The following is a 57,671-nucleotide window of genomic DNA, read 5'->3' as shown; positions in this document are numbered from 1 at the left end:
AGCCAGGTGATTTGCATACTTTTAATTTTTAACGTGCCGCGCTCCAGCGCCGTGGAGGCGTACAGGTTTTCATTAATTTTACTGGCGGCCCGGGTGATCCTGGCCTTATCACGGCTGCTGCCGATAGCGCGAAACTCATTCAGCGTAAGCCGGGGATTGAGCATGTTAAAGTTTTCACGAAACTGGCTGATGGAGAGATCGAAGGTGGGAGAGCCCGTCAGCAGATAAGGTGCCGTGGTTGTTGAAGTCGACCCGTCCGCCTGCGCCGCTTTGCCTGCGGCTAGTGCAGAAAAGAGTAGTAAAAATAGTGTGCATCCTGGCTTCATCAATCTCACCTTTCGTTGTGACTGCTCACGATTAAAACGATAACCGTCGGGCTTGTCAAAAGGGTAAACTGTTTGTCACAGCTATGATAAAGGAACTTATATGACCATACAGCAATGGTTGTTCTCATTCAGAGGGCGTATTGGACGTCGGGATTTCTGGATCTGGGCCGCTCTCTGGTTTGCCGGAATGCTGCTTCTGTTCTCCCTGGCGAACGGCCGCCTGCTCGATATTCAGACCGCGGCCTTCTGCCTGGTATGTCTGCTCTGGCCGACGGCGGCGGTGATAGTGAAACGTCTGCACGATCGCGGGCGCTCCGGGCTGTGGGCGCTGCTGGCGATCGCGGCGTGGATGCTGCTGGCCGGAAACTGGGCCATGTTGCCGGAGGTGTGGCAATGGGCCGTAGGGCGTTTTATCCCAACGCTGCTTCTGGTGATGATGCTGATCGATCTGGGGGCGTTTTCTGGCACTTCGGGGGCGAATAAGTTCGGGCAGGAGACCCGGAAAGTAAAGTACAAAGCGGGCAATATCCAGACATAGCCCCGCGGATGGCGAGATATTCGCCTGTTCAGCCGGCTCTGAACCGCCTGCTGTAGGGCGGTTCAGGGGCGCAGGCAAAATAAACGGTTACCAGTAGTGCTCGGCGGTAATGTGGCCCGGCCGACGGCGCAGATGTTTAGTCATCTGCCGACGCTCTTTCAGCAGCTCCTGGGTGTCGCGCACCATCTGCGGGTTGCCGCACAGCATCACGTGGCTGGTCTCTTTGTCCATCGGCAGCCCTACGGCGCGCTCCAGCTCGCCGCTGTCAATCAGCGCGGGCACGCGCCCGGTCAGCGTGCCTGGGGCCGTTTCCCGGCTGACCACCGCCTGAATGCGCAGCTTGCCGGCGTAGCGCTGCTGCAGCGCCTGCATCAGCGGCAGATAGCTCAGATCGGCGGCATAGCGGGCGGCATGCACCAGCACGATGTTGTTAAAACGCTCCAGGTCCTGGCCCTGCTGCAGAATCGACAGATACGGGCCGATGGCGGTGCCGGTTGCCAGCATCCACAGCGTATCGCAGTCCGGCACTTCATTCAGCACAAAGAAACCGGCCGCTTCGCTGACGACCTGGATCTCGTCGCCCGACTTCAGCGCGGCGAGGCGCGGGCTGAGCTTGCCGTCCGGAACGGTGACCAGATAAAACTCCAGCTCAGGGCTATCGGGCGCATTGACGTAAGAGTAGGCGCGCTGGACGCGCTCGCCGTCGATCTCAAGGCCAAGCTTGGCAAACTGACCTGCGGTAAAAGGCTGAACGGGGGCGTGGACGGTCAGACTAAACAGGGCATCGGTCCAGTTCTGTACCTTTGTGACTTTACCTGTTACCCAATCTGCCATGGTCTTCTCCTGTTCTGATTCAACTCGTCGTTATTCAGACTGCGGAGGCGGCGCGATAAGTCGCAGGAACAAACCTGAACGGCCGAAGGCTGCCTCCGGCGGGGAAGGTGTGCTCCGTATCTGCGCGCGGGGGGCCGATACGTCAGCGTTCCTGCAGTCTGAATGATTCAGAATAACGGGTCTTATCTTCGTTCGTTGAACAGCAGATTTCCAGCCCCGCATGGCCGGAAGGCTCAATAGAACAAATCAGTTACAGAATATGCGCCTGTACGTCCGGATCTTTGCGATCGAGATAGTGAATCGAGCGGATGCGGCGAAGCGTGCGGGATTTACCGCGGATCAGCAGCGTTTCGGTGGTAGCGATATTACCTTTGCGGCCGATGCCGTCCAGCAAATCCCCCTTGGTGATCCCGGTCGCGGAGAAAATGACGTTGTCGCTGCGCGCCATCTCGTCGAGGCGCAGCACTTTGCCAGCTTCGATACCCATCGTCTTACAGCGCGCCAGCTCCTGCTCACCGATACGGCGGTTCTCTTCGCTGTCGCCCTTAACGTGGTGACGCGCCAGCAGCCGGCCCTGCATATCGCCATCCAGCGCGCGGATTGCGGCGGCGGAAACCACCCCCTCCGGGGCACCGCCGATGCCGTAGAGTACGTCCACTTCGCTGTCCGGCATACAGGTCAGGATTGACGCCGCCACGTCGCCGTCGGGAATGGCGAACACGCGAACGCCCAGCTGCTGCATCCGGGCAATGGTCTCATCGTGGCGGGGCTTGGCGAGAATGGTGACGGTCAGCTCGTTCAGCGGCTTGTCGAGCGCGCTGGCCACGTTGCGCAGGTTATCGTCCAGCGGCAGGCTGAGGTCGATAGCGCCTTTGGCTCCGGGGCCGACGATCAGCTTTTCCATATACATATCCGGCGCGTTGAGGAAGCAGCCCTTATCGCCTACCGCCAGCACCGCCAGCGCATTGGCCTGGCCCATCGCCGTCATGCGGGTGCCTTCAATGGGATCGACGGCGATGTCTACCGCGTCACCCTGGCCGGTACCGACGCGCTCGCCGATATAGAGCATTGGCGCTTCGTCAATCTCGCCTTCGCCGATCACGATGGTGCCGTCAATATCGACCTGGTTGAGCATAATGCGCATAGCGTTGACCGCCGCGCCGTCGGCGGTGTTTTTGTCGCCGCGACCCAGCCATTTATAGCCGGCCAGCGCTGCCGCTTCGGTCACGCGGGAAAATTCGATGGCAAGTTCTCGTCTCATAGCAAATCCGTAGCAGAAAAGGATGGCGCGGAGTGTAACACAGGGGTGGGGCGGGGTTATTGATGTGCGTGCCGGGTTGTGCATCCCGTAGCGACTGTAATTCAGGTCGTTTTTTACCGTGTCGGGACGGGTGAGAGACCTCCCTGTCTCTCACCGCAGGCCAGCCGAGGAAAGATTACTCTTCGTGTTCTTCCCAGGCCATGGCGCGTTTGACCGCCTTCTTCCAGCCGCTGTAGCGGTAGTTGCGCTCGGTGGTTTCAATACCCGGGCGGAACTCCCGCTCAATCACCGCTTTCTCCTGCAGTTCGTCCAGGTTCTGCCAGTAGCCTACCGCCAGTCCCGCCAGGTAGGCGGCACCCAGCGCGGTTACTTCGCGGACTTCCGGGCGCTCAACGCGCGTGCCGAGAATATCGGACTGGAACTGCATCAGGAAGTTGTTGGCAACCGCGCCGCCGTCCACGCGCAGGGCGTGCAGGCGGATGCCTGAATCGGCCTGCATCGCCTCCAGCACGTCGCGCGTCTGGAACGCGATGGACTCCAGCGTGGCGCGGATGATGTGGTTGGCGTTCACCCCGCGCGTCAGGCCAAAAATCGCACCGCGGGCGTACGGGTCCCAGTACGGCGCACCGAGTCCGGTAAACGCCGGTACCAGGTACACGCCGTTGGTGTCTTTCACCTTGGTAGCGAAATATTCGGAGTCGAAGGCATCGCTAATCAGCTTCATCTCATCGCGCAGCCACTGAATGGACGCGCCCGCCATAAACACCGCCCCTTCCAGCGCATAGTTCACCTCGCCGGTTGGCCCGCAGGCGATGGTGGTCAGCAGGCCGTGCTCGGATTTCACCGCCTTCTCGCCGGTATTCATCAGCATAAAGCAGCCGGTGCCGTAGGTGTTTTTCGCCATCCCTTCCTTCACGCACAGCTGGCCGAACAGCGCCGCCTGCTGGTCGCCGGCGATCCCGGCGATAGGGATCCGCGTGCCGCCTTTGCCACCGATATTGGTCTGACCATACACTTCCGAGGAGCGGCGGACTTCCGGCAGCATGGCGCGCGGAATATCCAGTACCTCCAGCATTTTATCGTCCCAGTCCAGGGTATGGATGTTGAACAGCATGGTGCGTGAGGCGTTGGTGTAATCCGTGACGTGCACGCGCCCCTGGGTCATTTTCCAGATAAGCCAGGTGTCTACGGTGCCGAACAGCAGTTCGCCGCGGCGGGCGCGCTCGCGGGAGCCTTCCACATGGTCGAGGATCCACTTCACCTTGGTGCCGGAGAAGTACGGGTCAATCACCAGGCCGGTATTGCTGCGGATGTAGTCTTCCATGCCGTCGCGCTTCAGGCGCTCGCAGATGTCGGCGGTGCGGCGGCACTGCCAGACAATGGCGTTATAGATAGGTTTACCGGTTTCCCGCTCCCAGACGATGGTGGTTTCACGCTGGTTGGTGATGCCGATGGCCGCAATCTGATCGGAACTGATATCCGCCTTCGCCAGCACTTCCACCAGCGTGGAGCTTTGCGTGGCCCAGATTTCCATCGGGTCGTGCTCCACCCAGCCAGCTTTCGGGTAGATCTGCTCAAATTCGCGCTGCGATACGCTAACGATATTGGCATCGTGATCCATCACGACGGCACGGGAGCTGGTGGTGCCCTGGTCGAGCGCAACGATATATTTTTTTTCAGTCATAAGGAGTTGTCCCTGGTCAAGTTACAGCGAAGCTTTTTGTTGTTGTGGGGCGTCGGCGGCGCGCTGCTCTTTCTCTACGCAGACGTCGCACGGCAAATGGCGGCCAATCAGTTTGCGATAGGCGAACGCGCCCAGAATTGCGCCAACGACGGGGCCAAACAGCGGCACCAGAAAATAAGGGATCTCTTTGCCGCCGGTGAAAGCAACGTTGCCCCATCCCGCGAGCCAGGCGAACGCTTTCGGGCCGATATCGCGCGCCGGGTTCATGGCGAACCCGGTAAGCGGCCCCATAGAGGCACCGATTATCGCGATCAGCAGGCCGATCAGCAGCGGAGCCAGAGGGCCGCGCGGTACGCCGTTGCCGTCGTCGGTCAGCGCCAGGATAAGCCCCATCAGAATCGCGGTGATCGTCATTTCAACCGCGAAGGCCTGGACAAAATTAATATGTGGGTTGGGATAAGTTGAGAAAATGCCCGCCAGATCAACGCTCTCTATGCTACCGCGAACGATATGGTGCGTCTGCTCAAAATCGGCGAAAAGGTTGTAATAAAGCCCATAAACTAATGCCGCGGCGCAAAAGGCTCCGGCAAATTGTGAAAGGATAAAAGGAACCACTTTGCGCCTGTCGAAACAGGCGAACAGCCAGAGCGCAATAGTGACGGCAGGGTTCAGGTGTGCCCCGGAAACGCCGGCGGTCAGGTAGATAGCCATCGCTACCCCCAGCCCCCAGATAATGCTGATTTCCCATTGACCGAAAGATGCCCCTGCGACCTTAAGCGCGGCGACACAGCCAACGCCGAAGAAAATCAACAGCCCCGTGCCGAGGAATTCCGCGATGCACTGGCCTTTTAAGGTTGAAGTTTGACTCATAAACCGGACCCTGAAGAGAGTAATATTTATTGTAAGCGAGGAGGGCAATGCCCACGCAGCGCCCGTAGAAGCGCTGTTAATTTATCGTTAACGAACAAAAACGAGAAATATCGAAATTAAATTATGTGTACTGCGTCAATAAAATGAGCGTTATCGCGCTATAGCGCGTGATTTAAAATTAGTCAACCGTGTGAGCTGAATCAATTCATTAACTTATTCGTTAACACTTTAGAGGTAGAAGGTGAAACGATCGGAGAGGGCCTGAAAAAGTGTTGCAAACCGCAATCTACGCGGGATGCCGCTGGACAGGGAGAGCGCGGCTCCATACAATCGGAGCCAGGTCGAGTGCGCTTGTTTTTATAAAGGCGTCGCCGGTTATCGGGACGAAGATGAACGTGGATATCCATCAACGCCTTGCAATTCAGGAGAGGTATGACAATGTCATTAGAAGTGTTTGAAAAACTGGAAGCAAAAGTACAGCAGGCGATTGATACCATTACGCTGCTGCAGATGGAAATTGAAGAACTGAAAGAGAAAAATAATTCGCTGGCGCAGGACGTGCAGTCAGCACAGCACCAGCGCGAAGAGCTGGAACGCGAGAACCATCACCTGAGAGAGCAGCAGAACGGCTGGCAGGAGCGGCTGCAGGCTCTGCTGGGGCGCATGGAAGAGGTCTAATTCCTCGTCATCTTTCACGCCATGGCGGCGTTGGCTGCACTCAGCTACCCCGGTCACATAGTTATCTATGCTCCCGGGGATACCTTCGCCTGCCGCCTTGCCCTGACGCGAAATCTTTAGAGGATGCCTCGTCATCTTTCACGCCTTAGGCGGCGTTGGCGGCAACCAGGCTGACCCGATCATATAGTTATCTATGCACCCGGGGATACCTTCGCCTGCCGCCTTGCCCTGACGCGAAATCTTTAGAGGATGCCTCGCCATCTTTCACGCCATAGTTCAATAGGGTGAATGAGGCCGGATATCCGTATTTCGGTGTGACCGGGCAAAGCACCTGGCGTCAGTGCCTTGCATAAAAATGGAGAAGATGACGCGCGTGGGCTGCGGCCGCTGAAAAAAGAGAACCCCGTGTAAAACACGGGGCTCGTCATCAATAGCAGGCACCTTAGGGTGCCTTTTTCGATCACTCGATATCGAGCGGGTCTTCAGAAAGGATGATGCCAGTGTTGTCGGCGTAGAGATGGTCGCCGGAGAAGAAGGTCACACCGCCAAAGTTGACGCGCACGTCGCTCTCGCCGATGCCTTCACCCGCAGCGCCAGCCGGAATGGCGGCGATGGCCTGAATGCCAATATCCAGTTCTTCCAGCTCATCTACCTGGCGCACCGCGCCGTAGATGACCAGCCCTTCCCATTCATTCTGCGCCGCCAGCCGCGCCAGCTCGGCGTCAACCAGCGCCCGACGGACGGAACCCCCGCCGTCGACCAACAGAATATGCCCACGGCCGTTTTGTTCGAGCAGATCGTACAGCAACCCGTTGTCCTCGAAACATTTTACCGTGATGATCTGTCCGCCAAACGAAGACCGTCCGCCAAAGTTGGAGAACAGCGGTTCCACGACGTTGACATCTTCCTGATAGATGTCACAAAGCTCGGAAGTATCGTATTTCATAGGCTTAACGTTTAGTTGCTGCGAGAATTTTTAGTATATCTCGCTAAGCCTGCTGTTGGCAAAATCATCAATTGTTAATTGATATTTATCAGTTAACGGGCCACTGGCTCAGGAAAATCCCAATAACAAACAGCAGGTTAGTCAGAAGGGCCGCTTTTACCGTACGCTCCAGCATCGGGCGCATTGCTTCCGGTGCCTGCTCGCGCAGCACATATCGCGCCTGTTTAACCAGCAGCGGTGCCGCCAGAATAAACAGCCAGCCCCACGGGCTTTGCAGAGAGAAAAGGTTAAACAGCGCCAGGCAAAGCAGGGTTCCCATCAGCAGGCAGGCGTGGTAACGACGCGCGTTTACCGCTCCCAGCCGCACCACGAGCGTGTTTTTACCGTTTTGCCGATCGCTGTCGATATCACGCAGATTATTGATATTAAGCACGGCGGTCGCCAGCAGGCCGCAGGCGGTAGCCGGCAGGATCAGCGCCGGGATCAGGGTATGCGCCTGCAGATACCAGCTGCCCATTACGCTGAGCCAGCCGAAGAAGACCAGCACCGACACGTCGCCGAGGCCAATATAGCCGTACGGGCGGTTGCCAACGGTATAGGTTATCGCCGCGACGATGGACAGGCCACCCAGGATCAGAAAGCCGATAAAATCGGCCAGCGTGCGGCACGCTACCGCCACCAGGGCCAGGCCTGAGAGACAGATCAGCACCACGGTGACAATCAGCGCATGCTTCATCTGCCGCTGGCTGATTGCCCCTTTCTGCATACCGCGCAGCGGGCCGATGCGGTCAGGTTTGTCGCTACCCTTGACGGCATCGCCGTAGTCGTTGGCGAGATTCGACAGGATTTGCAGCAGCCCGGCGGTAATCAGCGCCAGCAGGGCCACCAGCGGATCGAAGTATCCCTGCCACCAGGCCAGCGCCGTACCGACGACGATCGCCGCAAAGGCGAGCGGTAGGGTTTTAGGTCGTAAACTTTCCAGCCAGGCCTGGAAGCGGCTAATGTGTTGTTCAGTCATAAAGAGCGCCAATAAAAAATGGGGCTTATCAGCCCCATCAACAGTGATGAAAATGCATTGGACGCGATTATAAGATAAAACGGCTCAGATCTTCATCTGCCACCAGCGCATCCAGATGCTTACTTACATATTCTGCATCAATTGTGATGCTCTGGCCGTTTAAATCGCTCGCATCATAGGAAATATCTTCCATCAGGCGCTCAAGAACGGTGTGCAGACGGCGGGCACCGATGTTCTCGGTGGTTTCGTTAACCTGCCATGCCGCTTCGGCAATACGCTTAATGCCGGACTCGGTGAAGTCGATATTGACGCCTTCGGTCGCCATCAGCGCCTTGTACTGTACGGTAACGGAGGCGTTTGGCTCGGTCAGGATACGCTCGAAATCGCCGGTGGTCAGCGCCTGCAGCTCCACGCGAATCGGCAGGCGGCCCTGCAGCTCCGGGATCAGGTCGGACGGTTTGGCAATCTGGAACGCGCCGGATGCGATAAACAGAATATGATCGGTTTTTACCATCCCGTGCTTGGTGGAGACGGTGCAGCCCTCCACCAGCGGCAGCAGGTCGCGCTGGACCCCCTCACGGGAGACGTCCGGGCCGGAAGATTCACCGCGTTTACAGATCTTATCGATTTCGTCGATAAACACGATCCCGTGCTGCTCAACGGCGTCGATAGCCTCCTGCTTCAGCTCTTCCGGATTCACCAGCTTGGCCGCTTCTTCTTCAATCAGCAGCTTCATCGCGTCTTTGATTTTCAGCTTACGCGGCTTCTGCTTTTGTCCGCCCAGGTTCTGGAACATCGACTGCAGCTGGCTGGTCATCTCTTCCATACCCGGAGGTGCCATAATTTCAACGCCCATCGGCGCGGCGGCGAGGTCGATCTCAATCTCTTTATCGTCGAGCTGGCCTTCACGCAGCTTTTTACGAAACGCCTGGCGTGCCGCGGATGGCTCCTGCTGCTGCTCCGGCTGGCCCCAGTTATTTTTGGCCGGCGGGATCAGCACGTCGAGGATACGCTCCTCCGCCAGCTCCTCTGCGCGGTAGCGATTTTTTTCAATGGCCTGAACGCGGACCATTTTTACCGCAGCGTCGGTCAGATCGCGGATAATAGAATCCACTTCCTTACCCACATAGCCCACTTCGGTGAATTTAGTCGCTTCAACCTTAATAAACGGCGCGTTAGCCAGCCTGGCCAGGCGGCGGGCGATTTCTGTTTTACCGACGCCGGTCGGGCCGATCATCAGGATGTTTTTTGGGGTAACTTCATGGCGCAGCTCCTCGTCGAGCTGCATACGACGCCAGCGGTTACGCAGGGCAATCGCCACGGAGCGCTTGGCGTTATCCTGGCCGATAATGTGCTTATTCAGTTCGCTGACGATTTCGCGTGGAGTCATTTCAGACATGGGAGATCCTTACGCTTTGGCGGTCAATTCTTCAATGGTGTGGAAGTGGTTGGTGTAGATACAGATGTCGCCTGCAATATCCAACGCTTTCTCGGCAATCTCGCGCGCGCCCAGCTCAGTGTTTTCTAACAGCGCGCGGGCCGCCGCCTGGGCGTAAGGCCCGCCGGAGCCAATGGCGATCAGGTCGTTCTCTGGCTGAACAACGTCGCCGTTCCCGGTGATGATCAGAGAGGCGGTTTCATCGGCAACCGCCAGCAGCGCTTCGAGCTTGCGCAGCATACGATCGGTACGCCAGTCCTTCGCCAGCTCAACGGCGGCTTTGACCAGGTGACCCTGATGCATTTCCAGCTTGCGCTCAAACAGCTCGAACAGCGTGAATGCATCCGCGGTGCCGCCCGCAAAGCCCGCTATGACTTTGTCGTTGTACAGACGGCGGACTTTCTTCACGTTGCCTTTCATTACGGTATTGCCCAGCGTGGCCTGGCCATCGCCGGCGATGACCACATGACCGTTACGGCGTACGCTTACTATTGTTGTCACGAGCAGACCCCTTGGTTACAAATGCGGAGTACAGGCCGCGCCCCGCGTGCGTGGCCTGATACAGGTTAATCTTCAGGCTGCGTCCGGTAACTGGCCGATCGCATCGCGGCTGGCGAGCTTGCCGCGCTCGCGCGGGCCTGAATAAGTTTGAGTATATACATGTCAGCCTTCAGCTTGCCTCTGCGTTACTCGTCTCCTCCATAAGACTGACCGCCGCCGCGCGGCGACCCTTATGTACGCCCCTGGGGATGGAAGAGGGACAACCTTACCCCTCACCGGAGACAGCCTGCGGCCGGGCAAATTCGTTCCTGACGAACTTGTCACTCTCTTGTCGCCTTAAGGCAACTCGAATGATTTTGTCTATAGATGGGGGGGATTTCGGGGGTTTCAACCCCCGCTGGCGAGTCGAATACAGTTGGTGTGGCCCGCCAGCTTCAGGCGGTTAAGGGTACTGTCGGCATTTTCTTTGCCTTTCAGCGGGCCGATGACCACGCGATTCCAGCCGTTGTTGAGGGTAATTTTAGAATCAAATCCCTCAAAGGCCAGCTGCGCCCGCACGGTTTCCGCCTGCTCGGCACCTTTAAACGAACCGCACTGCACCATCCAGCGGCGTTCGTCTTTTTTGGCGGCCTGCTTCGGCGCTTCGGCGGCGCGGACAACCGGGGCAGCCGGCGGGGTCGCCGTCGTATGCGCTGGCGTTTGCTGCAGATCCTGCCAGGGCTGCTGAGCGGTAGTCTGCTTTGGCGGCGGGGTCTGGCGCGGCGGGGGCGTAACGGCTGGCACCGCACGCGCCTGCTGTTGAACCGGCGGCGCTGTGTTCCTCTGCTGCTGAGCCTGCCGCTGCTGGGCCTGGCGCTGGAGCGTCTGCTGGCGCTGCTCCGGCGTCTGCTCGTTCCACGGCACTTCGTTAAGCTGCGTCGGCGGCTGGCGCATATCCGCCTGCATCTGCTCCAGCAGCTGTCGCTGTTCGTTAGTCAACTGGCTGGAGTTCAACACTTCGCCGCCGGCGGAGGGTTCGGTTGGCCTGCGTACGCCCGGCTGGCGGTTTTCCAGCTCTTTAATATAGTTCCAGCGATCTTCCGGCTTCGGCGGCAGCGTGTTCTTGTTCACCTTCTGGCCCGGCTGCGTTGCGGACGTCTCTTTCTTATGATGCGTAATGAAGTACAGGCCACCGATAAAGGCCACCACAACGGCGGCTGCAATAGCGACCATTGCGGGCGATACCGCAGGCATGTTGCGTTGCTTTTTCCGTGAAGTGTTCTTTTTGCGCCGCGACGCTGCCGGCTGGCCGCGGCGTACATAATCTCGTTGTGCCACTGTCGTTTCGCTATCGTTATTCGTTGTTCGTCAGCCCGCCATGTTACTTAAGCGGCGGGCCTTTGACCAGACGCGGGAGTATGAAAGCACGTTACTTTAGGATGTATTCGGTTACTGCGTGCGACGGCAGCGCCAGGCCCCCGGAGCGTTCTAGGCTGTGTCCCGCAGGGCTGGGGCCATTCAGCTCCGCTGCCGCGTTACTCGCCGTGCCCCGGACCTGAATGACCGCCAGCGACGCTCACGAACGGTTACGGGACACAGCCTAATTCTGGGGCAGGGCGCGGGTGGACCCCCGGACGATCAGCTCGCACTCCATCAGGCGCGAACCGCCGGTAACGTTTTGCCCCCGCATCTGATCGAGCAGCAGCAGCATCGCCTCGCGGCCGATTTCAAAGCGCGGCTGGGCGACGGTGGTTAACGGCGGGTCGCAGAATTCCGCCAGCGCGATGTTGTCGAAGCCGACGATAGAGAGATCGTCGGGCACCTTCAGCCCCTGACGTTTAGCACAGGAGAGCGCGCCGAGGGCCATGACGTCGCTGTGGCAGAAGATCGCGGTAGGCGGCTGCGGCAGCTCAAGCAGCTGCATCAGCGCGTTGCCGCCCGCCTCGAAGGTGAAATCGCCCCTGGCGATGTAGTGGGGATCGACCGAAAATCCGCTGCGGCGCAGCGCCTGTACATAGCCCTGCAGACGATAATGGCACAGCGGCATCTCTTCCGGCCCCGCGATACAGCCGATGCGCCTGTGGCCCAGTTCAAGCAGGTAGTTCATCGCGTTAAAGGCGGCGGTCAGGTTGTCGATATGGACGGTCGGCAGCTGCAGGCCGGGCGCGAACTCATTGGACATCACCATCGGCGGCAGGTTGCGCTGCTCCTCTACGCTGGCGTCAAACGGCAGCCGCGAGCTGAGCAGCACCATACCGTCGATCTGCCTGGCGATAATTAAGTTAATAAAGGTTTTCTCCTGCTGGTTCTGGTGCGCACAGTCGCCGATCAGCACCAGATAGCCGTGCTTCGCGGCGGTGACCTCAATGCCGCGAATAATCTCGCTAAAGAACGGATCGCAGATATCCGGAACAATCACCAGGATGGTGCTGGTCTCATTGCGCTTCACATTGCGCCCCAGCGGCTGCGGCAGGTAGCCGACCTCCAGCGCCGCCTGTTCCACCCGGCTGCGGGTGGAGTGAGAGACTTTATCCGGGTTCATTAGCGCGCGGGATACGGTTGCCGTTGAGACCTTTGCTTTCAGGGCAACATCTTTCATGGTAGCGGCGGCAGCCTGCTTCTTTGGTTTCACTCTTTCTCCTTGGCTGGGACGTCCGGCGCAGCACATTCCCTGTTGAACTCACGTCGAAAACATTTTTATCAGATAGTGTATGGGCGCAGTTACAGAATTTTCATAAAAAGTGTGATGAACATTAAATTTTACGATCCGCCTCGCAGCGCGGGTCGCTAGCCTTCAATCGGGTCGACGTCCAGCGCCCATTTTACTTTGCGCGCCTCGGGCAGGGTATCAATCAGCGCCAGCGCGCCGCTAATGATGTGCTGCAGGCGCACGCGCGACGGATGCTGCAGCAGAATTTGCCAGCGGTAGCGGCCGCCGCGTTTGGGTGCCAGCGCGGGCACCGGCCCCAGCAGCCACAGCCTGTCGTCGGCCAGTGGGCTGGCCTGGATCAGGTTGCGCAGCTGCTGCAAAAACAGCGGAGCCTGCTGGCTGTTGTGATCTTCCGCACGCACGATGGCGTGGCTGCTCCACGGCGGCAGCTGCAGCGTTTGCCGCTCGGCCAGCGCCTGTTCGGCAAAGGCGTCGTAGCCTTTATAGAGCAGCGTCTGCAGCAGCGGGTGTTCCGGATGGTGCGTCTGCAGGACCACCTCGCCCTGTTTTCCCGCGCGTCCGGCGCGCCCGGAAACCTGGGTATAGAGCTGGGCAAAGCGCTCCGCCGAGCGGAAGTCCGCCGAGAACAGCGCGCCATCGACGTCCAGCAGCGCCACCAGGGTGACGTCCGGGAAGTGGTGCCCCTTCGCCAGCATCTGCGTGCCGATCAGCACCCGCGCGCCGCCGCGATGTACCTCCGCCAGGTGCTGTTCGAGCGCCCCCTTGCGGCTGGTGGTGTCGCGATCGATGCGGGAGATCGGGACGCCGGGAAAGAGGGGAGCCAGGGCCTGTTCCAGTTGTTCGGTGCCCAGCCCGACCGGCACCGTATGTGTAGAGCCGCAGGAGGGGCACTGGCGCGGCACCGGGCGCTGGCTGTCGCAGTGGTGACAGCGCAGATGATGCTGCGCCTGGTGCAGCGTGTAGTAGCTGTCGCAGCGCGGACACTCCGCAATCCAGCCGCAGTCGTGGCACAGCAGCGCCGGTGCGAAACCACGGCGGTTAAGAAAGAGAATTACCTGGTTATCCGCCTGCAGATGCTGCCGTATCCGGGTGATGAGCGCCGGGGCCAGTCCGGCTTGCACCTTCTGCCCCTTGAGATCCAGCACGTGCTGAACGGCGGGGCGCGCGTTGCCGGCGCGGCGCGTCAGCCGCAGCAGGCGATACTTTTTTTGCCGCACATTGTGCAGCGTCTCCAGCGCCGGGGTGGCTGAGCCGAGCACGATGGGGATCTGCTCGCTGTGGGCGCGCCAGACCGCCAGGTCGCGGGCGTGATAGCGCCAGCCCTCCTGCTGTTTATAGGAGCTGTCGTGCTCCTCGTCGATAATAATGACGCCAAGGTTTTTAAACGGCGTGAACAGCGAGGAGCGTGTGCCGATGACGATCGCCGCCTCGCCGTTTTTCGCCTTCAGCCACGCCGAAAGGCGTTCGCTGTCGTTCAGGCCGGAGTGCAGCACCTCAACCGGGGCGTTAAAGCGCTCGCGAAAGCGGGCGATAGTCTGCGGCGTCAGGCCAATTTCCGGAACCATGACCAGCGCCTGCCTGCCCTGGGCGAGGACGTTCTCCAGAACGCTCAGGTAGACCTCCGTTTTGCCGGAGCCGGTAACGCCCGCCAGCAGCCAGGCGGAAAAGCTGTCCAGGGCGCTGTGGATAGCGCCAACGGCGGTAGCCTGTTCGGTGTTCAGGCGCAGCCGCTCGCCGGTGACGGCGTAGCCGTCGCGCCAGTCGCCGAAGCCGGGCGTTTCGCTCGCCAGCTCGCAGAGGGCCTTTTTGCGCAGCGCCTGCAGGGCGGCATCGTTAAATTCAAGGCTGGCCACCTGGTCGCGCCAGATCCGGCCCTGCCGCAGGGCGGCCAGCGCCTGCTGCTGCCTGGGCGAGCGCTTCAGGGCGTTGAGATCGATAGCCTGACCCTCTTCGGTGGCGAACCAGTACCACATCGGCGCATTGCTGGCGGGCTTGCCCTGGCGCAGCAGAACCGGCAGGGCGTGAAACAGCACGTCGCCGAGGGGATGGTGGTAGTAATCCGCCGCCCACAGCAGCAGCTGCCAGACGGCGCGAGGGAAGACTGGCTCGTCGTCCAGCACCCCGGCGACGGCCTTCAGCTCTGCGACCGGCAGTTCGCTTTGCTCGCTGACCGCGACGACGATCCCGACCCGTTCCTGCTGCTTGCCGAACGGCACCCGCACCCGGCACCCGGCCCCGGCCTTCATGCCGTCCGGCAGAAGATAGTCGAAGGTGCGGGGAAGCGGAACGGGTAAGGCAACGCGCGCGACGGGCATGAAATCATCCTGACTTGAAATTCGGTGGGATAGTATACACATTGTGAGTCAGGGCGCGCGGATCAGTTTGCATATGCTGGCTAATTTCTGTATGATTCGCCGCCTTTGATGCAAATTGCTTGCGTCGAAAACCGACCATTACCCGAGAATTTCGCGCCGCCGGGCGGTGTGGAAGGTGACGGGGAATAATTAACTTCGCGTGGTGTCCGGCGTTAGGGCTGGAAGGGCGACGCGGCCTTAAACTGAGGTTCCCCCATGAAAAAAGATATTCATCCGAAATACGAAGAAATTACTGCGACCTGCTCCTGCGGTAATGTCATGAAAATCCGCTCCACCGCAGGTCACGATCTGAACCTCGACGTGTGCGGTAAATGCCACCCGTTCTATACCGGCAAACAGCGTGATGTTGCTACCGGTGGTCGTGTTGACCGCTTCAACAAGCGTTTCAGCATCCCGGGCAGCAAATAAGTTTTGGCTGTCAGAAAAAAGCGCCTCAGGGCGCTTTTTTTGTGCCTGCGGCACGCTGTTCGTCGGGAGGCGCTTACCAGGAAATGAGCGGCCACGCTTTGGCGACGGTTTCCAACTGCGGGGCGTCAAAGAGCGCCTGCGGGGAAACGACCGTTTCGTTCAGCGGAATATTGTTGCCGTAGCGCTCCCGAAGTTTGGCCTGCACCGCCGGCTGGCTGAGATCGAACTCTTTAAGCCGCTGTAACTTTCCCACCCGCATTTTCAGGGCCTTCAGATAGACCTTCCACACCACTTCAGAGCAGTACTGTCGATCGTCGGTCCAGGAAAACGCCAGATCGTAAGGCTTGCCCAGGTAGGGCTTTGCTGCCTGCGCCAGCTTCTTTTGCTGCTCCGCCGACAGGCCGCCGCTGACGCGCCTGACGATATACCGGCTCTTTTCACCGCGGGCGATCCACTTCTGTAGCGGGGTGTAAACCACCGGGCCAACGGCCTCAAAGACGTAGGGATGCTTATCGCGCACAACCACCATACCGACGTGGCTGTAGCGGGAATGGGTTGCCAGCTGAATAGCTTTACTTTGGGAGGAGCGGGACATCTGGAAGATGATGTCGCCCGTTTGCGGCTCCCATGCAAAGGCGGGTGCCGAAAAAAACAAAATAAAAATCAAAAAACTGCGCTTCATGGTGCTGTAACTTCCCTGTTACCCGACGGTAAAAAGCGGGCAGCCAACCTGCGCCGCCTGCTTTTATTAGTATTCCCAGGTTTCCGGGTCGATACCCAGTTCGCGCATGATCTCTTTCGCCGCCTCCGGAATTTCGTCGCTGCGCTCCTTGCGCAGATCGGCGTCGTTCGGCAGCGGCTGCCCGGTAAAGGCGTGCAGGAATGCTTCGCACAGCAGCTCGCTGTTGGTGGCGTGACGCAGGTTGTTCACCTGACGACGGGTGCGTTCATCGGTGAGGATTTTTAGCACCTTCAGAGGAATGGAAACCGTAATTTTTTTTACCTGCTCACTCTTCTTACCGTGCTCAGCGTATGGACTGATATATTCGCCGCTCCATTCAGCCATAAGATACCTTTAATCCTCTCGTCGTTAGTTAAAAGCCAGAATCATCGTGCTGGCCGTATTTGCGCATAGTTTATCGTACAGGCGATACCGTGACACGGACTTAGCGTCTGCAGAAGGCGTTAAAGCATATAATTTTAACGGCTATTGCCCGTTTGCTCAATCTATACGCAAAGAAGTTTAGATGTCCAGATGTATTGACGTCTATTGGCTCAGTGATTACTCTGATGCCTGACTTTTCACCGACTCAGCACAGGGACTTCCTTATATGACACGTAAACAGGCCACCATCGCAGTGCGTAGCGGGTTAAATAACGATGAACAGTACGGCTGCGTTGTTCCGCCGATTCATCTTTCCAGCACCTATAACTTCACCGGTTTTAATGAACCGCGCGCCCACGACTATTCGCGACGCGGTAATCCTACGCGCGACGTGGCGCAGCGTGCGCTGGCGGAGCTGGAAGGCGGGGCGGGGGCGGTGCTGACCAGCTCCGGCATGTCGGCGATTCACCTGGTGACCATCGTGTTCCTCAGGCCCGGCGATCTGCTGGTGGCCCCGCACGACTGCTACGGCGGCAGCTATCGCCTGTTTGACAGCATGGCGAAGCGCGGCTGCTATCGCGTGCTGTTTGTCGATCAGGGCAATGAGCAGGCCCTGCGGGCGGCGCTGGCGGAAAAACCGAAGCTGGTGCTAGTGGAAAGTCCCAGCAATCCGTTGTTACGGGTGGTAGATATTGCGAAAATCTGTCGGCTGGCAGCGGAGGCGGGGGCGGTGAGCGTGGTTGACAATACTTTTTTAAGCCCGGCACTGCAAAATCCGCTGGCGCTGGGTGCCGATCTGGTGTTGCATTCATGCACGAAATATCTGAACGGCCACTCTGACGTGGTGGCCGGCGTGGTGATTGCCAGCGAGCCGGATACGGCCACCGAGCTGGCCTGGTGGGCAAACAACATCGGCGTGACCGGCGGGGCCTTTGACAGCTATTTGCTGCTGCGCGGCCTGCGCACCCTGGCACCGCGCATGGCGGCGGCGCAGCGTAACGCCCAGGCGATCGTCGGCTATCTGCAAACCCAGCCGCTGGTGAAAAGGCTTTATCATCCGTCGCTGCCGGACAATCCGGGGCATGAGATCGCCGCCCGCCAGCAGAGAGGCTTTGGCGCAATGTTGAGTTTCGAACTGGATGGCGATGAGCAGACGCTACGCCGTTTCCTCGGCGCGCTGTCGCTGTTTACGCTGGCGGAGTCGCTGGGCGGCGTTGAAAGCCTGATCTCCCACGCCGCAACGATGACCCACGCGGGCATGGCACCGGAAGCCCGCGCCGCCGCCGGAATTTCGGATACGCTGCTGCGTATTTCTGCCGGTATCGAAGATGGTGAAGATTTAATTGCCGACCTGGAAAATGGCTTCCGGGCTGCAAACAAGGGGTAAACATGAGTGTGAGTGTGCAGGCAGGGGCGAAGGGTCGTCAGCTGCATAAATTTGGCGGTAGCAGTCTGGCAGATGTGAAGTGCTATCTGCGCGTTGCGGGCATTATGGCGGAGTATTCCCAGCCTGACGATATGATGGTGGTTTCCGCCGCCGGCAGCAGCACTAACCAGTTGATTAACTGGCTGAAACTAAGCCAGACCGATCGCCTCTCTGCGCATCAGGTACAACAGGCCCTGCGCCGCTATCAGTGCGATCTGATAAGCGGCCTGCTTCCTGCCGACGTTGCGGACGGCTTAATCAGCGCGTTTATCAGCGATCTGGAACGTCTTGCCGGGCTGCTGGATAGCGGCGTGAACGAGGCCGTCTATGCGGAGGTGGTGGGCCACGGTGAAATCTGGTCGGCGCGCCTGATGTCGGCGGTGCTTAATCAGCAGGGGCTGGTCTCCGCATGGCTGGACGCGCGCGAATTTTTACGCGCCGAGCGGGCGGCCCAGCCGCAGGTGGACGAGGAGCTATCCCGGCCGCTGCTGCAGCCGCTGTTGGCACAGCATTCGGGTAAGCGGCTGGTGGTAACCGGTTTTATCAGCCGCAACCATCTGGGGGAGACCGTGCTGTTGGGGCGTAACGGCTCCGACTACTCCGCCACGCAAATTGGCGCGCTGGCGGGAGTTGCCCGGGTGACCATCTGGAGCGACGTGGCCGGGGTCTACAGCGCCGATCCGCGTAAGGTGAAGGATGCCTGCCTGCTGCCGCTGCTGCGCCTTGACGAGGCCAGCGAGCTGGCGCGGCTGGCGGCACCGGTGCTGCATACCCGCACGCTGCAGCCCGTCTCCGCCAGCAATATCGATCTACAGCTGCGCTGTAGCTACACGCCCGATAAAGGCTCCACGCGCATTGAGCGCGTGCTGGCCTCCGGCACGGGGGCGCGCATTGTCACCAGCCATGACGACATCTGCCTGATTGAGTTCCGGGTGCCGAACGACCAGGATTTCAGGCTGGTGCATAAGGATATTGAGCAGGTGCTGAAGCGGGCGCAGGTGCGTCCGCTGGCGACGGGCGTGCATCACGATCGCCAGCTGCTGCAGTTTTGCTACACCTCCGAAGTTGCCGACAGCGCGCTGAAGATCCTCGACGAGGCCGGTTTGCCGGGCGAGCTGCGCCTGCGGCAGGGGCTGGCGCTGGTGGCGATGGTGGGGGCGGGCGTCACCCGCAACCCGCTGCACTGCCACCGCTTCTGGCAGCAGCTGAAAGGCCAGCCGGTGGAGTTTACCTGGCAGTCCGAGGAGGGCATCAGCCTGGTAGCCGTGTTGCGCAGCGGCCCGACGGAGAGCCTGATTCAGGGGCTGCACCAGTCCCTTTTTCGCGCCGAAAAGCGTATCGGGCTGGTGCTGTTCGGCAAAGGCAATATCGGCTCCCGCTGGCTGGAGCTGTTCGCCCGCGAGCAGAGCATCCTGTCGGCGCGAACCGGCTTTGAGTTTGTGCTGGCCGGGGTGGTGGACAGCCGCCGCAGCCTGCTGAACTATAACGGCCTGAACGCCAGCCGCGCGCTGGCCTTCTTTAACGATGAGTCCGTTGAGCAGGATGAAGAGTCGCTGTTCCTGTGGATGCGCGCCCACCCCTATGACGATCTGGTGGTGCTGGACGTGACCGCCAGCCAGCAGCTGGCCGACCAGTATCTCGATTTTGCCAGCCATGGTTTCCATGTGATCAGCGCTAATAAGCTGGCGGGAGCCAGCGCCAGCGATAAATATCGGCAGATCCATGACGCCTTTGAGAAAACCGGGCGGCGCTGGCTGTATAACGCCACCGTCGGCGCGGGGCTGCCGATCAACCACACGGTGCGCGATCTGATCGACAGCGGCGATACTATTCTGTCAATCAGCGGGATCTTTTCCGGCACCCTGTCATGGCTGTTCCTGCAGTTTGACGGCACCGTTCCGTTCACCGAACTGGTGGATCAGGCGTGGCAGCAGGGGCTGACCGAGCCGGACCCGCGGGTCGATCTCTCCGGCAAGGACGTGATGCGCAAGCTGGTGATCCTGGCGCGCGAGGCGGGGTACGACATTGAGCCAGGCCAGGTGCGGGTAGAGTCGCTGGTGCCCGCCCACTGTGAGGAAGGCTCTGTCGATCGCTTCTTTGAAAATGGCGAAACGCTGAACGAGCAGATGGCCCAGCGGCTGGAGGCCGCCCGGGAGATGGGGCTGGTGCTGCGCTATGTGGCGCGCTTCGACGCCAACGGCAAGGCGCGCGTCGGCGTCGAGGCGGTGCGCCCGGAGCATCCGCTGGCGGCGCTATTGCCGTGCGATAACGTCTTCGCTATCGAAAGCCGCTGGTATCGTGACAACCCGCTGGTGATCCGCGGGCCGGGAGCGGGCCGGGATGTGACCGCCGGGGCGATCCAGTCGGATATCAATCGCCTCGCGCAGCTGCTGTAGCGCGGACGCGGCGGTCTGCCGCCGCCCGGTTGCGGAACGCCGGTTCGTGAAGAGTGCTGCTACGGCGCGGCTGGCGCGCCGGCGAGGACGCTTTTCCGGCAGCGTCCTCCCTCCTGCTGAATGAAATATTTTCATCTTCCCTGCATATTCTTCAACTTCAGCGGCGATTTTTCTGTTGACGCCAGGGGACTTTTCCGTCATTTTTTTACATCTGGACGTCTAAACGGATAGATGTTCATATCGGGACAAATAATAACCAGTGATTGATGAGGTAAGGTATGAGCTTTTTTCACGCCAACCAGCGGGATGCCCTGAATCAGAGCCTGGCGGAAGTCCAGGGTCAGATTAACGTTTCATTTGAATTTTTCCCGCCGCGTACCGGTGAAATGGCGCAGACCCTGTGGAACTCAATCGATCGACTGAGCAGCCTGAAGCCGAAGTTTGTCTCCGTGACCTACGGTGCCAATTCGGGGGAGCGCGACCGCACCCACAGCATTATCAAAGGCATCAAGGATCGTACCGGTCTGGAGGCCGCGCCGCACCTGACCTGTATTGACGCCACCCGCGACGAGCTGCGCGTTATCGCCCGCGACTACTGGAATAACGGTATTCGCCATATCGTTGCCCTGCGCGGAGATCTACCGCCGGACAGCGGCAGGCCGGAGATGTATGCCGCCGACCTGGTCAGCCTGCTCAAAGAGGTGGCCGACTTCGATATTTCGGTGGCCGCCTACCCGGAGGTGCATCCGGAGGCCAAAAGCGCCCAGGCCGATCTGCTTAACCTGAAGCGCAAGGTTGACGCGGGCGCGGGTCGGGCGATCACCCAGTTCTTTTTTGACGTGGAAAGCTACCTGCGCTTTCGCGACCGCTGCGTTTCGGCGGGGATCGACGTGGAGATTATTCCGGGCATTCTGCCGGTTTCTAACTTTAAGCAGGCGAAGAAGTTCGCCGATATGACCAACGTGCGCATCCCGACGTGGATGTCGACGATGTTTGAAGGGCTGGACGACGATGCGGAAACCCGCAAGCTGGTCGGTGCCAATATCGCTATGGATATGGTGAAAATTCTCAGCCGTGAAGGGGTGAAGGACTTCCACTTCTACACCCTCAACCGCGCCGAGCTGAGCTACGCCATCTGCCACACCCTGGGCGTGCGCCCGATCTGACTCTCTCCGGCGGCGGCGGTGTCGTCGCCGCGCTTTTTTACGCGGAATGTGCGCTGACATCATCAACTTTCTGAACGCAAAGCGAGTATAGTGCCCTGCAAAAATAACGGCACGGTGGTTGGACTATGACTCTTGCAGGGAAAAGCAATCTGGTGGCTATTGGCGGGCTGATCGCCCTGACGCTAATCTGGAGCTACAGCTGGATTGTGATGAAACAGGTGACGCTGTATATCGGCGCTTTCGACTTTACCGCGTTACGCAGCATCTTCGGCGCGCTGGTGCTTCTCCTCATTTTACTGCTGCGTGGTCGCGGTATGCGGCCGACGCCCTTCGGCTATACGCTGGCGATAGCGCTGCTGCAGACCTGCGGCATGGTCGGGCTGGCGCAGTGGGCGCTGGTGAGCGGCGGTGCCGGCAGGGTGGCCGTGCTTGCCTATACCATGCCGTTCTGGGTGGTCATTATGGCGGCGCTCTTTTTGGGCGAGCGTATGCGGCGGCTGCAGTACGCGGCGATTGGGCTGGCGGCCTGCGGCCTGCTGTTGGTGGTGCAGCCGTGGCGGCTGGATCTGTCGTCAATGAAAAGCGCGCTGCTGGCCACCCTCTCCGGGGTAAGCTGGGGAGCCAGCGCCATCGTGGCCAAGCGGATGTATCTCCGCTATCCGCGTGTGGATCTGCTGGCGTTAACCACCTGGCAGATGCTGTACGCGGCGCTGGTGATGAGTGCGGTGGCCTGGCTGGTGCCCCAGCGCAGCATCGACTGGCAGCCGGGCGTCTTCTGGGCGCTGGGATACAGCGCGATTCTGGCGACGGCGCTGGCCTGGAGCCTGTGGCTGTTCGTGCTGCGTAATTTGCCGGCCAGCGTTGCCGGTTTAAGCACCCTGGCGGTTCCGGTCTGCGGCGTGCTGTTTTCCTGGTGGCTGCTGGGCGAAAACCCGGGCCTGGTGGAGGGCAGCGGAATTGTTCTGATCGTGCTGGCGCTGGCGGTTATCAGCGTCAAAAAGCGCAGCGCTCAGGTGCGCCGCAGCCGGGAGGCGTTGTAGCGCGCCTGCGGACGCGCGCTTTTCCCTGCCGCAGGCCGCCGCCCGAGCGCCTTTTGACGGCGTCGTTACGCCGGGCGCGAGGCGTGACGCTCCGCCGCGATCAGGCAGTTCTGCATCAGCATGGCGATGGTCATCGGGCCGACCCCGCCGGGAACCGGGGTGATTGCCCCGGCAACGGCCTCCACGGCGCTAAAGTCGACGTCGCCGCAGATCTGCCCCTCGCTGTCCCGGTGAATACCGACATCCACCACCACCGCGCCGGGCTTCACGTAGCGGCTGTCAATGGCGCGCGGTTTGCCGATGGCGACGATCAAAATATCCGCCCGCTGGCAGATCTGCGGCAGATGTTTGGTCTGCGAGTGGCAGAGTGTCACCGTGGCGTTTTCGCGCAGCAGCAGCTGGGCTACCGGTTTGCCGACGATGTTGCTGCGTCCCAGTACCACGCACTCCTTGCCTGCGATCTCAATGTTGCTACGCTTCAGCAGTTCGATAATACCGGCAGGCGTGCAGGGCAGGAATCCCGGATGGTTCATCGAAAGCGCGCCGACGTTCTCCGGGTGAAAGCCGTCGACGTCTTTGGCGGGGCTGATGGCCTGAATCACCGCCCGGGAATCGATCGACGCAGGCAGCGGTAGCTGCACCAGAATACCGTCGACGTCATCGCGCTGGTTCAGCGTTTCGATCTCCGCCAGCAGCCCGGCCTGGCTGATAGTATCGGGTAAGGTGATGACCAGCGAGCGGATGCCGACCTGTTCACAGGCCCGGTGCTTATTCTTCACATAAATGGAAGAAGCGGGATCGCTGCCCACCAGGATAACCGCCAGCGTTGCGGTATAGGGCCGGGCGCTTAGCTGCGCCTTTAGCTCTTCTTTTATCGTTGCGGCAATGGCTTTGCCGTTAAGTAATACGCTCATGGTGTTCCTCTGGTTAAAACAGCCCGCCGATCAGGCCATCCTCATTGATGTCGATAATATTGGCCGCGGGCGTTTTTGGCAGGCCGGGCATGGTCATGATGGCACCCGTGAGCGCCACAACGAATCCGGCCCCGGCGGAAACATACACTTCACGGATATGAATCTTGAACCCGGCTGGCCGGCCGAGCAGGGACGGATCGTCTGAAAAGGAGTACTGCGTTTTTGCCATGCAAATCGGGAAGTGGCCGAAGCCCATGCCTTCGAGCTTCTCCAGCGTGGTGCGGGCGGCGGCGCTGTAGGTCACACCATCGGCACCGTAAATCTCCTCCGCAATGGTCTCTATCTTCGCGCTTAACGGCAGCGTATCCGGGTAAAGTGGCTGAAAATGTTCAGGCTCGGTCTCCAGGGTATCGATAATCTCCCTGGCCAGCTCCACGCCGCCGGGGCCGCCTTTTTCCCACACTTCCGCCAGCGCGAAGCGGCAGCCCCGCTCCTGGCAGTAGCGGCGGATAAAGGCGTGCTCATTGGCGGTGTCGCTGGCATAGGCGTTAAGCGTAACGACCACCGGAACGCCGTATTTCTTTAAGTTCTCGATATGCTTGCCGAGGTTGACGATGCCTTTTTCCAGCGCCGCCATGTTCTCATGCTGCCACTCGCTTTTTCCGGCTCCGCCGTTATATTTTAACGCCTTGGTGGTGGCGACCAGCACCACGCAGTTGGGGCGCAGGCCGCTCATGCGGCATTTAATGTCGAAAAATTTCTCCGCGCCGAGGTCCGCGCCAAAGCCCGCTTCGGTAACCACGATATCGGCCAGCTTCAGCCCCAGGCGGGTGGCCCGTACGCTGTTGCAGCCGTGTGCGATATTGGCGAAAGGGCCGCCGTGGATGATGGCGGGGGTATTTTCCAGCGTCTGAATCAGGTTGGGGTTAATGGCATCTTTCAGCAGGGTGGCCATAGCGCCCACGGCCTGCAGATCCCGGGCGGTGACGGGATCGCCGCTGCGCGTCCAGGCGACGATAATCCGCCCCAGCCGCTGTTTTAAATCGTTGAGATCGCTGGCGAGGCACAGGATCGCCATAATCTCCGAGGCGACGGTAATAATGAACCCATCTTCGCGCACTACGCCGTCTTTCGGACCGCCCATTCCCACCACCGTGTGGCGCAGGGCGCGGTCGTTCATATCCAGGCAGCGTTTAAAAATTATACGCTTGGGATCGATATCTAAGGCGTTGCCCTGGAAGAGATGGTTATCCAGCATCGCCGCCAGCAGGTTGTTGGCCGAGGTAATGGCGTGGAAGTCGCCGGTAAAGTGAAGGTTAAGATCCTCCATCGGCACCACCTGGGCATAGCCACCGCCGGCCGCTCCGCCCTTCATGCCGAAGCAGGGGCCGAGGGAAGGCTCGCGCAGGGCGATAACGGCATTTTTGCCGATATGGTTCAGGGCCTGGCCGAGACCCACCGTTACCGTGGTTTTGCCTTCGCCCGCCGGGGTGGGGTTGATGGCGGTCACGAGGACCAGCCTGCCGTTTTTCCGGTCGGCGATTTTGGGCCAGATGCTGCTGCTGAACTTGGCCTTATATTTGCCGTACAGCTCCAGATCGTCCGCATCGACGCCCAGCTTTTCAGCGATAGCCTGAACGGGTAACAGCTGCGCCTCATGGGCAATTTGAATATCCGATTTCATGGGTAAATTCTCACGTTGAATGCTTCTATCCGCCATACTCCAGACCGCACGGGCGTTGGCTACGGAATGCCAGGCTTCTCCCCTGGCCGCGCCCTGTGCGGGCCAGCGTTGGGTTTTGCCCTGCCGCCTGAATTATTCAGGATATCTCGCCAGATAAGTTGTTTAATTTCGCCGGTGCGTCGATGATTCGCTGCGCGTCCTGGCGGATGCCTTTTACCGTTTTGGTTTTATTGCTTCTCATTCTGCCTCCTGTTTACCGGTTTATTTTTAATAGCGCGGGTCAGGCGGATGACCACCGGCGAAAGCAGAATAAGCGCGATCAAATTGGGCAGCACCATCAGCCCATTAAACATATCCGCCATATTCCAGACCATATCCACTCTGATAAACGAGGCGCAAAATATAAAAATAACCACCGTGCACTGATAGGCGCGTATGGCCTTTTTATTATTGAACAGGTAACGAATGTTCATTTCGCCGTAGTAGTACCAGCCAATAATGGTGGTAAATGCGAAGCATAACAGTGCGAATGAAATAAAAATGCTGCCGAACCAGCCAAAGACCCAGGAGTAGGCCATCTGCGTCAGCTCGATGCCCTGCAGCCCCTGGTAAACGGACATAAAGGAAGCCGTTTTCTGGCCGCCGGCCTCCCACATGCTCAGGCCGGAAGTGATGATCGCCAGCGCGGTTATCGTCACGATGATGGCGACCACGAAGACCCCCATCATGGCGATAAAGCCCTGCTGCTCTTCGTTTTCAACCTTTGCCAGCGCATGAGCGTGGGGCGTGGAGCCCATTCCCGCTTCGTTTGAGAAGAGGCCGCGGGCGATACCAAAGCGCATCGCTTCCTGAATGGCAATACCGATCCCGCCGCCGAGCACCGCCTGCGGATTAAAGGCGGCGATAAAGATAATCTTAAACGCCGGAATAATATAAGCGTAGTTGTAAGCGAGAATGACAAAGGTTCCCGCGAAGTACAGCACCGCTTTTATCGGCACGATCTTTTCGGTAAAAGAGGCAATGCTACCGATGCCGCCAATAATAACGAAGGCGGTCAGCCCGGCGACGATCAGGCCGCTGACCCATAGCGGAATGCCTAATGAGCCATAAAAAGCCGAGGCGATGGAGTTTGACTGCACCATATTGCCGATAAAGCCGAGCGCTAAAATAATTAATAGCGCAAAGATCACCGCCAGCCATTTGCAGCGCAGCCCCTGCTCAATATAATAAGCCGGCCCGCCGACCACCTGGCCTTCTTTATCCCGCGTGCGATATTTCTGCGCCAGAATGGCCTCGGCATAAATGGTTGCCATGCCCAGAAAAGAAGAGACCCACATCCAGAAAATAGCGCCGGGGCCGCCGGCGAGGATCGCCGTGGCCGGCCCGGCTAAGTTGCCCGTCCCGACCTGTCCGGCGATGGCCGTGGTTACGGCCTGAAAGGAGCTCATTCCGCCTTTATCCGCCCGACGGCCGAAGAGCGAAATGTTACCAAACAGTGAACGGACGCTGGCTTTAAAGTAGCGGATCTGCACAAACCCCAGCGTAAAGGTGTAGTAAATGCCCACTCCGCAGAGTAGATAGATAAGTAATATATTCCAGAGCAAGTTATTCGCCTGGTTAATGAAATGAGCCAAAATATCCATCTTGCCTGTTTTCCTGTCTATTTATAAGTACCACTTTACCTGTCTTCAGCGGGCATTTTAATCGCCGGAACGTGAAAAGATCTGGATCTATATCATCACGCTAAACTGTAGACGGTATCGATTGCGCGGCCGACGGGGCGTTTACTCCGCCGACGCGCCTTTTTTCGCAGATCGCGGAGGGAGGCAGCGCAGACGATGGCCTTCATCAACATTAACTGACCGTTTTTCCGTCGGCCAGTATGTATGGCCCGCCTGACCCCGCTCAATCGCCAGCAGCCTGGTCGACTGTGGTTGTTCAGCAGGTTCGCTATGGCGATGGATAAAACCATGGCGGTATGCAGGCTGGTTTAATGGTTCTGTCATTGTAAAAGACTCCTTATTGATGCCGACCCGTCAGCCTTAGCACAACGGGTCTGGAGGCAGGGCGTAAAGGGCTGGTCGGCAAACGGAGAGCGGTCAGCCTTCTTATTTAACGGTTCAGCGAACCGTTCCTTTATTATCGGTACAGGATGCGTCGTTCATTCATTCTGGCGTGTCGCTCAGCTAAACGTTTCTCTTAATGATTTCGCCATCGGCCGGGACGAATATAGCCGGGACCATTTTTATGGTCACTACCGTAACGCCCGGCTCTTTTTTACCGTCGGATAACTATCGCGTCTTCTGATAATCTCTGTACAGTCGGGCTGCGGCAGATTATATCGCCTGCGAATACGTCTGTTTAACGGCCCCGGATAATAGCCTGACCGTTATTTGCTGTCTCCTGGCGCTTTTTGTTACCGGATAACGCGGACTATTATCGCTGATAGTGGCCTGTAATAGGGCCGTGGCGATACTGATACGATTTTGCACCGAAAAATTTATATCCTGAGTAATTCCGGACACGGAAAGATGCATATCGTTTAAAACGCCGTTATCTGACGGAAAACGTCTGAGCGCGACAGGCCGCCTGCAGCATATAATTATTGGCCGGGAGAAATCTGTTCCCGTCTCACTATACCCTGCGTTTATGCATTGGCGTATCACAGCGCCGGCCCGCCATTATCATCGACCACCGTTATTTAATATTGTATGAGTCATTTTATTATCCCCTGTAGCGTCGTATGCGCCAGCTGAAAATGAATCTCTCTGTTATACGTCAGCCGGGCGTGCCGTTGATTATGCTAACCGATCGTTAAAAAAGATGCGGGAGCGATCACAATAATATCTATTTGCCATGAGACTGTTAATAATTTATGCAATGCCTCTGGTTGCCGGATTAATTAAATATTTTATCTGACTGTTTTGTAAACCTTAACGGCGCTATTGCGATCGATTTTAGTGGATTATTTCGGTTGCTTCTCTTTTTATTTTAAGAACCCATCCAGGGGCGCTATTAATCTGAGATAGGTTCGCGTCGCTATTTATGGCGGCTGATTCGTTTCGTTTTTTATAAAGGTGTTGCGTAAAAAGTGAGGGAGGGAAATAAGAAAATATATGACCAGACAGTGGAATGTTTTGCCGGAACGGTTTGAATTTACTCGGTTATATCCTGATCGATTCGGACCAGATGATAAAACGCAAACCCTATTAAAATATCGTCGACTATCCTGGCGGGATAAGTCTTTTCCTTATTCAGAGGTTATCCCATAAGGCTTTTTTATCCGCCATGTTGCGCCAGGGCCGCGCCGGCGCAAAACGTCTTGTCGCGGGGCGCTTCGTGAATTGTCCCTACGCTCCGGTTGCCGTGCGCTGCCGCTGTTCAGACCGCCTGCGTCTGGTGAGACAGCCTCTTAATCTCCAGTAGGTGAGCGGCGTGAGTAACTCCTCCGATCGGCGCTGAGAGGAACCGTCAGGCGCTTAACGTAGCTGCCCACTCCCGGTCGGGGCTTCCGGCAGTCCGCTCCGCTGGTCAGCGCCGGTATTAGTGAAAGGAGTGAGCGGCCATACGTGGCCGGAAGCGAGTGGCTGCGGCTAAAAAATAAACCCCGCACAGTCACAGACGCGGGGTTCGGTTGGCTGACCGCAAGGGAGAAGCGTAGCTTTCCCCTTTGGTAATCCTTCAGATATCAATGGATTGATTTTCTGATGGTTATTTTAAACGCTTCCGCCGCCGATCGCGGAAAGGTCCGGCAACGGTTTTGAAACCGCGCCAGCGCAGAGGTTTCAGCAACGCCTCGCGGCTTATTCCCACTCCTGCAGGAAACGCTGGCCGTACTGGTCGGCAACCAACAGCGCGGCGTAAACCCGGTCCGGGGTGATGTCGCCGGGCATGTTATGCATGGTTTCGCCTTCGGCGCAGGCGGCTTCCGCCACGACGCGCATTTTCTCCGGGATATCCTGTTTGATATCCAGCTGCGCCAGGGTGAGCGGCAGACCGACGGAATGACACAGCGCGGCGACGGTTTCGATCTCCTCCAGCGGCGCGTTTTCCAGCACCAACTGGGTCAGGGTGCCGAAGGCCACCTTCTCACCGTGGTAGTAGTGATGCGCGTCCGGGATTGCCGTCAGGCCGTTGTGCACCGCGTGTGCCGCCGCCAGGCCGCCGCTTTCAAAGCCGACGCCGCTCAGGTAGGTATTGGCCTCGATAACGCGCTCCAGCGCCGGGGTCACGACGTGCTGCTCTGCGGCCAGCATGGCCTTTTCACCCTCTTCAAGCAGGGTGTTGTAGCAGAGTTCAGCCAGGGCCAGCGCCGCCTGGGTGCACTTGCCGCCCGCCATGGTGGTGGCACCGCTGCGCGAACAGGCCCGCGCTTCGAACCAGGTTGCCAGCGCATCGCCGATACCGGCAGCCAACAGACGTGCCGGTGCGCCTGCCACAATTTTGGTGTCCACGATGACGATGTCCGGGTTATTGGGCAGCAGCAGGTAGCGGTCAAACTCGCCGTCGTCGGTGTAGATCACGGAAAGCGCGCTGCACGGGGCGTCGGTAGAGGCGATGGTCGGCGCGATGGCGACGGGGGCTTCCATAAAATGGGCCAGCGCTTTGGCGGTGTCCAGCGTTTTACCGCCGCCGATGCCCAGCACCGCGCCGCACTGCGCTTTTTCAGCAATGGCACGCAGCCTGTCGATCTCATTTTGCGAGCATTCACCGCCAAACGGCGCGATTTCCAGCGCCAGCCCGGCATCCTGGAAGCTTTTCTCCAGCGCGCCCTGAGCGAAGCCTAAGACAAATTTATCCCCGACCACCAGCCAGCGTTCGGCCAGCGGCTTAAGGTAGTCACCAAGGCGCGTAATGACATCGGCACCCTGAATATATTTACCTGGCGATTGAATGATACGATCCATATGATATTTTCCTCATGTCTGTACCCGTCCTGATTCAGGCCGCAGGCGCTGCAAAGGCTTTTCGGCCGTGCGGATGCGCTTGCCGCCCGCCAGCCGCGTAAACTATTCCGGGTAACGTTGATATAAATCAGGCTAAGTTGATGCTGCCAAAGGCGTTATTCCAGTCCTGTTCAAACTTCTCTATCGCCGCCTCTACCGCAGGGGTATTGAGCATCTGTTGCGCTACGTCTAAAGGCAGCGTAATCGCTTCGCAGCCGGTCAGCAGGCAATCCAGCGCCTGGCGCGGGGTTTTAAAGCTGGCGGCCAGCACCTTGCACCGGGGAACGTGCAGCTCCAGCAGCGTCTGTAGCTCCTGTACCGTACGGATGCCGTCGCCGCCCTGGGCGTCGACGCGGTTGACGTATGGCGCAACGTATTTTGCTCCCGCCAGCGCCGCCAGCAGCCCCTGGGCGGCGCTGTACACGGCGGTGCCAAGGGTGGGAATGCCCTCTTTTTTCAGCAGCTTAATGGCGGACAGCCCCTCGGCGGTCACCGGGATTTTCACCACGATGTCCGGCATGGCGTTGCTCAGGCGTTTGGCCTCTTCCACCATGCCCTGGGCGCTGCGGCTCATGGTCTGGGCGAACAGCACCCCCTCTTCGCCGATGGCCTTTTGCAGCCTGGGCAGCACCTCCCAGATGGATTCCCCGCTGGCCGCCACGATGCTCGGGTTGGTGGTCACCCCTGCAATGGGGAAAATACGCGCCAGGCGTTCAACTTCCGCCACGTTGGCGGTATCCAGATAGAGTTCCATAGTGTTTCCTCTTCGCCTGTTTGCAGGCGGTTAACGTTCAAGCTCATGTTGCAGCAGGCTGGCGATCGCCCCGGCTGAGGCGGCGTTAACCAGCGCGTTGCGGAATTCTTCGTGCATAATGCGGCGGGCCAGGCGCGAGAAAATGCGCATATGCTGGTCGCCGGCGGCGTGTTTATTCAGCGTCAGCATGATGATGAACTGCGCCTCGTCGTCGCCCCAGCGCACCGGGTGTTGCAGGCGCGCCACGCTGATGGTGGACTGTTCAATGTGCTCGGACTTACTGTGCGGGATGGCGAAGCTGAAGCCCAGTCCGGTGGAGAATACCGCCTCGCGTGCCCACAGATCGGCCTCCAGCTTACGCGGATAGCGGCAGCGGCCCGCCAGCAGCAGATTGTCGGTCATTCCTTTAATCACTTCCTCTTTGCTGCGCCAGTCGCTATCGAGGGTAATGCACTGCACGGTGACCAGCGGGGCGTCCTGCTGGCTCATGCGAAACTGCGCCAGCAGGTGCTCCACTTCCAGCGAGGTACGGCAGGCCATCGCCTGGTTCAGCAGCTGGCGGCAGGCGCGGCTATCGAGCTGCGCCATCCGCGCCTTGGCGGCGGGGATCGCCGGCGCGCTCATGCTGATCTCGTCCAGTCCCAGTCCGACCAGCAGCGGCAGCACCGAGCCTTTCGCCCCCAGCTCGCCGCACAGGCCGACCCACTTACCCTGGCGATGCACCGCCTGCACCGCATAGTCCAGCGCCCGCAGGAAGGCCGGATTCAGGCTGTTGTAGTGGCGGGTCACTTTGGCGTTGTCGCGGTCCACTGCCAGCAGATATTGAGTCAGATCGTTGCTGCCGATGCTGAAGAAATCAATCTCCTCGCAGCACTGGTCGATGATGAACATCACCGACGGCACCTCAAGCATGATACCGAGCGGGATTTTCTCATCGAACGGAAGATGCTCGTCGCGCAACTGCTGCTTAGCCTCCGCCAGCTTCTCTTTTACCCACAGGATCTCTTCCATTGATGAGATCATCGGGATCATGATCTTCAGGTACCCGTGCGCCGAGGCGCGGAGGATCGCCCGCAGCTGGGTGGTGAACAGCGCGGCGTACTCTTCGTAAATACGCACCGCGCGATAGCCGAGGAACGGGTTCGCCTCGGCGGGAATATTCAGGTAATCAACCGGCTTGTCGCCGCCGATATCCATGGTGCGCACAATAATACTGCGCTCTTGCGCCGACTCCAGCGCCTGGCAAAAAATGTTATACAGTTCGCTCTCGTCGGGGGCGTAGGCCCTGTCCATGTAGAGCATTTCGGTGCGGAACAGGCCAACCGCCTCCGCGCCGTTGTCGAACGCCGCCTGCGCCTCCACGGCGTGGGCAATGTTGGCGGCGATCTCCATACGGATGCCGTCGGCGGTGCGCGCCTCCCGCGTCAGCCAGACTCGCTGCTGTTCGCGCAGCGCCTCCTGTACCCGGGCCTCCTGCTGATAATAGCGGGTGACCGCTTCGTCGGGGGCGACTACGATTGCGCCCGCGTTGCCATCGATATAAACGGTCTGCTGTAACCATGACGTCAGCCTGTCGATCTCCACTCCCACCAGGGTTGGGATGTTGAACGAGCGGGCAAGGATCACCGTGTGCGAAGTGGTGCCGCCGCTTTTCAACAGTAGCCCCTTAAGGAGGGTTTTATCCAGTTCGAGGAACTGGCCCGGTGTCAGCTCGTCGGCCATACAGATCGCTGGTCGGGTCAGTTTTCCCGGTGCCGGGAAGCGCTGTTCGCCGTAAATTTGCTGCAGCAGCTGGAAGCAAAGGTCGCGCACATCCAGCGCGCGCTCCTGCAAATAGCTGCTGCTGGAGTGCGCAAACTGGTCGCAGAAATGGCTGGCGCCGTCGGCAATCGCCTGCGCGCAGCTTAAGCCGCGGGTAACGCCATCCAGCAAATACTGGCGAAGGGAGAGATCGCCCGCCAGCGAGCGCTGGGCCTCAAGGATAGCGCTGGTGGTGCCGTCGCTGTCGAGCAGGCGGAACTCAATGTTTTTCAGCAGCAGCTTCAGGCCGTTATCCAGCGCCGCCCGCTCGGCTTCCACATCCTGAGCGGCGGGAAGATCGGCGAGGGCGCTGAGATCCAGCGAGGAGAGCAGCGTCAGCACGCCGCCCGCGCAGCCGCTGCAGACAGAGCGGGCGCGAAAAAGCTGCGGATTGAGATGGGTGAGCGAAGCCGGAAGCGGCACCACTTCAGCGTGGCCAGCCTCTGCCAGCGGCGCGTCGCAATGCGGGAATTCCTCCTGCAGCCACTGGTTCAGGCGCTGGTACGCGGCGTCCTCGTCGGTGCCGGAAATCAGCAGCTGACAACGGTCTCCCGCCAGCGTATCGGTGCCAATCAGCGCCAGCGCGCTTTTGGCGTTGCCTTTACGGTCGGTGCGCAGGTTATGCCACTCAATATGTGAGGTAAAGGTGTTGCACAGCGTTTCGACATGGCTGGCCGGACGCGCATGGACGCCGTTCGGCAGCTCACAGGTAAATTCCACGATCAGGGGCATAGCCTCTCTCCCATAATGGTTTTCTTGCCACAGGATAAAAGCGCATAGCCGCGCCGCGCCATACGACAAATCTGCCAAAAGCTGGATAAATGTAATATAAGCGACAAAGTGCGATACGCCTCACATTGACTCTATAAGAGGAGTAATTTCAGTAAGGACGCAAGATATGAAGCGGATCGCATTTTTTATCGAATATTACAAAAATCCAGTAAATGACCCTTTTATCCACTGTCTGCGCCGTGGCGGATTGCCTATTGTTTGGCGTAACAACATTATGGCTATGGGCTTTCCGGCCCGGGAGCGACTTATGAATGAGTTGGTGCAGATCCTGAAAAACACCCGCCAGCACCTGATGACCGGCGTTTCACATATGATCCCCTTTGTGGTGGCGGGCGGCATACTGCTGGCGGTCTCCGTTATGCTCTACGGCAAAGGTGCCGTCCCGGACGCCGCGACGGACCCCAATCTGAAGAAACTGTTCGATATCGGCGTCGCTGGCCTGACCCTGATGGTGCCGTTCCTCGCCGCTTACATCGGTTATTCCATTGCCGAACGTTCAGCGCTGGCACCCTGTGCGATTGGCGCATGGGTAGGCAACAGCTTCGGTGCCGGGTTCTTCGGGGCGCTGATTGCCGGGATTATCGGCGGCATTGTGGTCTATTACCTGAAGAAAATTCCGGTGCATAAGGTCCTGCGCTCGATAATGCCCATCTTTGTTATTCCCGTCATCGGCACCTTTATCACCGCGGGCACCATGATGTGGGGGCTGGGGGAGCCGGTTGGCGCATTAACCGCCAGCCTGACCGAATGGCTGCAGGGAATGCAGCAGGGCAGCGTCGTACTGCTGGCGGTCATTATCGGGCTGATGTTGGCTTTCGATATGGGCGGCCCGGTGAATAAAGTAGCCTACGCCTTCATGCTGATCTGCGTGGCGCAGGGCGTCTACACCGTGGTGGCTATTGCCGCCGTGGCTATCTGCGTGCCGCCGCTGGGTTTAGGGTTGGCGACGCTGATTGGCCGCAAAAATTTCTCCTCTGAGGAACGTGAAGCGGGTAAAGCGGCACTGGTGATGGGCTGTGTGGGAGTGACGGAAGGGGCGATTCCCTTTGCCGCAGCGGACCCGCTGCGCGTGATCCCTTCCATTATGGTCGGCTCCGCCTGTGGTGCGGTTACGGCGGCGCTGTCAGGCGCGCAGTGTTACGCCGGCTGGGGAGGGCTGATTGTTTTACCGGTTGTTGAAGGCAAGCTGGGTTATATCGCGGCGGTGGCTGTCGGGGCGGTGGTGACGGCAGTTTGCGTCAATGTGCTGAAAAGCGTGATGCGGAAGAAAGTGTCTCAGGTTGACGAGAAAGAAGATGAGCTGGATTTAGATTTTGAAATGAATTGAGAGAGGAGAGAGCCATGACGAAAATTATCGCAGTAACCGCATGTCCTTCGGGCGTCGCACACACCTATATGGCGGCCGAAGCGCTGGAAAGCGCGGCCAAAGCCAAAGGCTGGGAAGTTAAAGTTGAGACTCAGGGCTCGATTGGTCTGGAAAACGAACTCACCGCGGCGGACGTTGCAGAGGCGGATATGGTGATCCTGACCAAAGATATCGGGATCAAGTTTGAGGAGCGCTTTGCGGGTAAAACCATCGTCCGCGTCAACATCAGCGATGCGGTGAAACGTGCTGACGCCATCATGAACAAGATTAGCGAGCATATAGCGCAAACCGCGTGACGTTAAAATGCCCGATGGCGCAAGCTTATCGGGCCTGTGACGCCAACGCCAGAAGGCTGGATAAGGCGTTCACGCCGCCGTCTGGCCAGGCGTTTTCCGACAGGAGTTCCTTATGACCAATCGTATCCAGCGCCTGAAAGCGGCTCTGTTCCGGCATCCCCGCGAGATATCGCTTGAGCGCGCGCTGCTTTACACCGAAAGCCATCGACAAACCGAGGGCGAGCCGGCCATTCTGCGCCGCGCTAAGGCCACGGCGCATATCCTTGAACACGTGGCGATCTCGATTCGTGATGAAGAGCTGATTGCCGGGAACCGCACCGTGAAGCCACGGGCTGGCATTATGTCGCCGGAAATGGACCCGTACTGGCTTCTGGAGGAGCTGGAACGGTTCCCAACGCGCCCGCAGGACCGTTTCGCCATCAGCGAAGAGGATAAGCGAATCTACCGCGAGACGCTGTTTCCTTACTGGGAAAAGCGCTCGATGAAGGATTTCATCAACGGTCAGATGACCGAGGAGGTGAAGGCCGCAGTCAGCACGCAAATCTTCAGCATTAACCAGACGGACAAAGGCCAGGGACATATCATTATTGACTATCCGCGCCTGCTTAATCACGGGCTGGGCGAGCTGACGGCGCAGATGCGGCAGCGCTGTGAGCAGCAGCCGGAGAACGCTTTTTACCAGGCCGGGCGGCTGCTGCTGAAGGCATCGCAAAAGCATATTTTGCGCTATGCCGCGCTGGCGGAGGAAATGGCGGAAAACTGCCCGGATGTTCCCCGCCGCGAGGAGCTGCGCGCCATTGCCGACAACTCCCGGCACGTTGCGCAGCATAAGCCGCAGACTTTCTGGCAGGCGTGTCAGCTGTTCTGGTATATGAATATCATTCTGCAGTATGAATCGAACGCCAGCTCGCTGTCGCTGGGGCGCTTCGACCAGTATATGTTGCCGTTCTATCAGGCGTCGCTAAGCCAGGGCGACGATCCGGCATTTCTGCGAGAGCTTCTTGAATCGCTGTGGGTGAAGTGCAACGACATCGTGCTGCTGCGCTCCACCAGCAGCGCACGCTATTTCGCCGGGTTTCCGACCGGCTATACCGCGCTGCTCGGCGGGCTGACGGAGAGCGGACGCAGCGCGGTGAACGCGCTGTCGTTCCTCTGCCTGGACGCCTACCAGAGCGTCCAACTGCCACAGCCGAACCTCGGTGTGCGCACTAACGCGCTGATCGACACGCCGTTCCTGATGAAAACGGCAGAGACCATTCGCCTTGGCACCGGCATTCCACAGATTTTCAACGACGAGGTGGTGGTGCCCGCTTTCCTGAACCGGGGCGTGTCGCTGGAGGATGCGCGGGATTACGCGGTGGTCGGCTGCGTGGAGCTGTCGATCCCCGGCAGAACCTACGGCTTGCACGATATCGCCATGTTTAACCTGCTGAAGGTGATGGAGATCTGCCTGTACGAAAACGAAGGCAACGCCGGATTGACCTGGGACGGGCTGCTGGCGCAGATCCGCCGTAAAATCAGTCACTACATTACGCTGATGGTGCAAGGGAGCAATATCTGCGATATTGGCCATCGTGACCGGGCGCCGGTACCTCTGCTCTCCTCGTTGATTAGCGACTGTCTGGAAAAGGGGCGCGACGTGACCGACGGCGGCGCGCGCTACAACTTCTCTGGCGTGCAGGGGATCGGCATCGCCAATCTGAGCGACTCCCTGCACGCCCTGCATGGGCTGGTGTTTGAACAGCAGCGCCTGAGCTTCGATCGGCTGCTGGCGGTATTAAAGGCCAATTTCGCCACCCCGGAAGGGGAAAAAATCCGCGCCCGGCTGCTTAACCGCTTTGAAAAGTACGGCAACGATATTGATGATGTGGACAACTTCAGTGCCGAACTGCTGCGTTTTTACTGCAAAGAGGTAGAAAAATACCACAATCCGCGCGGCGGATGCTTTACGCCGGGATCGTACACCGTCTCCGCCCACGTGCCGCTGGGCTCCGTGGTCGGCGCGACTCCGGACGGACGGTTGGCTGGCGAGCAACTGGCGGATGGCGGGCTGTCGCCGATGCTCGGCCAGGATATGCAGGGGCCGACGGCGGTGCTGAAATCGGTGAGTAAGCTGGACAACACGCTGTTGTCGAACGGAACCCTGCTGAACGTGAAGTTCACGCCCGCGACGCTGGCAGGCGAGGCGGGGCTGCGAAAACTGGCGGATTTCCTGCGCGCTTTTACCCAACTTAAGTTGCAGCATATTCAGTTCAACGTGGTCAATGCCGACACGCTGAGAGAGGCGCAGCGGCGGCCGCAGGAGTTCTCCGGGTTGGTGGTCCGCGTGGCCGGATACAGCGCTTTCTTTGTCGAGCTGTCAAAGGAGATCCAGGATGACATCATTCGCCGCACCGCGCATCAGCTGTGAGGAGGGGACGTCAGGCGGCGAAGAGGTTGCGCGTATTTTCAATATTCAGCGCTATTCGCTGAATGACGGGCAGGGCATTCGCACCGTGGTCTTTTTTAAGGGCTGCCCGCACGCCTGCCCGTGGTGCGCCAATCCGGAATCGATCTCCCCGCGGATTGAAACGGTGCGCCGGGAGAGCCGATGTCTGCACTGCGCGCCCTGTCTGCGCGACGCCGATGAGTGCCCTTCCGGTGCCTTTGAGCGGATCGGTCGCGATATCACGCTGGATGAACTAGAGCGCGAGGTGCTGAAAGATGACGTGTTTTTCCGCGCTTCCGGCGGTGGTGTGACCCTCTCCGGCGGCGAGGTGCTGATGCAGGCGTCTTTCGCCACGCGCTTTCTCCGGCGGCTGCGTCGCCTGGGGGTCCCCTGCGCTATTGAAACCGCGGGCGATGCCCCCGCCGACCGGCTACTGCCGCTGGCCAGGGAGTGTGATGAGGTGCTGTATGATTTAAAAATTATGGATCCGCAGCGCGCGCGCGAGGTGGTGAAGATGAATCAGCGGCGGGTGCTGGATAATTTACGCCTGCTGGCGAGCGAAGGGATACCGGTTATCCCCCGGCTGCCGCTGATCCCCGGCTATACGCTTAATGATGAAAATATACAGTATGCGCTGACGCTGCTGTTATCATTCGGCATTAGACGGGTCCACCTGCTGCCGTTTCATCAGTACGGCGAGCCGAAGTACCGTCTGCTTGGCCAGCCGTGGGCGATGGATGGCATTCCCGCGCCGTCGGCCCGCGAGGTGGCGTATTTTCGTAAAATGGCGGAGAGGGCCGGATTTGAGGTAATCGTGGGAGGTTAATATGACAGTTCCGACTGGACGGTATCTGGTGGCGGTGACCGCCTGCGTCAGCGGCGTGGCGCATACCTATATGGCGGCCGAACGGCTGGAAAAGCTCTGCCAGCAGGAGGGGTGGGGCATAAAAATTGAGACCCAGGGCGCGCTGGGCATTGAAAACCGCCTGACGGAAACGGATATCGTTCGCGCCGACGCCGTGCTGCTGATCGCCGATATCGAGCTGGCGGGGGGGGAGCGCTTCAGCGGCTGTCGCTACGTTCAGTCCGGCATCAGCGGCTTTCTGCGCGAGCCGCAGCGGGTGATGAGCGCCGTGCGCAGGCTGCTCACCGCGCCGCAGCAGACTCACCTTATTCTGCAGTAGTTTTCTTTTCCGTCAGCTGACTGTGATACTGTCGGCGATATTCCGACGGCGAACGCTCGGTATTTTTGCGAAACAGTCGGCAAAAGTAGTTGCTGTCCACAAATCCGCAGGCGTGAGCCACCTCTTTAATCTTCAGATCGTAGCCCTTGAGCAGCTTTCTGGCGTGCTCCAGCCGCGTGTGGTTCAGGTATTCGTTAAAGCCGATGCCCCCCGTTTTCTGAAACAGGTGCGAGAGATAGTTCGGCGAGATATAAAAGGCACGGGCCACCGCATCTCTGGTGAGCGGCGAGGCGTAGCGCTCGTCAATATAGTCGCGGATGGCTTCGAACAGCGCCTGGCTGCGCGACGCCGTCTGGATCTGGCTGCCGAGCAGGTCGCGGCAGTGGCTGAGCAGGCTGGTGACGATCAGCCTGGCGGTCTGTTGCTCCTGGGGCTGCATCTGCATCTCATCGAGCGTCTGTAGCAGGAAGGAGCCGATGCGCGGTCCCCGACGCGGCGCGTGCTGCTTTGCCAGGTTGTGCCCCTTTTTTCCATCCCACTGCACAACGCTGAAGCCCAGCTGCTGTTTGCCGAACAGAATGCTGAGGGTGACGGCCGGCGTCTGCCATTGCGGAAGGTTCCAGCCGCCGGCGGGAACGTAGAGAGCGTCCCAGGGGCGCAGCGTTTCGGCAATGCCCGCATCCGTAAACTCCCCTTCCAGCACGATCTCCAGACGTGGGAAATCGACCTGCCATGCCAGCTCGGGTATTGGCCCGCCGACGCCGGAGAAAAAGATCCGGCCCAGCGGCGTCGGGCCGTTAATCAGGCGAGAAAGAAGGTGGCTGACGTCGTGATACATGGTGTTCCCTTGCGCAGTGCGGACAGGGCAACAGTAACGTTGAAAGCAAAAAAAATCACTAACTTGTCTTCAGGTACGCCGTTGGGCACCGACCACGCGGAGCAGCCGGCAACGTCTGAAAATAAGGCCACGACAAAAGGCGTGGCCATTGCATTATTACTGATTCCCGACCCGATCGCCCCAGGGCAGGGTGTCGTAATCAATCAGGGCCTTTTTCTTGTACGGATTGCCAATCCAGCGGACGGTTTCCTTAAACTGCGGGCTGACGATGGAGCGCGTCGGATCATAGCCGTCATAGCGTAGCCCCGCCAGATCCGACCAGGTGTGGATCAGCTCGGCGCTGCTGTACCGACGGTCAGCGACCCGTGAGAAATCGCGCGGATGCGCCGCCTGCCATTTTGCGGAAGTCCATAGCAGGAACGGCACCGTATACATATGTCGGGTCGGGGCCTCTTCGTTACGTCCCTGGGTTTTATACGGCGGCGTGTCATATACCTCTTCGCCGTGATCGGAGAAGTAGAGCAGAAAGCCGTTTGGATCGGTCGCCTTATAATCCTTAATCAGGCTGGCGACAACATGGTCGTTATAGCGGTTTGCGTTGTCGTAGTCATTATATGTCGCCAGCTCCTCGGCGCTGAGGCCGGGCGGGACGTTATCGGTTTTGTCGTCAAATACCCCCGCATCTTCCGGATAGCGGTACTTATATTTGATGTGGGTGCCGAGCAGGTGAATGATAATAAACTTCTTCGGTGCCGGGTCTGCCAGCACCGCTTTAAACGGTGCCAGCACGTTGCTGTCATATTCGCGGGCGCTCTGGGTGCGCTGCTGGTTCATATAAAACTGCTTATCGGTCTGCTTTGAGAACACCGTCAGCATGGTGTTGCGGGCGGTCATCGTTTGCTGATTGGTGATCCAGAAGGTCTTATAGCCCGCCTGCTTCATCATGTTCATCAGCGACGGCCGCGTCAGGTAGAGGTCCGGATGCTCCTCGTTGGCGAAGGTCAGCGCCTGCTGCAGGATCTCAATGGTGTATGGACGCGAGGTCACCACGTTAGTAAATACCGTCAGGGCCGGATCGGTTTTATGCAGGGCGTCCAGCTCCGGCGTGGTTTCGCGCGGATAGCCGTACAGGCTCATACGTCCGCGCTGGGTGGATTCGCCGATAACCAGCACCAGCGTGCGCGGTGCGTCGCCGGTTTGGTCTTTAAAGTTGGCCAGCGGCGGCAGCGCGTTGTTTTTATTGAGCAGGCCGTTCAGTGAGGCAAGCTGCTGGCGATACTGATAGTAGCCGGTAATAAACTGCCACGGCGCGGCCGGCTCCATCCGCGAGGCGAGACTCCCCAGCGCTTTTTCTGGCGGCTTATGGTTGATGAGCGTACCGGCGATAAGCGGATGCAGGATCAGACCGTACAGCAGGGCAAGCGAAGCCAGCCAGCGCCAGGGCGACGGGAGCCAGACCGGACGCAGCCGCGTCCACAGCAGGATCGCCACGGCGGTATAGGCCAGCGCGATAAGCACCATCTTCAGGTTAAAATACTGGCTGAAATACTCACCGGCCTCGTTGGCGTTAGATTCAAACATCACGAACAGCACGCTTTGTGAGAACTCCTGCCCGTAAATGACGTAATAACCGAGTGCCGCCAGCGATGTTGCCCACAGCACCACGCCGATGGCGGCGGCAATCAGACGAATGCGGTTCGGAAACAGGAATACCGGGATCAGCCACAGGGAGCTGTACAGCAGGGAATCGCGCAGGCCGTTGGTGCCGCTGTAGCCGCTGATAAAAATTATCGCCTGTAGCAGCGTTGAAAAAAACCAGAAATAGAGAAGCGCCCAGCCCAGAGCTTTCCAACTGAAGGCCGGGTTAGAGGGGAGTTGTGTAGCGTGCATATTGTCGGTCTGCCATGAAAGTCGCGCGATTAACCTCATCCCTCAGGCTGTCCCTGCGGATAAATAAGGGATACCCCTCACCGCAGGCAGCCTGAAGAAAGTTGTCTCTCAACGTAGCGGCTAAACCTTAAGGTAATCTGAAGCGCGAAGTTTCTGGCAAAAAAATTTTATGCCGGGAAACGGCGGGAAATAGCTGATGGTGAACGAAGGCGGTGCAGCCGCCCCCGTGCTGCCGCACGAGGGCGACGCGGGCAGGATCAGCCCGTGTTGCGCATACCGGCGGCGATGCCGGCGATGGTGACCATTAGCGCCTGCTCAACGTGCGGGTCCGGCTCTTTACCCTGCTCTTCTGTCAGGCGCGAGCGGTGCAGCAGCTCGGCCTGCAGCACGTTCAGCGGATCGGTATAGATATTCCTTAGCTGGATGGACTCGGCAATCCACGGTAGGTCAGCCATCAGGTGGGAATCGTTGGCGATGGCCAGCACCACCCGGATGTCCTCTTCCAGCAGGCTGCGCAGCTCTTTACCCAGCGGCCATAGCGCCTCTGACACCAGCCGCCGGTCATAATACTCAGCCAGCCACAGATCGGCTTTCGAATAGACCATTTCCAGCATACCAAGGCGCGTGGAGAAGAACGGCCAGTCGCGGCACATCGTCTCCAGCTCGCTCTGCCTGCCGTCTTCAACCACCTTTTGCAGCGCCGTGCCCGCGCCCAGCCAGGCCGGGAGCATCAGCCGGTTCTGGGTCCAGGCGAAAATCCACGGAATGGCGCGCAGCGACTCGACGCCGCCGGTCGGGCGACGTTTCGCCGGGCGCGAGCCGAGGGGCAGCTTGCCCAGCTCCTGCTCCGGCGTCGCGGAGCGGAAGTAGGGCACAAAATCTTTGTTTTCCCGCACGTAGTCACGGTACAGGTCGCAGGAAATCGTCGAAAGCTCGTCCATAATGTGACGCCATGAGTCCTTCGGCTCCGGTGGCGGCAGCAGGTTTGCCTCAAGGATCGCGCTGGTGTAGAGCGACAGGCTGCTGACGGTGACTTCCGGCAGGCCGTACTTAAAGCGGATCATTTCGCCCTGTTCGGTGACGCGCAGGCCGCCCCGCAGGCTGCCCGGCGGCTGTGACAGCAGAGCCGCATGGGCCGGCGCTCCGCCGCGGCCGATGGAGCCGCCGCGCCCGTGGAACAGGGTCAGCTCAATACCGGCCTTCCTGCAGGTTTTGATGAGCGCGTCCTGCGCCTGATACTGCGCCCAGGAGGCCGCCATGACGCCCGCGTCTTTTGCCGAGTCGGAATAGCCGATCATCACCATCTGCTTGCCCTGAATCAGCCCGCGATACCAGTCAATGTTCAGCAGCTGGGTCATCACATCGTCGGCATTGTTCAGATCGTCCAGGGTTTCGAACAGCGGCACCACCGGCAGGGTAAAGCCAATGCCCGCCTCTTTCAGCAGCAGATGCACCGCCAGCACGTCGGAGGGAGTTTTCGCCATTGAGATCACATAGGCGGCGATCGAGCCTTGGGGTGCTTCGGCGATGGTCCGGCAGGTTTCAAGCACCTCGCGGGTGTCCTCCCCCGGCTCCCACTGGCGCGGCAGCAGCGGCCGTTTGGAGTTCAGCTCCCGGATCAGGAACGCCTGCTTGTCGGCCTCCGACCAGCTTTCGTAATCGCCAATGCCGAGATAGCGGGTCAGCTCGCCCAGCGCTTCGGCGTGGCGGGTGCTCTCCTGACGAATATCAATGCGTACCAGCGGGACGCCGAAGCACTTCACGCGACGCAGCGTGTCCAGCAGATCGCCGTTGGCAATAATCCCCATTCCGCAGGCCTGTAGCGATTTATAGCAGGCGTACAGCGGTTCCCAGAGCTGTTCGTTTTGCGTCAGCAGGCCCGCGGGTTTGGGCAACTTCTCGCCCTTCAGGCGCGCCTCCAGCCAGGCCTGGGTGGCCATCAGGCGGGAGCGCAGCGTTTTCATCAGATAGCGGTAAGGCTCGGACGCGCCCTCTTCGCCCACCAGCGCCAGCAGCTCCGGCGTGGCGTCGACCATCGACAGCTCGGAGACCAGAATCTGGATATCTTTCAGGAACAGATCGGCGGCCTTCCAGCGGCTCAGCAGCATCACGTGGCGGGTGACGTCCGCGGTCACGTTCGGGTTGCCGTCGCGATCGCCGCCCATCCAGGAGGTGAAACGCACCGGGACAAAATCCACCGGCAGCGTGTAGCCCAGATTCTCCTCCAACTGCTCGTTCAGCTCGCGCAGATAGTTTGGCACCCCCTGCCAGAGGCTGTTTTCCACCACCGCAAAGCCCCATTTGGCCTCGTCAACCGGAGTGGGGCGCTGTTTGCGGATCTCATCAGTATGCCAGGACTGGGCGATAAGCTGACGCAGGCGGCGCATTAGCTGATGGTGCTCGTAGTCCACGATATCTTTGTTATCGAGCTGCTTTAAGCAGGCATTCACTTCCACCATTTTATGGATCAGCGTACGGCGGGTGATTTCGGTGGGGTGGGCGGTCAGCACCAGCTCCAGCGAGAGCGACTCGACCGCCTGTTTGATGGTCGCCTCGCTGAGGTCCGGCTGGTTTTTCAGTTTGCGCAGGGTGCGGGCAATCACTTCCGGGTTGCTGGCGGCTTCGCCCTTTGGGGAAATGCTGTGATATTGCTCGGCAGTGTTGGCCAGATTCAGGAACTGGCTGAACGCGCGCGCGACCGGCAGCAGCTCGTCGTTAGACAGATTTTGCAGCGTGGTAAGCAACGCATGGCGATCCGCTTCGTTACCGGCGCGCGAAGATTTGGACAGCTTACGGATTGTTTCTACACGATCGAGAATGTGCTCACCAAGCGCCTCTTTGATGGTCTCTCCCAGCACTTTGCCGAGCATGCTGACATTACTACGCAACGCGGAATATTGTTCGTTCATTGATCCCAGACACCCCATCTGTTTTGTAATGTCCTCTCTTTTTCGCTCCACAGGCGCGCTGGTCGCGCTCGCCCATCCGGAAACAGGTAAGGTTCCGGGGAGGGGGCCGTGTGCCGTCTTGCTGTGCTGCGAAATTGTGCGGACATTGTTCTTAGTTGCCTTTTATAAAGCCATGTAAAACCCGTGGCGTCAATTGCGGCGAAATCGGTTCAGCAAACGAATAAAGGGCCGTAATTTACCTTATTTAATTCACATCGCTTCAAATAAGCGTTGCTTATGGAAATGTAAAATTCTCTCCCCATTTACCTCTAAAGTGTTAATGGGGAGGCCGGCGGTTAATGCCAGCAAAAATGGTGCACCACCTGGGTGATTAATTCACGGGTGGGTTTAATAAAGCGCGTTTCCAGATATTCGTCCGGCTGATGCGCCTGGTCGATGGAGCCGGGGCCGAGCACCAGGGTTGGACACAGCGTCTGGATGAAGGGGGCCTCCGTGCAGTAGTTCACCACCTCGGTTTGCGTTCCCAGCAGTTTTTCCACCACGGTAACCAGCTGATGATCCGGCGGGCACTCGTAGCCGGGGATCGGCGGATGCAGCTCCGCTACCGTCAGGCGGCCCGGCCAGCGTTCGCTCACCGGAGCCAGCGCATCGTTCAGCAGGCCGTTGAGATCGTTTAGCGTCATTCCCGGCAGCGGACGAATATCCATATGCAGCTCACAGCAGGCGCAGATGCGGTTCGCCGCATCGCCGCCGTGAATATGGCCCAGGTTGAGCGTCGGATAAGGAATGGTGAACGCCTCATAGTGATAGCGCGCCTTCAGATCGTTACGCAGCTGCATAATGCGACCAATCGCATCGTGCATCAGTTCAATGGCGTTAACGCCGCGCGCCGGATCGCTGGAGTGGCCGGACTGGCCCGCGACCCGCACGACGCTGGAAATATGCCCTTTGTGCGCCCGCACCGGCTGCAGGGAGGTTGGCTCGCCGATAATCGCGCAGTCAGGGCGGATGGCGGTGGTTTCGGAGAAGTAGCGCGCGCCCGCCATGCTGGTCTCTTCATCGGCGGTTGCCAGGATATAGAGCGGCTTCTTCAGCTTTGTGATGTCAACGTCGCGCAGGGCGTCGAGAATAAAGGCGAAGAAGCCTTTCATGTCGGCGGTGCCCAGCCCATAAAGCTTGTTGTCGTGTTCGGTCAGGGTGAAGGGATCGCGCGTCCAGCGCCCGTCGTCGAACGGCACGGTATCGGTATGGCCCGCCAGCAGCAGGCCGCCGGCACCCTGGCCAACGCTGGCCAGCATATTGAATTTGTTGCGCGTCCCGGGAACCGGCTGCACTTCAACGCTGAAGCCCAGGTCCTTAAACCAGCCCGCCAGCAGAGTGATTAAAGCCGTATTGCTTTGATCGAGCGCTTCTTCGGTGGCGCTAACCGACGGTATGGCGATCAGAGCACGGTACATCTCGATAAATGGCGGCAAATTGTTTTTCATTGTTGACACACCTCGGGTCATGATAGTATCAATATTCATGCATTTTTTATGAATAAAAATACATTAACGTTGAGCGTTTATAAACTCACCGGGCGTGCGGTGAGGCAGGACGGCTTAACCAGGCTAATTGACTAAGAAGGTGAGCAGCCCCGATGTTAAACACCCTGATTGTCGGTGCCAGCGGCTACGCGGGCGCAGAGCTTGTGACCTATGTCAATCGCCATCCTCATATGAACATAACCGCTTTGGCCGTCTCGGCGCAAAGTAATGATGCAGGGAAACCGATCTCCGATTTACATCCGCAGCTTAAGGGTATTGTTGACCTGCCGCTGCGGCCAATGACCGACGTCAGCGAGTTTAGCGCGGGAGCGGACGTTGTGTTCCTCGCCACCGCCCATGAGATAAGCCACGACCTCGCCCCGCAGTTCCTGGAGGCGGGCTGCGTCGTGTTCGATCTCTCCGGTGCTTTTCGCGTGAATTCCGATACCTTCTATGAAAAATATTATGGTTTTGTGCATCAGCACCCTGAGCTGCTGGCGCAGGCGGTCTACGGCCTGGCGGAGTGGAATATCGACGCGCTGAAGAAGGCGAGCCTGATTGCGGTGCCTGGCTGCTACCCGACGGCGGCGCAGCTGGCGCTAAAGCCGCTGATTGACGCGGCGCTGCTGGATCTCAGCCAGTGGCCGATTATCAACGCTACCAGCGGCGTGAGCGGGGCGGGGCGCAAAGCGGCGCTCTCCAACAGCTTCTGTGAGGTGAGCCTGCAGCCATACGGTCTGTTTACCCATCGTCATCAGCCGGAAATTGTCGCTCACCTTGGCGCAGAGGTGATCTTCACGCCGCATCTGGGCAACTTCCCGCGCGGGATCCTTGAAACCCTCACCTGCCGCCTGAAGGCGGGCGTAACCCATACGCAGGTGGCGCAGACGCTGGAGCTGGCCTACCGCGACAAGCCGCTGGTGCGGCTGTATCAGAACGGCGTTCCGGCGCTGAAGAATGTAGTAGGGCTGCCGTTCTGCGATATCGGCTTCGCCGTTCAGGGCGAGCATCTTATTGTGGTGGCGGCGGAAGATAATTTGCTGAAAGGCGCGGCGGCTCAGGCGGTGCAGTGCGCCAATATCCGTTTTGGCTTCGCCGAAACGCAGTCTCTTATTTAAGGATGCAATAATGAATCCATTAATTATCAAGCTGGGCGGCGTCTTACTGGATAGCGAAGAGGCGCTGGCGCGTCTTTTTACCGCGCTTGCCGGCTATCGCGCGTCGCATCAGCGCCCGCTGGTTATTGTGCACGGCGGCGGCTGCGTGGTGGATAAGCTAATGAAAGGGCTTAACCTGCCGGTGCAGAAGAAAAACGGCCTGCGGGTGACGCCCGCCGACCAGATTGACCTTATTACCGGCGCGCTGGCGGGCACCGCCAATAAGACCCTGCTGGCGTGGGCGAAGAAGTACCATCTTGCCGCCGTCGGGCTTTGCCTTGGCGATGGCAACAGCGTTACCGTAACCCAGCTTGACCCGGAGCTGGGCCACGTTGGGCAGGCCCGTCCGGGGACACCGGCGCTGCTTAATATTCTGCTGTCCGGCGGCTATCTGCCGGTCGTCAGCTCTATCGGCATGACCGACGAGGGGCTGTTGATGAACGTTAACGCCGATCGGGCGGCGACGGCGCTGGCGGCGACCCTGGGCGCGGATCTGATCCTGCTCTCCGACGTCAGCGGTATTCTCGACGGCAAAGGGCAGCGTATTGCTGAAATGACCGCCGCGAAGGCGGAGCAGCTTATTGAACAGGGAATTATCACTGACGGCATGATCGTTAAGGTGAATGCCGCGCTGGACGCCGCCCGCACGCTGGGGCGTCCGGTTGATATCGCCTCGTGGCGTCACGCTGATCAGCTTCCGGCGCTGTTCAACGGCGCGCCGACGGGCACCCGTATTTTGGCGTAAACCTATAGCAGGCCGGCGCAGCGAAGCGCGCTCCGGCGAAGAAAACATCGTTAAGGAAATGTGTTATGGCACTTTGGGGTGGACGTTTTACTCAGGCCGCAGATCGGCGGTTTAAGCAATTCAACGACTCGTTGCGCTTCGATTACCGGCTGGCGGAGCAGGATATTATCGGCTCGGTGGCCTGGTCCAAAGCTTTGGTCGCGGTCGGCGTGTTAACCGCGGACGAGCAGCAGCGGCTGGAAGAGGCGCTGCATGGGCTGCTGGAAGAGGTGCGGGCAGACCCGCAGCAGATCCTGCAAAGCGATGCCGAAGATATTCACAGCTGGGTGGAAGGTAAGCTTATCGACCGCGTCGGCCAGCTGGGGAAAAAGCTGCATACCGGCCGTAGCCGTAACGACCAGGTGGCGACTGACCTGAAGCTGTGGTGCAAAGAGACGGTTAACGAACTGCTCTGTGCCTGCCGGCAGCTGCAGAGCGCGCTGGTGGAGACGGCGAAAAACAGCCAGGACGCGGTGATGCCGGGGTATACCCACCTGCAGCGCGCGCAGCCGGTCACCTTTGCCCACTGGTGTCTGGCGTATGTGGAAATGCTGGCCCGCGATGAGGGCCGCCTGCAGGATGCCCTCAGACGCCTGGACGTCAGCCCGTTAGGCTGCGGCGCGCTGGCGGGAACCGCGTACGAGATCGACCGCGAGAAGCTGGCGGGCTGGTTGGGCTTTGCCTCGGCGACCCGCAACAGCCTGGACAGCGTTTCTGACCGCGACCACGTGCTGGAACTGCTCTCCGGGGCAGCCATCGGGATGGTGCATCTGTCGCGTTTTGCTGAAGATCTGATCTTCTTCAACACCGGCGAAGCGAGCTTTGTGGAGCTGTCTGACCGCGTGACGTCCGGCTCGTCGCTGATGCCGCAGAAAAAGAATCCCGATGCGCTGGAGCTGATCCGGGGAAAATGCGGTCGGGTTCAGGGAGCGCTGACCGGCATGATGATGACCCTGAAGGGGCTGCCTCTGGCCTATAACAAAGATATGCAGGAGGACAAAGAGGGGCTGTTCGACGCGCTCGACACCTGGCTGGACTGCCTGCATATGGCGGCGCTGGTGCTGGACGGTATTCAGGTGAAGCGTCCGCGCTGCCGGGAAGCGGCGCAGCAGGGCTATGCTAACGCCACCGAGCTGGCGGATTATCTGGTGGCCAAAGGCGTGCCGTTCCGTGAAGCGCATCATATCGTTGGCGAAGCGGTGGTAGAGGCGATACGCCAGGGGAAACCGCTGGAGGAGCTGCCGCTGGCGGATCTGCAAAAATTCAGCGGCGTCATTGGCGCGGATGTTTACCCTGTGCTCTCGCTGCAGTCGTGCCTGGATAAACGCGCGGCGAAGGGCGGCGTTTCACCACAGCAGGTGGCGCAGGCAATAAGCGACGCGCAGGCCAGGCTGGCATAGCGGCCGCGCCCGTCCGGTAGGGCGTTAAGACGGGCTTCCGGGTAAAAAAAAGCGGACCACGGGGTCCGCAAAAGTTCACGTTGGCTTTAGGCTGTGTCCCTCAATAGGGCGTGATGTTGAAGTTTACGCCCAATTGAGGGACACAGCCCGTCAGGTAGAGTTAACTCCACTCCTGAACGGTTGGCGGCTTCCGGGGTTAAACGAGTGCCGTTCCGTTTCTGTGAGGCATTATTAATCAGCAGGCTTGATAGAGATAATCGTTCATTGCTATTCTACCTATCGTCATGAACTATCGTGGGATGGAAAATGAATATTCGCGATCTTGAATATCTTGTGGCGCTTGCTGAGCATCGTCATTTCCGGCGCGCGGCGGACTCCTGCCACGTCAGCCAGCCGACGCTGAGCGGGCAAATCCGTAAGCTGGAAGATGAGCTGGGCGTGATGCTGCTGGAGCGTACGAGTCGTAAGGTTCTGTTTACCCAGGCCGGGCTGCTGTTGGTGGATCAGGCGCGTACCGTACTGCGCGAGGTTAAAGTGCTTAAGGAGATGGCAAGCCAGCAGGGCGAAACCATGTCCGGCCCGCTGCATATCGGCTTGATTCCTACGGTAGGCCCCTACCTGTTACCGCATATTATTCCCCTGCTGCACCAGTCGTTTCCGAAGCTGGAAATGTATCTGCACGAGGCGCAGACGCACCAGCTGCTGGCTCAGCTGGATAGCGGCAAACTTGACTGCGTGATTCTGGCGCTGGTTAAAGAGAGCGAGGCGTTTATCGAGGTTCCGCTGTTTGATGAGCCGATGCTGCTGGCGATCTACGAGGATCATCCGTGGGCAAACCGCGATCGCGTGCCGATGTCCGATCTGGCTGGAGAAAAGCTGCTGATGCTGGAGGATGGCCACTGCCTGCGCGATCAGGCGATGGGGTTCTGCTTTGAAGCAGGTGCCGATGAAGATACGCACTTCCGGGCGACCAGCCTGGAAACCCTGCGCAATATGGTGGCGGCGGGCAGCGGCATCACCCTGCTGCCGGCGCTGGCGGTGCCCCAGGTTCGCCGGCGGGATGGCGTGGTTTATCTGCCGTGCTTTAAGCCTGAGCCGAAGCGTACGGTGGGCCTGGTCTATCGTCCGGGATCGCCGCTGCGCAGCCGCTATGAGCAGCTGGCTGAGGCCGTCCGTGGCGCTATGGACGGCCACTTTGAAAAAGCGTTAAAACAGGCGGTTTAAGCCGTTCAACGCCGCAACCCGATAGGCTTCTGCCATCGTCGGATAGTTAAAGGTGGTGTTGACAAAGTATTCAATGGTGTTGCCGCCGCCTTTCTGTTCCATAATCGCCTGGCCGATGTGAATAATTTCGGCCGCGCGCTCGCCAAAGCAGTGGATCCCCAGAATTTCCTTTGTTTCCCGGTGAAACAGGATCTTCAGCGTGCCCACATTCATGCCGACAATCTGCGCCCGCGCCAGGTGTTTAAACTGGGCGCGGCCCACTTCATAGGGCACCTTCATCGCCGTCAGCTGCTGCTCGGTTTTGCCGACGGAGCTGATTTCCGGAATGGTATAGATCCCGGTGGGAATATCTTCAATAAGATGCGCCGTCGCCTCGCCTTTCACCAGCGCCTGGGCGGCGATGCGGCCCTGATCGTAGGCGGCGGACGCCAGGCTCGGATAGCCAATCACGTCGCCCACCGCATAAATATGAGGCAGGGCGGTCTGGTACATGCTGTTGACCTTCAGCTGCCCGCGGCTGTCGGTGTCAAGACCGATATTGGCCAGCTGCAGCGAGTCGGTGTTGCCGGTGCGGCCGTTGGCGTACAGCAGGCAGTCGGCCTTCAGCTTTTTACCGGACTTCAGGTGCATGATCACCCCGTCGTCGCAGCCTTCAATGGTCTCATACTCTTCATTATGGCGAATGACCACGCCGCTGTTCCAGAAGTGGTAGGAGAGGGAGTCAGACATCTCCTGATCGAGGAAGGCCAGCAGGCGATCGCGGGTGTTGATCAGATCAACTTTTACCTCCATTCCCCTGAAGATCGACGCATATTCGCAGCCGATCACTCCGGCACCGTAGATGATCACGTGGCGCGGCTCATGGTGCAGGTTGAGGATCGAGTCGCTGTCGTAAATGCGCGAGTGGGAGAAATCGACGTCGACCGGGTGGTACGGACGGGAACCGCAGGCAATAATAAATTTTTCCGCCGTCAGGGTTTCCTCTGTGCCATCCTGGCACGCCAGCGCCAGCGTATGTTCATCAATAAAATGGGCGTCTCCCTGCAGAATCTGGCAGTGGTTACGCTCATAAAAACCCTGCCGCATGCGGGTCTGCTGGCTGATGACGCTGTCGGCGTGGTTAAGAATATCGGCAAAGGAGGAGCGGAGCAGGCGTGAATGATCGCTATAGAGTGGGTTTTGATTGAATTCAATAATACGGCTAACGGCATGACGGAGCGCTTTTGAAGGGATGGTGCCCCAGTGGGTACAGCCGCCGCCGACGGTATGGTAGCGTTCGATAACCGCGACGCGGGCTCCCTGCTTAACCAGACCCATTGCCGCGCCTTCGCCGCCGGGGCCTGAACCTATGACGATTGCATCATAATCCCAGGAATGTGGCATGGTATTACTCACCTGTTTTTATACATAAAATAAACAGCATGATAACATTTGCGCGCCTTTAACCCAATTCCCGAGGGGCCGTTTTGTGAAGCTGTAGCCTGGCCTGCCTGTAAACAATCATTCACAAAGCTCCGCAGACAGATTAACGTTGAACTCTGGTATAGTGCCGAATAAGGCATATGGAAGGATTCAGGCATTGTGATGGGCGTCAGAGCACAACAAAAAGAAAAAACCCGCCGTTCTCTGGTGGAAGCTGCTTTCAGTCAGCTTAGCGCTGAACGTAGCTTCGCCAGCCTTAGCCTGCGCGAAGTGGCGCGGGAGGCCGGCATCGCGCCAACCTCGTTTTATCGTCATTTCCGCGATGTGGATGAGCTTGGCCTGACGATGGTTGACGAAAGCGGCCTGATGCTGCGCCAGCTTATGCGTCAGGCGCGTCAGCGTATTGCTAAGGGCGGGAGTGTGATCCGCACCTCGGTCTCAACATTTATGGAGTTCATAGGCAACAATCCTAATGCCTTCCGTTTATTATTGCGTGAACGCTCTGGCACCTCAGCCGCGTTTCGTGCCGCCGTTGCCCGCGAAATACAACATTTTATCGCGGAGCTTGCCGACTATCTGGAACTCGAAAACCATATGCCGCGCGCCTTTACCGAGGCGCAGGCTGAAGCCATGGTGACCATTGTTTTCAGCGCGGGCGCTGAGGCGCTGGATGTGGGGGCAGAGCAGCGCCGACAGCTGGAAGAGCGGCTGGTGCTGCAGCTGCGCATTATTGTGAAAGGGGCTTATTACTGGTATCGCCGCGAGCAAGAGAAAATGACGCAACACGGTGGGTAAATGAAGGACGAGTTATGAAATTATCAGGTCAAGATAAAGGTACGCTGCTGCTGGCGCTGGTTGCCGGCTTATCCATTAACGGCACATTTGCGGCGCTGTTTAGCTCCGTTGTGTCATTCTCTGTATTCCCCATTATTTCGCTGCTGCTGACGGTGTACTGTCTGCATCAGCGCTATCAGAATCGTACTATGCCCGTGGGCCTGCCCGGTCTTTCCGCCGCCTGCTTTATCCTCGGCGTACTGCTCTATAGCACGGTGGTGCGCGCCGAGTATCCGGATATCGGTTCTAATTTCTTCCCGGCGGTGCTGTCGGTGATCCTGGTGTTCTGGATCGCCTTTAAGATGCGTAACCGTAAAACGGAGCTGTCGGAATAGCCCGTCCGGCGGGCCTGACGATCGCAAGGCCGTCAGGCCGGAGAGCACGGACAGCGGCGCGTCGCTACTTTGCGGTCAGCAATACGCCGCATTCCATGTGGTGGGTGTAGGGAAACTGATCGAACAGGGCCAGGCGCGAGACGCGGTGCGTCTGGCTTAGCGTCTCCAGGTTTTTGCACAGCGTTTGTGGATTGCAGGAGATATACAGAATGCGCGGATACGCCTGCACCATTTTTACGGTTTCGCTGTCCAGGCCGCTGCGCGGCGGATCGACGAAAATGGTTTCACAGCGGTAGCTCTGCAGGTCAATGCCCTGCAGGCGGTTAAATTCCCGCACCCCGTTCATCGCCTGGGTAAACTCTTCCGCCGCCATACGAATGATCTGCACGTTCTCAATCCGGTTCGCCGCAATATTGTACTGCGCCGCGGCGACCGACGGTTTGGCGATTTCGGTCGCCAGCACCCGGTCAAAGTTACGCGCCAGCGCCAGCGAGAAGTTGCCGTTGCCGCAGTACAGCTCCAGCAAATCGCCTTTTGCATCCTGAGTGACATCCAGCGCCCACTCCAGCATCTGGACGTTAATCGCCGCGTTCGGCTGCGTGAAGCTGTTTTCAACCTGGCGGTAGATCATCTCTTTGCCCGCCACCGGCAGACGTTCGTCGATGTAATCCTGATCCAGTTCGATTTTGGTTTTGGTTGCCCGACCAATCAGATGCACGTTCAGGTTCTGCGCCCGCAGCGCATCGCGCAGCGCGGTCGCCTCCTGCCGCCACGAGTCATCCAGTTTTTTATGATAGAGCAGCGACACCACCGCCTGATTGCTCACGGTGGTAAGGTAATCGATCTGGAACAGCTTATGACGCAGAACGCGGTTATCCCGCACGCCGGCAATCATCGCCGTCATCAGCCGGTTGATCAGCTCGCTGGCCGCCGGAAAGCGGTCAACGCGGATGCGGCTTTTGGTCTCCTGATCGAACATGATGTGATAGAGATCGTCGCCGTCATGCCACAGACGAAATTCGGCGCGCATGCGGTAGTGGCTGACCGGCGAGCGAAATACTTCCGGAACCCGGTCAGAAAATGGTGCCATCATGCTCTGCAGACGCGCCACTTTTTCGGCCAGCTGCGCGTCATACTGTTCTGTCGGAAGGTGTTCGGGGGTCATGATGCATCCTGAAAAAGAGAAGTACGCGGGGATTGTAGGGATTGCTCATCAGATGTCCAGACATTGCTGATATCACAATATTGGAACGTCCGGTCTGGACAGCGGGTAACGGCGGCATGTAGCATCCCGGGGCCGGTTCTGTAAGTTACCAGGGAATCCAGTGAGAATCTGGAGCTGACGCGCAGCGGTAAGGAAAGGTGAGATGAGCGCGCAAGCAGACACTGCCTTCGGGTGGGAAGTCATCATCTCGTTTTATTCATAAGGATAACCTTCCAAGCCCGAAGACCTGCCGGCTAACGTCGCAACTGGTTTTCATCTTCGCGTGCTACGGTGGAACCTGCGGCATCCTTTATAAGCTGTGGATGCTTTACAATGATTAAAAAAACGTCTCTGCTGATGGCGCTCTCCGCCACGGCGTTTTCCGGCTGGGCGCAGGACGCCGCTCCGGATACTCTCCTGGTTACCGCCAATCGTTTTCAACAGCCCGTCAATACTGTGCTTGCGCCTGTAACCGTCGTGACGCATCAGGATATTGAGCGCTGGCAATCAACCTCTGTGAATGATGTTCTTCGTCGTTTACCCGGCGTGGATATCGCACAAAGCGGTGGAGCGGGGCAAAATTCTTCTCTGTTTATTCGCGGGACTAATTCCAGCCATGTACTGGTACTTATCGATGGCGTTCGCCTGAACCTGGCGGGGGTAAGTGGTTCTGCCGATCTTAGCCAGTTCCCGGTATCACTGGTTCAGCGAATTGAATATATTCGCGGGCCGCGCTCGGCTATTTATGGTTCTGATGCTATTGGCGGGGTGGTGAACATCATTACCACGCGGGATCGTCCTGGGACAGAAATTAACGGCGGATGGGGAAGCAATGGCTATCAGAACTATGATATCTCGACGCAGCAACAGATCGGCGATAATACGCGCGTTACGTTGACTGGAGATTACGCCTATACCCGGGGTTTTGATGTGGTTGCCTATGGCAGCACCGGTTTGCAGGCGCAGCCCGATCGAGACGGTTTTTTAAGTAAGACGCTTTATGGCGCGCTGGAACACACGTTTTCCAGTCGCTGGAGCGGCTTTGTACGCGGTTATGGATATGATAACCGCACCCGTTATGATGCTTACTACTCTCCCGGCGCGCCGCTTGTTGATACTCGTAAACTCTACAGCCAAAGTTGGGATGCCGGACTGCGCTTTAATGGCGATGTTATCCAGTCCCAATTAGTTACGAGCTACAGTCACAGTAAAGACTATAACTATGACCCGAACTATGGCCGCTATGACGCATCAGCCACGTTGGATGAGATGAAGCAATACAATATTCAATGGTCGAATAGCGTCGCCGTGGGTCATGGCAACATTGGCGCAGGTGTTGACTGGCAAAAAAAGAGCACTACGCCGGGTACAGGATATGTAGCTAAGGGTTATGAACAGCGAAATACCGGTATTTACCTGACGGGGCTACAGCAGTTGGGCGAATTTACCCTGGAAGGGGCAGTGCGTAGCGATGATAACTCTCAGTTTGGTCGTCATGGCACGTGGTAAACCAGCGCCGGTTGGGAATTTTTTGACGGTTATCGATTTATCGCTTCTTATGGCACATCCTACAAAGCGCCTAATCTGGGACAACTCTATGGCTATTATGGTAACGCCAGGCTGAGTCCTGAAAAAAGTAAGCAGTGGGAGGGGGCATTTGAAGGGGTGACGGCAGGGATTAACTGGCGTGTTTCAGGTTATCGTAACGATATTAACGATATGATTGATTATGATGATCATATTCAAAAATATTACAACGAAGGTAAAGCACGGATAAAGGGTGTCGAAGCAACGGCAAATTTTGATACCGGGCCGCTTACACACACGGTTAGCTATGATTACACCGATGCCCGCAATGCCATTACCGATGCGCCGTTGTCGCGTCGCTCGAAGCAGCAGGTGAAGTATCAGCTCGACTGGCAGATGTACGATTTTGACTGGGGAATAACGTATCAGTACCTGGGCTCCCGCTATGATACAGATTATTCATCCTGGCCTTACCGCACGGTAAAAATGGGCGGGGTAAGCTTATGGGATCTTGCGGTTTCGTATCCCGTCACCTCACGGCTGACAGTTCGTGGTAAAATCGCCAACCTGTTCGACAAAGATTACGAGACAGTTTATGGCTACCAAACTGCAGGACGGGAATATACCTTGTCTGGCAGCTACACCTTCTGAACCACGTCCCTCCGTGCTGGTGTTTGACTCCGGCGTCGGTGGGCTGTCGGTCTATGATGAGATTCGGCAGCTTTTGCCGAATCTCCATTATATCTACGTTTTCGATAACGTCGCTTTTCCTTATGGCGAGAAGAGTGAAGCGTTTATCGTTGAGCGCGTTGTCAGTATCGTTGGGGCCGTTCAGCAACGCTACCCTCTTTCCCTGGCGGTAATCGCCTGTAATACGGCCAGCACCGTTTCACTTCCCGCGCTGCGTGAAAAGTTTGCCTTCCCGGTTGTTGGTGCCGTCCCGGCCATTAAGCCAGCGGCGCGGCTGACCGCCAACGGTATCGTGGGCCTGCTGGCGACGCGGGGCACGGTGAAGCGTTCCTATACCCATGAACTGATCGCACGGTTCGCTAACGAATGCCAGATAGCGATGCTGGGATCGGCAGAGCTGGTGGAGCTGGCTGAAGCCAAGCTGCACGGCGATCCCGTTTCGTTGGATGAGCTGCGTCGCATACTGCGTCCGTGGCTGCGTATGCCGGAGCCGCCAGATACCGTGGTGCTTGGCTGCACCCATTTTCCTCTACTGCGGGATGAGTTGGCTCAGATCCTGCCTGGCGGAACGCGGCTGGTGGATTCCGGTGCCGCGATCGCTCGCCGGACGGCATGGCTGCTGGAGCATGAAGCGCCGGATGCCCGATCGGGTGATGCGAACATCGCCTACTGTATGGCGATGACGCCGGAAGCTGAGGCGCTGGCCCCCGTTTTGCGCCGTTATGGCTTTGAATCGCTCGAAAAACTGCCTGTTTAAAGGGGTTTTGCATAAATATTATGCACTCGGGAAATTATTTTAAATTACCTCTTGTCAGGCCGGAATAACTCCCTATAATGCGCCACCACTGACACGGAACAACGGCACACAGGCCGCCGGGTCAGCGGAGAAAAGCAAAATTGATGCTTGACTCTGAAGCGGGAAAGCGTATTATGCACACCCCGCGCCGCTGAGAAAAAAGCGAAGCGGCACTGCTCTTTAACAATTTATCAGACAATCTGTGTGGGCACTCAAAGTGACATGGATTCTTGAATGTCTTCGGACACTAAATGAATACCAAGTCTCAACGAGTGAACACGTAATTCATTACGAAGTTTAATTCATTGAGC

At 58.6% G+C, this 57,671-nt stretch carries 46 protein-coding genes, 1 pseudogene and 1 riboswitch (1 of these 48 running past the window's edge); of the genes and pseudogenes, 20 read left to right on the top strand and 27 right to left on the bottom strand.

Features of this window, described 5'->3' with window-relative positions; all coding sequences use genetic code 11:
* Window positions 1-326 carry the 5' portion of a DUF1454 family protein gene (locus GJV78_RS12070; RefSeq protein WP_155108590.1) on the bottom strand. It extends 274 nt beyond the left edge of the window, so only the first 326 of its 600 coding nucleotides appear in the window; it begins with the start codon at window positions 324-326; the stop codon falls past the left edge of the window.
* A 100-nt stretch (window positions 327-426) separates the two neighbouring features.
* Here GJV78_RS12070 and GJV78_RS12065 point away from each other — a divergent pair, with 100 nt between their 5' ends.
* Entirely contained in the window at window positions 427-864 is a 438-nt protein-coding gene (locus GJV78_RS12065; RefSeq protein WP_155108589.1) for a DUF805 domain-containing protein, read from the top strand.
* 87 nt (window positions 865-951) lie between these two features.
* Here the strand turns inward: GJV78_RS12065 and fpr are convergent, their stop codons facing one another.
* From fpr to GJV78_RS12045, 4 genes are all read right to left on the bottom strand, one after another.
* Window positions 952-1,698 (bottom strand): ferredoxin--NADP(+) reductase, encoded by a 747-nt coding sequence (gene fpr, locus GJV78_RS12060; protein WP_155108588.1) that lies wholly within the window; start codon window positions 1,696-1,698, stop codon window positions 952-954.
* A 250-nt stretch (window positions 1,699-1,948) separates the two neighbouring features.
* On the bottom strand, window positions 1,949-2,959 hold the full coding sequence (gene glpX / locus GJV78_RS12055; RefSeq protein ID WP_155108587.1) for a class II fructose-bisphosphatase: 1,011 nt from the start codon (window positions 2,957-2,959) through the stop codon (window positions 1,949-1,951).
* 175 nt (window positions 2,960-3,134) lie between these two features.
* A complete protein-coding gene (glpK, locus tag GJV78_RS12050; protein WP_155108586.1) occupies window positions 3,135-4,643 on the bottom strand; it encodes a glycerol kinase GlpK in 1,509 nt (502 codons plus the stop codon).
* Between the two features lie 21 nt (window positions 4,644-4,664).
* Window positions 4,665-5,513, bottom strand: coding sequence for an MIP/aquaporin family protein (locus tag GJV78_RS12045; RefSeq protein WP_155108585.1), 849 nt, complete (start codon window positions 5,511-5,513; stop codon window positions 4,665-4,667).
* A 432-nt stretch (window positions 5,514-5,945) separates the two neighbouring features.
* On the opposite strand from GJV78_RS12045, the gene zapB reads away from it, so the two are divergent.
* Window positions 5,946-6,191: a septal ring assembly protein ZapB gene (gene zapB, locus GJV78_RS12040; protein ID WP_155108584.1), complete on the top strand. Its 246-nt coding sequence runs from the start codon at window positions 5,946-5,948 to the stop codon at window positions 6,189-6,191.
* A gap of 460 nt (window positions 6,192-6,651) precedes the next feature.
* Here the strand turns inward: zapB and rraA are convergent, their stop codons facing one another.
* The 7 genes from rraA to priA form a co-directional block, all read right to left on the bottom strand.
* Entirely contained in the window at window positions 6,652-7,137 is a 486-nt protein-coding gene (rraA, locus tag GJV78_RS12035; RefSeq protein ID WP_155108583.1) for a ribonuclease E activity regulator RraA, read from the bottom strand.
* Between the two features lie 88 nt (window positions 7,138-7,225).
* Window positions 7,226-8,155: a 1,4-dihydroxy-2-naphthoate polyprenyltransferase gene (menA, locus tag GJV78_RS12030; protein ID WP_155108582.1), complete on the bottom strand. Its 930-nt coding sequence runs from the start codon at window positions 8,153-8,155 to the stop codon at window positions 7,226-7,228.
* 67 nt (window positions 8,156-8,222) lie between these two features.
* Window positions 8,223-9,554, bottom strand: a complete 1,332-nt coding sequence (hslU, locus tag GJV78_RS12025; protein ID WP_155108581.1) for an HslU--HslV peptidase ATPase subunit — start codon at window positions 9,552-9,554, stop codon at window positions 8,223-8,225.
* Between the two features lie 9 nt (window positions 9,555-9,563).
* Window positions 9,564-10,094 (bottom strand): ATP-dependent protease subunit HslV, encoded by a 531-nt coding sequence (gene hslV, locus GJV78_RS12020; RefSeq protein WP_000208240.1) that lies wholly within the window; start codon window positions 10,092-10,094, stop codon window positions 9,564-9,566.
* Window positions 10,095-10,481: 387 nt separating this feature from the next.
* Entirely contained in the window at window positions 10,482-11,411 is a 930-nt protein-coding gene (ftsN, locus tag GJV78_RS12015) for a cell division protein FtsN (protein ID WP_167519529.1), read from the bottom strand.
* 262 nt (window positions 11,412-11,673) lie between these two features.
* Complete coding sequence (cytR, locus tag GJV78_RS12010) at window positions 11,674-12,705, bottom strand: DNA-binding transcriptional regulator CytR (protein ID WP_167519528.1); 1,032 nt, start codon at window positions 12,703-12,705, stop codon at window positions 11,674-11,676.
* Window positions 12,706-12,860: 155 nt separating this feature from the next.
* Window positions 12,861-15,059: a primosomal protein N' gene (gene priA / locus GJV78_RS12005; RefSeq protein WP_155108579.1), complete on the bottom strand. Its 2,199-nt coding sequence runs from the start codon at window positions 15,057-15,059 to the stop codon at window positions 12,861-12,863.
* A 255-nt stretch (window positions 15,060-15,314) separates the two neighbouring features.
* Here priA and rpmE point away from each other — a divergent pair, with 255 nt between their 5' ends.
* On the top strand, window positions 15,315-15,527 hold the full coding sequence (gene rpmE, locus GJV78_RS12000) for a 50S ribosomal protein L31 (RefSeq protein WP_155108578.1): 213 nt from the start codon (window positions 15,315-15,317) through the stop codon (window positions 15,525-15,527).
* Window positions 15,528-15,600: 73 nt separating this feature from the next.
* Here the strand turns inward: rpmE and GJV78_RS11995 are convergent, their stop codons facing one another.
* Complete coding sequence (locus GJV78_RS11995; protein ID WP_155108577.1) at window positions 15,601-16,209, bottom strand: YiiX family permuted papain-like enzyme; 609 nt, start codon at window positions 16,207-16,209, stop codon at window positions 15,601-15,603.
* Window positions 16,210-16,275: 66 nt separating this feature from the next.
* Window positions 16,276-16,593 (bottom strand): met regulon transcriptional regulator MetJ, encoded by a 318-nt coding sequence (gene metJ, locus GJV78_RS11990; RefSeq protein ID WP_042325599.1) that lies wholly within the window; start codon window positions 16,591-16,593, stop codon window positions 16,276-16,278.
* Between the two features lie 265 nt (window positions 16,594-16,858).
* Here metJ and metB point away from each other — a divergent pair, with 265 nt between their 5' ends.
* The 4 genes from metB (at window position 16,859) to GJV78_RS11970 (ending at window position 22,660) form a co-directional block, all read left to right on the top strand.
* Window positions 16,859-18,019 (top strand): cystathionine gamma-synthase, encoded by a 1,161-nt coding sequence (metB, locus tag GJV78_RS11985; RefSeq protein WP_155108576.1) that lies wholly within the window; start codon window positions 16,859-16,861, stop codon window positions 18,017-18,019.
* Window positions 18,020-18,021: 2 nt separating this feature from the next.
* Entirely contained in the window at window positions 18,022-20,454 is a 2,433-nt protein-coding gene (locus GJV78_RS11980) for a bifunctional aspartate kinase/homoserine dehydrogenase II (protein ID WP_155108575.1), read from the top strand.
* Between the two features lie 278 nt (window positions 20,455-20,732).
* Entirely contained in the window at window positions 20,733-21,620 is an 888-nt protein-coding gene (metF, locus tag GJV78_RS11975) for a methylenetetrahydrofolate reductase (protein WP_155108574.1), read from the top strand.
* Between the two features lie 125 nt (window positions 21,621-21,745).
* On the top strand, window positions 21,746-22,660 hold the full coding sequence (locus tag GJV78_RS11970) for a DMT family transporter (RefSeq protein ID WP_155108573.1): 915 nt from the start codon (window positions 21,746-21,748) through the stop codon (window positions 22,658-22,660).
* 65 nt (window positions 22,661-22,725) lie between these two features.
* On the opposite strand, the gene folD is transcribed toward GJV78_RS11970, so the two are convergent.
* The 7 genes from folD to ptsP form a co-directional block, all read right to left on the bottom strand.
* Window positions 22,726-23,574 carry a bifunctional methylenetetrahydrofolate dehydrogenase/methenyltetrahydrofolate cyclohydrolase FolD gene (gene folD, locus GJV78_RS11965; protein WP_155108572.1) on the bottom strand — a complete coding sequence of 283 codons (849 nt, stop codon included), beginning with the start codon at window positions 23,572-23,574 and terminating at the stop codon, window positions 22,726-22,728.
* Between the two features lie 13 nt (window positions 23,575-23,587).
* The gene (locus GJV78_RS11960) at window positions 23,588-25,258 is read right to left on the bottom strand and encodes a formate--tetrahydrofolate ligase (protein ID WP_155108571.1); all 1,671 of its coding nucleotides are present in this window, start codon (window positions 25,256-25,258) and stop codon (window positions 23,588-23,590) included.
* A 227-nt stretch (window positions 25,259-25,485) separates the two neighbouring features.
* Window positions 25,486-26,901, bottom strand: a complete 1,416-nt coding sequence (locus GJV78_RS11955; protein WP_155108570.1) for an alanine/glycine:cation symporter family protein — start codon at window positions 26,899-26,901, stop codon at window positions 25,486-25,488.
* A 141-nt stretch (window positions 26,902-27,042) separates the two neighbouring features.
* Window positions 27,043-27,264 (bottom strand): hypothetical protein, encoded by a 222-nt coding sequence (locus tag GJV78_RS11950; RefSeq protein ID WP_155108569.1) that lies wholly within the window; start codon window positions 27,262-27,264, stop codon window positions 27,043-27,045.
* 1,797 nt (window positions 27,265-29,061) lie between these two features.
* Complete coding sequence (gene gldA / locus GJV78_RS11945) at window positions 29,062-30,165, bottom strand: bifunctional L-1,2-propanediol dehydrogenase/glycerol dehydrogenase (RefSeq protein ID WP_155108568.1); 1,104 nt, start codon at window positions 30,163-30,165, stop codon at window positions 29,062-29,064.
* A 127-nt stretch (window positions 30,166-30,292) separates the two neighbouring features.
* Window positions 30,293-30,958, bottom strand: a complete 666-nt coding sequence (gene fsa / locus GJV78_RS11940; protein WP_155108567.1) for a fructose-6-phosphate aldolase — start codon at window positions 30,956-30,958, stop codon at window positions 30,293-30,295.
* 30 nt (window positions 30,959-30,988) lie between these two features.
* Window positions 30,989-33,490 carry a phosphoenolpyruvate--protein phosphotransferase gene (ptsP, locus tag GJV78_RS11935; protein WP_155108566.1) on the bottom strand — a complete coding sequence of 834 codons (2,502 nt, stop codon included), beginning with the start codon at window positions 33,488-33,490 and terminating at the stop codon, window positions 30,989-30,991.
* A 307-nt stretch (window positions 33,491-33,797) separates the two neighbouring features.
* On the opposite strand from ptsP, the gene GJV78_RS11930 reads away from it, so the two are divergent.
* The 5 genes from GJV78_RS11930 (at window position 33,798) to GJV78_RS11910 (ending at window position 38,824) form a co-directional block, all read left to right on the top strand.
* On the top strand, window positions 33,798-34,877 hold the full coding sequence (locus GJV78_RS11930; RefSeq protein WP_155108565.1) for a PTS fructose transporter subunit EIIC: 1,080 nt from the start codon (window positions 33,798-33,800) through the stop codon (window positions 34,875-34,877).
* 14 nt (window positions 34,878-34,891) lie between these two features.
* The gene (locus GJV78_RS11925; RefSeq protein WP_155108564.1) at window positions 34,892-35,212 is read left to right on the top strand and encodes a PTS fructose-like transporter subunit IIB; all 321 of its coding nucleotides are present in this window, start codon (window positions 34,892-34,894) and stop codon (window positions 35,210-35,212) included.
* Between the two features lie 112 nt (window positions 35,213-35,324).
* Entirely contained in the window at window positions 35,325-37,622 is a 2,298-nt protein-coding gene (locus tag GJV78_RS11920; RefSeq protein ID WP_155108563.1) for a formate C-acetyltransferase, read from the top strand.
* Window positions 37,588-38,466: a [formate-C-acetyltransferase]-activating enzyme gene (locus tag GJV78_RS11915; protein ID WP_155108562.1), complete on the top strand. Its 879-nt coding sequence runs from the start codon at window positions 37,588-37,590 to the stop codon at window positions 38,464-38,466. Before GJV78_RS11920 ends, GJV78_RS11915 begins: the two co-directional genes overlap by 35 nt.
* A gap of 1 nt (window position 38,467) precedes the next feature.
* A complete protein-coding gene (locus GJV78_RS11910) occupies window positions 38,468-38,824 on the top strand; it encodes a PTS fructose-like transporter subunit IIB (RefSeq protein WP_155108561.1) in 357 nt (118 codons plus the stop codon).
* On the opposite strand, the gene GJV78_RS11905 is transcribed toward GJV78_RS11910, so the two are convergent.
* The 4 genes from GJV78_RS11905 to argE all read right to left on the bottom strand — a co-directional run bounded on the left by GJV78_RS11905 (window position 38,811) and on the right by argE (window position 45,948).
* A complete protein-coding gene (locus GJV78_RS11905; protein WP_155108560.1) occupies window positions 38,811-39,662 on the bottom strand; it encodes a helix-turn-helix transcriptional regulator in 852 nt (283 codons plus the stop codon). The genes GJV78_RS11910 and GJV78_RS11905 overlap by 14 nt on opposite strands.
* Window positions 39,663-39,818: 156 nt before the next feature.
* A complete protein-coding gene (locus tag GJV78_RS11900; RefSeq protein WP_155108641.1) occupies window positions 39,819-41,552 on the bottom strand; it encodes a phosphoethanolamine transferase CptA in 1,734 nt (577 codons plus the stop codon).
* A 257-nt stretch (window positions 41,553-41,809) separates the two neighbouring features.
* The gene (gene ppc, locus GJV78_RS11895; RefSeq protein ID WP_155108559.1) at window positions 41,810-44,461 is read right to left on the bottom strand and encodes a phosphoenolpyruvate carboxylase; all 2,652 of its coding nucleotides are present in this window, start codon (window positions 44,459-44,461) and stop codon (window positions 41,810-41,812) included.
* A gap of 335 nt (window positions 44,462-44,796) precedes the next feature.
* Window positions 44,797-45,948 (bottom strand): acetylornithine deacetylase, encoded by a 1,152-nt coding sequence (gene argE / locus GJV78_RS11890; RefSeq protein WP_155108558.1) that lies wholly within the window; start codon window positions 45,946-45,948, stop codon window positions 44,797-44,799.
* A gap of 152 nt (window positions 45,949-46,100) precedes the next feature.
* Here argE and argC point away from each other — a divergent pair, with 152 nt between their 5' ends.
* The 4 genes from argC (at window position 46,101) to oxyR (ending at window position 50,552) form a co-directional block, all read left to right on the top strand.
* Window positions 46,101-47,105 (top strand): N-acetyl-gamma-glutamyl-phosphate reductase, encoded by a 1,005-nt coding sequence (gene argC, locus GJV78_RS11885; RefSeq protein ID WP_155108557.1) that lies wholly within the window; start codon window positions 46,101-46,103, stop codon window positions 47,103-47,105.
* A gap of 7 nt (window positions 47,106-47,112) precedes the next feature.
* Window positions 47,113-47,889, top strand: coding sequence for an acetylglutamate kinase (argB, locus tag GJV78_RS11880; RefSeq protein WP_167519536.1), 777 nt, complete (start codon window positions 47,113-47,115; stop codon window positions 47,887-47,889).
* A 65-nt stretch (window positions 47,890-47,954) separates the two neighbouring features.
* A complete protein-coding gene (argH, locus tag GJV78_RS11875) occupies window positions 47,955-49,328 on the top strand; it encodes an argininosuccinate lyase (RefSeq protein ID WP_155108555.1) in 1,374 nt (457 codons plus the stop codon).
* A 306-nt stretch (window positions 49,329-49,634) separates the two neighbouring features.
* Window positions 49,635-50,552 (top strand): DNA-binding transcriptional regulator OxyR, encoded by a 918-nt coding sequence (oxyR, locus tag GJV78_RS11870; RefSeq protein ID WP_155108554.1) that lies wholly within the window; start codon window positions 49,635-49,637, stop codon window positions 50,550-50,552.
* Here oxyR and sthA read toward each other — a convergent pair.
* Window positions 50,535-51,935: a Si-specific NAD(P)(+) transhydrogenase gene (sthA, locus tag GJV78_RS11865; RefSeq protein WP_155108553.1), complete on the bottom strand. Its 1,401-nt coding sequence runs from the start codon at window positions 51,933-51,935 to the stop codon at window positions 50,535-50,537. The genes oxyR and sthA overlap by 18 nt on opposite strands.
* Before the next feature lie 198 nt (window positions 51,936-52,133).
* On the opposite strand from sthA, the gene fabR reads away from it, so the two are divergent.
* Complete coding sequence (gene fabR / locus GJV78_RS11860) at window positions 52,134-52,769, top strand: HTH-type transcriptional repressor FabR (protein ID WP_167519527.1); 636 nt, start codon at window positions 52,134-52,136, stop codon at window positions 52,767-52,769.
* A 14-nt stretch (window positions 52,770-52,783) separates the two neighbouring features.
* On the top strand, window positions 52,784-53,143 hold the full coding sequence (locus tag GJV78_RS11855) for a YijD family membrane protein (protein WP_155108551.1): 360 nt from the start codon (window positions 52,784-52,786) through the stop codon (window positions 53,141-53,143).
* Between the two features lie 64 nt (window positions 53,144-53,207).
* On the opposite strand, the gene trmA is transcribed toward GJV78_RS11855, so the two are convergent.
* Complete coding sequence (gene trmA, locus GJV78_RS11850; protein ID WP_155108550.1) at window positions 53,208-54,308, bottom strand: tRNA (uridine(54)-C5)-methyltransferase TrmA; 1,101 nt, start codon at window positions 54,306-54,308, stop codon at window positions 53,208-53,210.
* Between the two features lie 116 nt (window positions 54,309-54,424).
* A riboswitch (cobalamin riboswitch) is annotated at window positions 54,425-54,616 on the top strand.
* Between the two features lie 64 nt (window positions 54,617-54,680).
* On the opposite strand from trmA, the pseudogene btuB reads away from it, so the two are divergent.
* Together btuB and murI are read left to right on the top strand one after the other, a co-directional pair.
* Window positions 54,681-56,525, top strand: a pseudogene (gene btuB, locus GJV78_RS11845) (TonB-dependent vitamin B12 receptor BtuB).
* Window positions 56,470-57,321 (top strand): glutamate racemase, encoded by an 852-nt coding sequence (murI, locus tag GJV78_RS11840; RefSeq protein ID WP_155108549.1) that lies wholly within the window; start codon window positions 56,470-56,472, stop codon window positions 57,319-57,321. The pseudogene btuB and the gene murI overlap by 56 nt, the downstream one beginning before the upstream one ends.
* Window positions 57,322-57,671: the final 350 nt, after the last annotated feature.

It is taken from the genome of Intestinirhabdus alba (genome assembly GCF_009711095.1).
In the GTDB taxonomy this organism is placed as follows: Bacteria; Pseudomonadota; Gammaproteobacteria; order Enterobacterales; family Enterobacteriaceae; genus Intestinirhabdus; species Intestinirhabdus alba.
Note: the sequence above shows the minus strand (reverse complement) of the source record. Positions and strands in the feature narration are given on the sequence as shown.

What these genes read in the sequence shown, in the direction of transcription:
- GJV78_RS12065 (WP_155108589.1), top strand. Translation starts at nt 427, where the DNA reads ATGACCATACAGCAATGGTTGTTCTCATTCAGAGGGCGTATTGGACGT.
- fpr (WP_155108588.1), bottom strand. Translation starts at nt 1,698, where the DNA reads ATGGCAGATTGGGTAACAGGTAAAGTCACAAAGGTACAGAACTGGACC.
- glpX (WP_155108587.1), bottom strand. Translation starts at nt 2,959, where the DNA reads ATGAGACGAGAACTTGCCATCGAATTTTCCCGCGTGACCGAAGCGGCA.
- glpK (WP_155108586.1), bottom strand. Translation starts at nt 4,643, where the DNA reads ATGACTGAAAAAAAATATATCGTTGCGCTCGACCAGGGCACCACCAGC.
- GJV78_RS12045 (WP_155108585.1), bottom strand. Translation starts at nt 5,513, where the DNA reads ATGAGTCAAACTTCAACCTTAAAAGGCCAGTGCATCGCGGAATTCCTC.
- zapB (WP_155108584.1), top strand. Translation starts at nt 5,946, where the DNA reads ATGACAATGTCATTAGAAGTGTTTGAAAAACTGGAAGCAAAAGTACAG.
- rraA (WP_155108583.1), bottom strand. Translation starts at nt 7,137, where the DNA reads ATGAAATACGATACTTCCGAGCTTTGTGACATCTATCAGGAAGATGTC.
- menA (WP_155108582.1), bottom strand. Translation starts at nt 8,155, where the DNA reads ATGACTGAACAACACATTAGCCGCTTCCAGGCCTGGCTGGAAAGTTTA.
- hslU (WP_155108581.1), bottom strand. Translation starts at nt 9,554, where the DNA reads ATGTCTGAAATGACTCCACGCGAAATCGTCAGCGAACTGAATAAGCAC.
- priA (WP_155108579.1), bottom strand. Translation starts at nt 15,059, where the DNA reads ATGCCCGTCGCGCGCGTTGCCTTACCCGTTCCGCTTCCCCGCACCTTC.
- rpmE (WP_155108578.1), top strand. Translation starts at nt 15,315, where the DNA reads ATGAAAAAAGATATTCATCCGAAATACGAAGAAATTACTGCGACCTGC.
- GJV78_RS11995 (WP_155108577.1), bottom strand. Translation starts at nt 16,209, where the DNA reads ATGAAGCGCAGTTTTTTGATTTTTATTTTGTTTTTTTCGGCACCCGCC.
- metJ (WP_042325599.1), bottom strand. Translation starts at nt 16,593, where the DNA reads ATGGCTGAATGGAGCGGCGAATATATCAGTCCATACGCTGAGCACGGT.
- metB (WP_155108576.1), top strand. Translation starts at nt 16,859, where the DNA reads ATGACACGTAAACAGGCCACCATCGCAGTGCGTAGCGGGTTAAATAAC.
- GJV78_RS11980 (WP_155108575.1), top strand. Translation starts at nt 18,022, where the DNA reads ATGAGTGTGAGTGTGCAGGCAGGGGCGAAGGGTCGTCAGCTGCATAAA.
- metF (WP_155108574.1), top strand. Translation starts at nt 20,733, where the DNA reads ATGAGCTTTTTTCACGCCAACCAGCGGGATGCCCTGAATCAGAGCCTG.
- GJV78_RS11970 (WP_155108573.1), top strand. Translation starts at nt 21,746, where the DNA reads ATGACTCTTGCAGGGAAAAGCAATCTGGTGGCTATTGGCGGGCTGATC.
- folD (WP_155108572.1), bottom strand. Translation starts at nt 23,574, where the DNA reads ATGAGCGTATTACTTAACGGCAAAGCCATTGCCGCAACGATAAAAGAA.
- GJV78_RS11960 (WP_155108571.1), bottom strand. Translation starts at nt 25,258, where the DNA reads ATGAAATCGGATATTCAAATTGCCCATGAGGCGCAGCTGTTACCCGTT.
- GJV78_RS11955 (WP_155108570.1), bottom strand. Translation starts at nt 26,901, where the DNA reads ATGGATATTTTGGCTCATTTCATTAACCAGGCGAATAACTTGCTCTGG.
- GJV78_RS11950 (WP_155108569.1), bottom strand. Translation starts at nt 27,264, where the DNA reads ATGACAGAACCATTAAACCAGCCTGCATACCGCCATGGTTTTATCCAT.
- gldA (WP_155108568.1), bottom strand. Translation starts at nt 30,165, where the DNA reads ATGGATCGTATCATTCAATCGCCAGGTAAATATATTCAGGGTGCCGAT.
- fsa (WP_155108567.1), bottom strand. Translation starts at nt 30,958, where the DNA reads ATGGAACTCTATCTGGATACCGCCAACGTGGCGGAAGTTGAACGCCTG.
- ptsP (WP_155108566.1), bottom strand. Translation starts at nt 33,490, where the DNA reads ATGCCCCTGATCGTGGAATTTACCTGTGAGCTGCCGAACGGCGTCCAT.
- GJV78_RS11930 (WP_155108565.1), top strand. Translation starts at nt 33,798, where the DNA reads ATGAATGAGTTGGTGCAGATCCTGAAAAACACCCGCCAGCACCTGATG.
- GJV78_RS11925 (WP_155108564.1), top strand. Translation starts at nt 34,892, where the DNA reads ATGACGAAAATTATCGCAGTAACCGCATGTCCTTCGGGCGTCGCACAC.
- GJV78_RS11920 (WP_155108563.1), top strand. Translation starts at nt 35,325, where the DNA reads ATGACCAATCGTATCCAGCGCCTGAAAGCGGCTCTGTTCCGGCATCCC.
- GJV78_RS11915 (WP_155108562.1), top strand. Translation starts at nt 37,588, where the DNA reads ATGACATCATTCGCCGCACCGCGCATCAGCTGTGAGGAGGGGACGTCA.
- GJV78_RS11910 (WP_155108561.1), top strand. Translation starts at nt 38,468, where the DNA reads ATGACAGTTCCGACTGGACGGTATCTGGTGGCGGTGACCGCCTGCGTC.
- GJV78_RS11905 (WP_155108560.1), bottom strand. Translation starts at nt 39,662, where the DNA reads ATGTATCACGACGTCAGCCACCTTCTTTCTCGCCTGATTAACGGCCCG.
- GJV78_RS11900 (WP_155108641.1), bottom strand. Translation starts at nt 41,552, where the DNA reads ATGCACGCTACACAACTCCCCTCTAACCCGGCCTTCAGTTGGAAAGCT.
- ppc (WP_155108559.1), bottom strand. Translation starts at nt 44,461, where the DNA reads ATGAACGAACAATATTCCGCGTTGCGTAGTAATGTCAGCATGCTCGGC.
- argE (WP_155108558.1), bottom strand. Translation starts at nt 45,948, where the DNA reads ATGAAAAACAATTTGCCGCCATTTATCGAGATGTACCGTGCTCTGATC.
- argC (WP_155108557.1), top strand. Translation starts at nt 46,101, where the DNA reads ATGTTAAACACCCTGATTGTCGGTGCCAGCGGCTACGCGGGCGCAGAG.
- argH (WP_155108555.1), top strand. Translation starts at nt 47,955, where the DNA reads ATGGCACTTTGGGGTGGACGTTTTACTCAGGCCGCAGATCGGCGGTTT.
- oxyR (WP_155108554.1), top strand. Translation starts at nt 49,635, where the DNA reads ATGAATATTCGCGATCTTGAATATCTTGTGGCGCTTGCTGAGCATCGT.
- sthA (WP_155108553.1), bottom strand. Translation starts at nt 51,935, where the DNA reads ATGCCACATTCCTGGGATTATGATGCAATCGTCATAGGTTCAGGCCCC.
- GJV78_RS11855 (WP_155108551.1), top strand. Translation starts at nt 52,784, where the DNA reads ATGAAATTATCAGGTCAAGATAAAGGTACGCTGCTGCTGGCGCTGGTT.
- trmA (WP_155108550.1), bottom strand. Translation starts at nt 54,308, where the DNA reads ATGACCCCCGAACACCTTCCGACAGAACAGTATGACGCGCAGCTGGCC.
- murI (WP_155108549.1), top strand. Translation starts at nt 56,470, where the DNA reads ATGGCTACCAAACTGCAGGACGGGAATATACCTTGTCTGGCAGCTACA.